A 56,705-nucleotide genomic window follows, 5' to 3' on the forward strand; every position below is an offset into this window, starting at 1 on the left:
GGAGCGGCGAGCAGACCTGGCAGTGCCAACTGCCGTTCCGGCTGGACCGCCGCTCCCGGCCGCTGCTGCTCAGCTCCGGTCTGCTCGTGCCGGGCCCGGCCGATGCGGGCGTCCTCGTCGTCGAGGCGGAGAGCGGCCGGCTGTCCACGATCTTCGCCGACACCGGCCCTGGGGTTGACGTCTGGTCGCTCAGCAGCGACGGCACCCGGCTCTACGCGGGCCACGACACCACCCTGTACTGCCTGGGCGAGCTGCCCGTCCCCTGAACGTCCGGCGCCTTCGACGACGAACGTCGACCCCGCAGGCCCGCTGGCTCCCCGACCGCAGGATGAACGCCGTGCCGATTCGCCCGATCTCGCCCGACCGTCTCGTCGAGCTGCTCGCCGACCGGATCGCCGCGCTGCCCGGCGCCGGCGGGCGGCGGTTGCGGGTGGCCGTGGACGGCGCCGCCGCCGCCCGACCCGGGGAGCTGGCGGACGCCCTGGTCGAGCCGCTGCGGCTGCGCGGCCTGCCGACCCAGCGGGTCGCGGCGGCGGGTTTCCTGCGCCCGGCCTCGGTCCGGCTGGAGTACGGCAAGCAGGACGCCGACGCCTTCCACGACCTCTGGCTGGACGACGGCGCGCTGCTGCGCGAGGTCCTGGACCCGCTGGAGCCGGGCGGCAGCGGACGGGTGCTGCCCTCGCTCCGGGACCCGGTGACCGACCGCGCCACCCGCGCGCCGTACACCGAACTGCCGGCCGGCGGGGTGCTGCTGCTGGACGGCGCGCTGCTGCTCGGCCGCTGGCTGCCGCTGGAGCTGACCGTCCACCTGGCGCTCTCCCCGGCGGCGCTGACCCGCCGCACCGCGCCGGAGGAGCGGTGGACGCTGCCCGCCTTCGCCCGCTACGAGGCGGAGACGGTGCCGGCCGAGGCGGCCGATCTGACGGTGCGGTTCGACGACCCGCGCCACCCGGCACTGGTCGAACGCGCCTGACCGCGGCGGGCCAGGGCGGCGCGCCGGGGACGGGCCTCAGTACGCGCGCCGGGCGCGCGACCCGAGCGGCGCGTGTCGCCCCGCCGGGGCCGGGCCGCGCTGGCAGTACGGGCACCAGTACGCCGGCCGGTCCTGCGGCGGGGTGCCGTGGTGCGCCGTCAGCACCAGGGTGCCGCAGCGCGGGCAGGGCCGCCCGGCCCGGTCGTAGACCCAGTGCTGGTGGCCGCGCCGGGTGTCGCCGGTGGTGATGTGGCCCGAGCGCAGCCGGTTGGCGTCCAGGAGCTGGTGGGCCCGGGTCACCAGGCGGTCGGGGCTCGCCAGTTCGCCGACCGGGGTCCACGGGGTGACGCCGGCCAGGTAGCAGAGCTCGTTGGCGTAGACATTGCCGATGCCGGCCAGGTTGCGCTGGTCGAGCAGCGCCTCGGCGAGCGGGCGGGCCGGGTGGGCGAGGAGGCGGCGGACGGCCTCGGCCGGGTCCCAGTCGGGCCCGAGCAGATCGGGTCCGAGGTGGCCGACGGCGCGCGGCTCGTCGGCGGTGCGCAGCAGTTCGACCACGGGCAGCCGGTAGCCGACGGCGGTGCCGCGCTCGGTGCCGAGGACGGCCCGGATCTGCGCGTGCGGCCCGCCGGTCCAGCGCTCGCCGGGGCCGAAGACCGCCCAGCGGCCGTCCATCCGCAGGTGGGTGTGGAGGGTGGTCCCGCCTTCGAGGCGGGTGAGCAGGTGCTTGCCGCGCGGGACGGCCTCCAGCACCCGGCGCCCGGCGAGGGCGGCGGTCGCGTGGGCGGGCACGCGCAGTTCGGCGGTGGTCAGCACCTGCCCGGCGAGGGTCTCGTGCAGACGGGCCGCCGCGCGGTAGACGGAGTCACCTTCGGGCATGGACCCATCCTCCCTCCGCGCGGCGGTCCGCCGCAGCGCCGCCCGGCTATCCGGCTATCCGGCTATCCGGCGGCGCCGGCCGTGCCACCGGCCGTACCGCCGGCCACGCCGTGGCGGACCACGACCACCGGGCAGGGCGCGTGCTCGGTGAGGTGCCGGCTGACCGAGCCGAGCAGGGCGCCGGCGAATCCGCCCAGGCCGCGGCTGCCGACCACGAGCAGCGCGGCGCCGCCGGAGGCCTCCAGCAGGGCCTGGGCGGCGTTGCCGGGCAGCACCGACTCGTCGATGCGGACCTCGGGCTGGGCGCCGACGACCCGGGTGACGGTGTCGGCGAGGATCTTGCCGGCCAGTTCCTCCGGGTTGTACTCGGGCGCCGGCACGCTGGCCCCGGCCCAGCCGTAGAACGCCGGGTACTCCCAGGCGGCGACGGCGTGGACGGTGCCGGCGGCCATCCGGGCGTAGTCGACCGCCCAGCGAAGGGCCTGTTCGGAGGCGGGCGAGCCGTCCACACCGACGACGATCCTGGGGTTCGCGCTGTTGGCCATGCCGCTGCTCCTCGCTCGACGCGCTGGTTTCCTCCCAAACCTAGATCAACAGGGACATTCGTCCGCCCATTGCCGCGCCCGCCGCCGCGCCGCTCTACCGACACGCTGCCGGAACTGGTTCTGGCGGGTGCGCGGCGTCATCGCCACGCACCCGCCAGGGTTTTCGGGGTGCGGCCCGCGGACCTCGGGGGTCGGCAGGGGCCGCAGGAACCGTCAGGCCCGGTAGGAGGCCCAGGAGTTCGCCATCCGGGCGACCTGGCCCGGGGTGAACTGCGTCATGCACGAGTCGTAGGTGTAGTCCATGAAGTTGTGGATCGGGTCGATGCCGGTGGCCGTGCAGGTGTCCCGGCCGGCCGGGCACTGGTAGGCCGCGCTCTGCTCGGCCGGGGTGTCGGCGACGTAGTCGCCCTGGCCGCTGCAGCCGCCCTGGAAGGTGTGGTAGAGCCCGAGCCAGTGGCCGACCTCGTGGGTGGCGGTGTCGCCCTCGTTGTAGTTGGCGGCGGAGCCGCCGGGGAACGAGGAGTCGAGGATGACCACACCGTCGTCGGTCGGGTTGGAGCGGTAGGAGCTGGGGAACGTCGCCCAGCCGAGCAGCGACTCGCCGAGCTTGGCGGTGTAGAGGTTGAGGGCGTTGGCCGCGCCCTTGCGCAGCTTGGTCTTCATCGACTTCTCGGCGCTGGAGCCGGGGGTGACGCCGTTGTACCAGGTGGCGTTGTCGGTGTAGTCGGTGGAGACCAGCTGGAAGCGGAACTGGCTCGGGGTGTTGCCCGAGCCCTGGCCGCTGTACGCGGCGTTGAGGACGTCGATCTGCTTGGTGATGGTGGCCGCCGACAGCTTGCCGGTGGTGCCCGAGTGGACGACGTGCACGTACACCGGGATGGTCGTGGTGGCGGCCAGCTCGCCGGGCGCGAGCAGGGTGTTGCCCTGGGCGGAGTGCGCCAGCTGGGCGAGCCGGCTCTGGAGGTCGGCGTCCATCGCCTTGGCCTGGGCCTCGGTGACGGCGTTCGGCTCCTGGCCGCCGGGGTGGCCGGCCGGCTTGCGGGCGGCCGCGTCCTGGGCCGCGTCGCCGGTGCACTCGGTGGAGGTCGGGGCCTTGGCGGCGGTCGCGCTCGCGGTGGTGAGCGCGGAGGGGGCCGCGAACTGGGTGAGACCGAGGGCGGCGACGACGGCGGCCGCGCCGAGGAATCGGCCGGTGGCACGCGAGGGGACACGGACGGAACGACGCATCTGCGCTCCTGAGGAGGGTGTGGGGGACGGCGGATGTGGGGGCCGCCGAGCCACAGGCTACGCAGCGTCGCGTGTACGCGTCAGACTTGTTCCGGCCTGGAACTACTAACGACAAATCAGACATAATCCGGAAGTTTGAGCAGCTGAACCACGCCGCACATGGAGCATTTCCCGTCGCGCGCATGCGCACAGTACCGGCCCCGGCCTGTCCGAAACGTGACACCCCGTCTGCCCCGCGGCTCGGCGCGCGACCGGCGGGACGGGACGAACGGGATGAACCGGGCGCCCGGACCGCCTCGCCGAGACTACGACGCCACGAAGACGATCTCCCGCAGGGCACGCGCACCGGCCTGGTCGAGTACCACGGCCGACGCACAGCCGGCCGGCGGCCGCCCCGTCCCGGCCAGCCGCCGGCGCAGCCGCCACGCGGCGTCCCGGTGCCGGGCGAACGCGTACGCAGACACGGCCTGGCCGCGGGCCCGCTGGCCGTCCCGGGCCTCCTCGGCGCTGGCGTCCAGCAGGATCAGGTGCACCCGACGCCCCTGCCGCTCGGCCGCCCGGGCCAGCCACCGCCGCACGTACGGCACCGCGCCGCAGTCGTGGACGGTGAGCGGGCCACCGGCCAGCACCGCGCGCCGGAGCCGCCGGTAGTGCGCGAAACGCACCAGCGGGCGGTACACCGCGTACGGCAGCCAGGAGGGGAGGCGGGTCGCGTACTCCTCGCGGACCAGCTGCGAGTCGACGATCGGCCCGCGCACGCAGCGGCGCATGAGCGTGCTCTTGCCGCTGCCCGGCAGCCCGGAGACCACCAGCAGGTCGTCCGCCGGGTAGTGCAGGGCCGTCGGGTAGTGCGGGGCCGCCGGGTATGGCAGCGCCGCCGGCCGGCCGCGGTCGGGCCGGCCCTTCCGGAGGTCCTGCCGGAGGTCCTGGAGGCCGCGCGGGCGCAGCACCCCGGCGGCCGGCTCCGCCCCGACGTCCGGACAGCCGGGCCGCGGCACACCGCGGGCCGCCCGGTCGCGAGCCGACCCGTCGCGAGCCGCTCTGAAGACCTGCACGTCCGACATCGGTACTCCCCCTGCCTCCCCCGCCCGGCCCGGGCTCTCCCGGACCCGCCTCCCGAAGAGCCTTCCCCCTTCAAGAGAGAGTAAAGACTAATGGTCAGGCCGGGTCCGGGCCGAGTCCTTTACCGCCCCAGGATCGTCACAGAAGCGCACCGGGAGCGTCACAGGGGCGGGGTTGGAGCGTCACAAGGGGGTTGGAGGCGCCGCAGGCCGCCTCAGCCGAGTTGCGGGGCGGTGCCGAGCTGCGGGGCGATCCGGGAGGCGATCAGCTCCAGGTGGTCGAGGTCGTCCAGGTCCAGGATCTGCAGGTAGATCCGCTCGGCGCCGACGGCGGCGTACCGGCCGATCTTCTCCACCACCTCGTCCGGGGTCCCGGCCAGGCCGTTGGCCTTCAGCTCGTCGACCTCGCGGCCGATCACGGCGGCCCGGCGGGCCACCTCGGCGTCGTCCCGGCCGACACAGGCGACCAGGGCGTTGGAGTACACCAGGTCCTCCGGCTTGCGGCCGGCCTGCTCGACGGCCGCGCGGACCCGGCCGAACTGGGCGGCGGTGTCCTCGACGGAGACGAACGGCAGGTTGAACTCGTCGGCGAACCGGGCGGCCAGCGCCGGGGTGCGGGTCGGCCCCGTGCCGCCGACCAGGACCGGGATCTTCGCCTGGGCCGGCTTGGGCAGCGCGGGCGATTCGCTCAGCCGGTAGTGCTCACCGGCGAAGTCGAAGGTCTCCCCCAGCGCGGTGCTCCACAGCCCGGTGATGATCTCCAGCTGCTCCTCCAGCCGGCCGAACTTCTCCTTCGGGAACGGGATGCCGTAGGCGGAGTGCTCCGCCTCGTACCAGCCCGCGCCCAGGCCGAACTCGACCCGGCCGCCGCTCATCGCGTCGACCTGGGCGACCTGGATGGCGAGCACACCGGGCAGCCGGAAGGTGGCGGCGGTCATCAGGGTGCCGAGGCGGATCGTGCTGGTCTCGCGGGCCAGGCCGGCCAGGGTGATCCAGGCGTCGGTCGGGCCGGGCAGGCCGCTGACGTCGCCCATCTTCAGGTAGTGGTCGGAGCGGAAGAAGGCGCTGAAGGCCCCCAGCTCCTCCGCCGTCCGGGCGACCCGGAGGAGGGTGTCGTAGCTCGCGCCCTGCTGGGGCTCGGTGAAGATTCGAAGATCCATACCGGCCATTCTGGTACAGACCACCCCGTGCTCACGGCCGATCCGGCGAACCGGTGCCGATCGGGCGGCCCCGGCGACCGTCCGGGCCACCCCGCGTGGCGCCGGTTGCCTCGTTCGTGGCCAAGGTCTCCTCCCCGGGCGGCCTGCCCCGGCGCCGCGCTCGCCTACCGTGGACGGATGTTCGCCACGCCCGACGAGTCGCACCGGGGCTCCCCCGACGACTCCCCCGACCCGCACACCCCGTCGGCCGACTGCCCGCTGCCGGGGATCGTCGCCGCCTTCGCGCCCCGGCTCGCCGAGCTCGCCTTCGAGCCCGGCCTGGTCGCGGCCGTCGACCAGCACGCCGCCGAGCTGCGCGAGCTGCTGTACGCGCAGGGACCGGAGCTGCTGCCCCGGCGGCTGCACCGTGCGGAGCTGTCCGACTACGCGCGCGGCTTCCTCGACCGGCTCGACGAGATCGGCTGGCGCGAACCGGTCGGGTACGACTTCGCGGTGCACCGGCTGACCGCGATCTGCTGGCTGGTCCGGCAGAACGGCCTGCTCACGGCCTGACCGGTCCGACCCGGGCGATCCGCCGACGCGCGCGGACCTGAATCCGGCGGCGCACGATGGAAATCGGCTGAGACACACCCCCGACACACCCCCGCACCCGGCGCGTACAGTGGCGGTCCACACGGCACGGACGGCCGTCCGCACACGATCCGGACGGCGGGCGGGAACGGGACAGCGTGAGCGGCAGCAGGGCGGGCGGCAACGGCACGGGCGGCAGCGCCGGCAACGGGCGCGGCCACCGCGCGCTGGTCTGGCACGGGCTGCCCGAGCGGCCCGGCGCCGCGGTCCTGGTGCTGCACGGCGGCCAGGAGCACAGCCTCTCCCGACCCGGCCCGATCAACCTCGCCGGCCTGCGGATGGCCGGCTTCGTCCACGCGCTGCGCCGCGAGACGGCGGCGGCGGGCGTCGCGGTCGGCACCGTCCGCTACCGGCACCGGGGCTGGAACGGCGAGCGGGCCGACGCCGCCCGGGACGCGATCGCCGCGCTCGACGACCTCGCCGAGGAACTCGGCCCGGTCCCGACCGTCCTGGTCGGCCACTCCATGGGCGGCCGCGCCGCGCTGCGGGCCGCCGGTCACCCCACCGTCACCGGCGTCGTCGCCCTCGCCCCCTGGTGCCCGGCCGAGGACCCCTGCGAGCAGCTGGCCGGCCGCGACGTCCTGATGCTGCACGGCGACCTCGACCGGATCACCTCCCCCGCCGACACCCGCGCCTTCGCCGCCCGGGGCCGGGCCGCCGGGGCCCGGGTCTGTGGCTACACCGTCGTCGGCACCGGCCACACCCTGATGCGGCGGATCGGCGACTGGCACCGCGCCACCGCCCGCCTCTCCGCCGGACTGCTCGGCCTGCGCGAGCTCCCGCCGGAAGCCGCGTCCGCCCTGGCCCTCCCCGCGGACTCCACCGGCTCCCTCGACCTGCCCCTCCCCGTCCACCCCCGCACCGCCCCGGCCGGCCGGCCGTCCCGTCCCCTCCCGACGGACGCCTGAGCAGGCGGCCAGCAGGTACGCCGTCCCCGACCCGACTCCTCAGGAAGTCAACGGACTTGGGAGTCCAGGCCAAACGGCCACGGCAGGCAGGTATGGTGATGGACCGTCGGGGGCGGATCTCCAAGGGGGCGGGCGCGGTGTCCGAACAGGTGACGATTGATCTCGGGGACGGCACGACCGTCCGCGCCGAGGTGATCGGCGAGGTGAACTTCCAGCAGCCGGAGGCGCCTTCGGACGTCTGGGCGAACTCCGGCGACGCCGCGTTCGGCAGGGGCCGACAGGCCGCCGCACAGCTTGGCTCGGCGGTCGCGCTCACCCTGGACCAGGTGCGCGGCACCGTCCAGAGTGTCGGCCGCTGGGCGGCGGAGACGGTCACGCAGGGGGCGGGCTCCCCGGACGCCTTCGAGGTCGAGTTCGGGATCAAACTGGCGGTCAAGTCGGGCCAGTTGCTCGGCGTCATAGCCGAGGCCGGCAGCGAGGCCGGGCTGACCGTCCGGCTCTCCTGGGACCTCGCCGAGCGCCGTCGGCAGCAGGCCGCCACGGCGGCTCCGGCGACGGCGACGGCCGGGGCCGGGCAGGACGCGTCCGATGGTCAGGGGGCTCCGGTCGCCAGAGCGGCCGACACCGAGTGACCCTGTCGGCCCGGCCCGATCTCGCCGAGTCCGAGGAACTGCGCCGCTGCACTGTCATGATCACCGTCGCGGGCGAGTTCCACGGCAGCGGCTTCCTGGTGGCCCCCGGCCTGGCGGTCACCTGCGCGCACGTGGTCGCCCGGGCGGTGGCGGCGGGGGCTCCGGTGGGCGTCCGTCACCCGACCGGCGACCGCACCGTCCCGGGCGAGTTGATCCGGCTGGCCCCGGAGACGAGCAACGGCAGAGGCTCCTACCCCTTCCCCGACCTCGCCCTGCTCGCCCTCCCCGACTGGGCCGACCACCCGGTCGCCCGGCTCGCCGCCGCCGAAGCCGAACCGGACGCCGTGCTCACCGCCCTCGGGTACTCCACCTACACGCCCACCCCGGGCGCCCGCCCCGACACCCTGCGCCTGCGGGTCGTCGGCCTCGCGGACCGGTACCTCGGTGTACGCGGTGACGGCATCCGCGACGGCCACAGCGGCAGCATGCTCGTCAACGGGAACGGCCTGGTCCAGGGTGTGCTCAAGCACAGCCGCCACTTCGAGCAGGACGCCGGCGGCTTCTACACACCCGTCGGCGCGCTGACCGCACTGCTCGGCGCGGCGGGCGTCGCACTGCCCGACCCGCTCAGGCCCGCGCCGGTCGTGGCGGGCCCGCCCTCCGACGAGGGCCAGATGGTCGCCGCGCTGATGGCCTTCCGTCGGCTGGACCGCCCCGACGGCCGCTACGACCTGCTCCGCGTCATGGGCCGCCACCTGGGCCTGGAGCACGCCTTCGAGGCCGAGGACGGCTCGGGGCCCCGGGACCACCTACACCGGATCGTGCGCGCCTGCCACGGCTTCCGCGACAGCCTCGCCGCGCTGCAGGCGCTGTACAGCGCCATGGCCGAACTCGCCCCGGACGACGGGGCGCTCGTCACCCTCGGCGCCGTGATCGGGCGCGCTCTCGGCACGCGGCCGACCGCCTTCCGGAGCCATGCCCACGAGCACCCCACCGGGATACCGGAGGGCTGGGCGCCGAACGGCGACGCGGAGGACTGGTCAGCGCTCACTCGATGGCTCCTGGGTCAGCGCGGCACCTTGCCCGTCGATGAACTGATCGAACTGATGGCGGAGTTGCGCACGATCGCGGCACCCGAGAATCCCGCCCGGTACCTCCCGGAGGACGCGCCGGGCCTGCGGCACCCGCACTCGAAAGCCGGGCAGAACACGCTGCCGGGTCTCCTGAAGCGCATCTCCGAACTGCACGGCAACCAGCGGCTCGGCCTGCTGGTCGCCTTCCTCTGCGCGCTCGGCGGTGACCTGGAGGTGGCACGGCACGGCGACCTGCCGGCCCTGCGCCGCTTCCTCGCCACCCACGCCGACCGGATACCCGACGCCGCCAGGGACAGTACCGAGGAGCGGCTGATCGTCCAGGTCCGGCTGGACGAGGTGGGCCCTCCCAGCGCCGCCGACACCCGGTACCACATGCACATCTCCTACTACCGCCAGCCGCTGGAGGGCGGGCCGTTCCGGCGGGTCGGCAGCCACTACGACAGCGAGGCGTTCACGAGGAGCGAGCTGCTCAGCACGGGTGGCGCCCGACTGATCGCGTGGCAGGAACTGAGGGACGCGTTGCGCGGCGAGCCCTTCGTCAGGTACGAGTTCCTCCTGCCGCGCTCCGCGCTCGGGTACGCCGCCGAACTCTGGTCCATCGACGACACCGGTCGTGCCCTGGGTCAGCACCAGCAGGTGGTGGTCCGGCAGCTCGAACGGTACACCGCGCCCAACCTCGACGTCGTTCCCTGGCGCCGGCGTTGGAAGCAGCTCCAGGTCCGTTGTGCCGACCCGGCCGAAGTCCTCAAAGGGATCCACTGGGCCTCACTCGACCCCTTGGAGAAGGACCAGTTGGGCAAGCACCTGAGGTCCGAGAAGGACGTCGCCTGTGTGGGCCTCGCCGCTCCGTACGACGAACTCGACCCCACGGTCCAGTACGTGGTGGACAGCGCGATGTACTTCGAGGGTGTGCCGGTCATGATCTGGCGACGGGTCGCCGGTGACGTGCCCACGCTGGTCACGGCATTGCAGGAGCACGGACCGACCCGCCTGGCCGAACTGCCCGATGTCATCCGCGACTACCGGCAGGACATCGGCGGCCCGACGCCGAACCCGGACAACGCCGTCACGCTGCTCTGGGACGACCCGGACTGTGTGGACCCGAACCAGGACCACGCCTACCCCGGGATGATCGGATGACCGCGAACCCCACGACGACAAGCGGCGAGTCAGGAGCACTCATGACCGAGGGCTGGTGGATCTACCGTGGCACCGGCGTCCCGCACGGTGGGATCGCCGGGCTCCCTCCGGCACCCGCCTGGCGTGCCTTCGGCGACCCGGACGGCGACCCCGAGCTGCTGCCGGCGCCGCCCCTGGAGGACTCGGCGGCCGGTTCGACCGCCCGGCGCCTGGGCCGGGTCCGGCAGGCCTCCGCCTACCAGGCGGACGAGCGGGAGGTCCGGCTGGTCAACCTCGCGCTGCACCTGCGCCGCCCCCTGCTGATCACCGGCAAGCCCGGTGTCGGCAAATCGACGCTCGCCTACGCGGTCGCGCACGAGCTGCGCCTCGGCCCGGTGCTCCGCTGGTCCATCAGCAGCCGGTCCACCCTGCGCGACGGGCTGTACAGCTACGACGCGATCGGACGGCTGCACGAGGCCGGGCTCTCCCGCCACGGTCACCACCGGGGCTCCCCGGAACCCCGACCGCACGGCGACGACCTCCGCGAAGACTTCCTGATCGCCCCGCCGGAGCACGGGCGCACCGCGCCCGCCATCGGCCGGTTCCTGCGGCTGGGCCCGCTCGGGACGGCACTACTGCCCTGGCGGACCCCGCGCGTGCTGCTGATCGACGAGATCGACAAGAGCGACATCGACCTGCCCAACGACCTGCTGAACGTCTTCGAGGAGGGCGAGTTCGAGATCCCCGAACTGCTGCGGCTCGGCCCCGGCCCCCAGGAGGTCGGCACCGCCGACCACGGCCGGACGGCGGTGGTGCGCGGCGGTGTGGTGCGCTGCGCGCAGTTCCCGCTGGTCGTGCTCACCAGCAACGGCGAGCGGGACTTCCCGAGCGCGCTGCTGCGGCGCTGCGTCCGGCTGGAGATCAAGCCGCCGGACGAGCACCGGCTGGCCGCGATGGTCGCCGCCCACTTGGGGGAGGAGACGGCCACCGCCGGGGCGACCACCGAGCTGATCGAAGACTTCCTCCGGCGGCAGCGGGCGGGGGCGGAGCTGGCCAACGATCAGCTGCTCAACTCCCTGCTGATGGCCGCACGCGTCCTCAGGACCGGCGGGCCGGAGTACGACGCCGTGCGTGAGGTCCTGCTCCGTCCGCTCAACGAGGGCTGAGCGGAGATGGGTTCGGCATCGCCGGGCGGGCCCGTGGAGGGAGCGGGGGAGGAACCGGTGAGCGGACTGACCGAGGCCCTCACCGGGCTGCTCGACCCCGCGGACGGCGGGCCGCTGCCGCAGGACATCGCGGACGTCCTGTGGATCGCCGGGCTGGCCGGACTGCTGGACCCACCGCCTCCACCCGAGGATCCGGCGGCGGTCCACGTGCCCGCGCGCGGGGAACCGGTGACCGGGCCCGACCGGCCGGAACCGACGGCCCGGCCGGCCGGGCCCGAGGCTCCCCGCTCCGCCGGGCCGCCCCCGGCCGAGCCGCCGCGCACCCTACCGGCGCCGACGCCGCCTCCCCCACCCGTCCGACCGCCCGCGGCACCGGCCACCGAAGCGCGGGCCGCGCTGCACCCCCGCCCTGACACCCCCGACCCCGTCGCCCCGGACCGGACCGAAGGGCACGTCGTCCAGGTCGCCCAGCCCGCCGCGCTGGCCGGCGGCCTCGCCCTGGCCCGGGCCCTGCGCCCGCTGCGCCGCCCGGTCGACGCCCCCGGGCGGGCCACCCTCGACGAGGAGGCCACCGCCGAGGCCACCGCCGAAACCGGCCTCCTGCTCCCCGCCTGGCGCCCCGCCCAGCGGCCCCGCTTCTCGGTCGACCTGCTGGTGGACACCGGCGCCACCATGGCCGTCTGGCACCGGCTCGCCGGGGAGCTGAGCACTCTGCTGGAGCGGCACGGGGCGTTCGCGGACGTCCGCTGCTGGGCGCTGGACACCGACGGTCCGGTCCCCAGGCTCGCCCCGTTCCACCGGCGCCGTCCCGGAGCGCCCGCCCCCGCCAGGGCCGACTGGTCCCGGCCGCTCAACGACCCGACCGACCGGCGGATCCTGCTCGTCCTCACCGACGGCATCGGCCCCGCCTGGTACGGGGACGAGCTGCGGGACTTCCTCGGCGCCGTCGCCGCGGTACGGCCCACGGCGGCTCTCCAGGTGCTGCCCCGGCGCCTGTGGCACCGCACCGCGCTGCGCACCGCCCTCGTCTCGGCGCGCGCCTCCGTGGCGGGCCGACCGGTCCCGGCGTTCCGCTCGGACGCCGCCCTGCCCGGTGTCCCGCGCGGCGCCGAGGGCGACGAGCTGCGGTCCGGCGTGCGCTGGCTGCCCGTGCTGGAGGTCGACGCCGACTGGGTCACGCCGTGGGCCGACCTCACCGCCGGCCGCACCTCGGGGTGGACACCGATGCTCGCCGCGCCCCTCACGGGCCTGCCGGACTCCCACCGCCCGCAGCGCCCGACCGGCCCGGCCGTCGACCCGGCCACGCCCGCCCGGCGCGTGGCCCGCTTCCGGGCCGGCAGCTCACCCGCCGCGTACCGGCTGGCCAGCCACCTGGCGACGGCGCCGCTCAGCCTGCCGGTGATGCGGCTGGTCCAGCGGGCCACCGTGCCGGAGTCCGGGCCGACGCACCTGGCCGAGCTGTTCGTCTCCGGGCTGATCGCACCCCGGGGCGAAACGGCCGCCGACCCGGACGAACAGGTCTACGACTTCCGGGACGGCGTGCGGGAGGAACTGCTCGCCGAACTGACCCGCGCCGAGTCCGTCCACGTGCTGAAGGACGTGCTCGCCAAGGTGTCCGGCCGGGTCGCGGCGACCTTCGGCGGCACCCTCGACTTCCGCGCTCTGGCCACCGTCGGTGCCGGCGGCGGCGAGGCCAGGCTGTCACCGCGGAGCCTGCCGTTCGCCGAGGTCGCGCTGACGGTACTGGCGGGCGCGGGAGGCGAGCACGCCGCGGTGGTCGCGCGGCTGGCCGAGGCCGTGGCGCGGGCCGACGAGGAGTCCGGGCCCGAGCCCCGGCCGGACCCGCCACCGCTTCGGCCCGAGTCACTGGACCCGATCCGGCCGGTGCTGAGCCCGCCCGAACCACCGAGGATGATCGGCCGGAGGCGCGAACTCGCCGCCCTGGCCGCCGCCTTCGCACCGGACCGGCCGGTCTCGGGGCCGCCCGAGCAGCCTGCCGTGGTGGTGGTCGTCGGCGAGGCCGGCATGGGTCGACGCCGACTCGTCCAGGAGTACGCCGGGGCGTACGGCGGGCGCCACTCCTTCACCCACTGGATCGACGCACGCCGCCCCGCCTCTCTGGAGGACGGCATGCGTCGGCTCTGGGCCGCCGTCGGCCCCGGCACCGAGCCCCTGGGTCGTTACTCCCGGCTCTGGGAGCAACTGGCACGGCACCGGGACTGGCTCGTCGTCCTCGACGGCTGCCCGTCGCGCCCGCCACTCTCCCTCCCCCCGATCGGCCGGGGCTGCGTGCTCGTCACGACCGACTCCTCCGGCACCTGGGCGGACCGGGGTGCGACCGTCATCCGGCTCGGCTCGCTCCGGACCGACGAGGTGCTCGACGAACTCCGCGCCCGGCTGGGCCCCGGATACGACCCGGAGGACCCGGAACAAGCCCGTTCCCTGCAACTGTTGGCGCAGCGGCTACCGAAGGCCCCGGACATCCTCGCCGACGTCGACCTCGACGCGGACCTGGCGATCGCCCTGCCCGCCGCGACCGACCCGTCGCCGACACCCGCGAGCGGAACGCACGTACTGGTCCGGACCAGGGTCCAGGACCGGACGGTGACGATGCACCTGCCGTACCCCGTCCCCACCGTGCCGTCAGGCATGCCCCCGGCGTTCCCCTGGTTCACCGGCCGCGAGGAGGAACTCGACGCGCTGCTGTCGTTCCTGACCCCCGTCGAACCCGGACAGCCCCCGACCCGTGCCACCCTGGTCACCGGCCTCCCCGGCGCGGGCAAGTCCGAGCTGGCCCTCCGGGCCGCCCATCTGGCCCTGGCCCGCGGCTGGTACCCCGGCGGGGCGCTCTACCTCGACCTGCGCGAGCGTTCGGACGCCTCTCCGTCGGCGGAGCGGCTGGGCCTGGCCGTCCTGCTGTCCGCCCTGAGCGTTCCGCGCGAGATCGTGCCTTCGGACCCCCGTGATCAGGTGTCCCTCTTCCGAACGGTCCTCACCGCGTTCACCGACGGGGCCGGGCCGATCCTCCTGGTGCTCGACAACGTGCCACGGGCCGTCAACCTCGCACGGTTCGTGCCGGTCGAGGGCAGGGTCACCGTCCTCGTCACCTCCCGGCACTCGCTGCCGACCTTGGCCGACCGGTTCGACCTCGGCGTGATGTCCCCGGAGGACTCGGTCCAACTGCTCGTGGACCGAGTCCGGCAAGCCCGGTCCGACGACGCCCGCCTCGCGGACGCCACCCGGGCCAGAACTCTGGCCGATCTGTGCGACGGCCTGCCGCTGGCGCTCGCGTTCTGCGCCGGCCGTCTGGTCGACGACCCGGGTCTCCCCGCGCCGGCCCTGATCGAGGAGCTGAGCGATCCCCGCCACCGGCTCGACGCGCTGAGCCGCGACGGGCGGAGCCTGCGGGCCGCTTTCACCGAGTCGTACCGGGAGCTTTCGAGCAGCGAGGCCCGACTGTTCCGCCTGCTCTCCGTGTACCCGTATCCCGATCTGTCCACCGATGTCGCCGTCGGTCTCGCGAACCCCGACATCCTGGTGGCGGAGCAGCTCATGGCGGCACTGGCCCGCGCCCACCTGCTCCAGGCGGTCCCGGCCCAGGACCACTGGCACTTCCCCCCGCTGCTCCGGCTGTACGCCCTGAGCCTGGGTGAGGCCAGCGCCGACGGCGATGACCGGGCGAACGCGCTCACCAGGCTGATGGTCCACTACCAGTCGGCGGCGGAGGCCGCCAACGCGGCCGGGAGCCGCTACTCCACCGTCCGTTTCCGCGATCCCGACCGTGCCCGGGCCTGGCTGGACGCGGAGCGGCCGATCATGATCGCGCTGGTCAGGTTCGCCGCCGAGCACGGCGCCGTCGACGCCACCCTCGACTTCGCTCGTTTCGTGACGTACCGGCTCGTCGAAGAACGTCGCCTCGACGATCTGACCACCGTGGTGGAGGCCGTTCGCGACCTCAGACGGCGGCGGGGCGGGGAGAGCGGCGCGGTGCCGTCGCCGCCCGTCGGCGACACCTCGACGACCGAGGACCGGATCGCAACCGCGGACCTCCCCGCCGAGCTCGACCGGCTACTCCAGCCCGACTTCGCGCCGCGGCGGCCGACGGGGGAACTGCTCCTGGCCGTCCACGTCCCGAGCGGCGGGGAGGGCTCGCACCTCCTCACCGGGTGGATCCTCGCCGACATCCTGCGCGACTCGACCGTCAAGGGCACATTGAGCACACGGCCCCGCACGGTCGAGTCGGAGCTGCTGGTCACCGTGCCCAACCCGCCGGATCTCCTGAACACCGCCGGAAGGTTGCTCCTGGAGCTCTGGAACCGGATCGAGCGGCTGGAACTCGCCCACCGGCCGCGCAGTCCGATCGCCGTGTCCATCCTGAGCAGCCCGCCCCCCGAACGGCGAACCGACTTCGCGAGGCTGAGGACACCCCTCTTCGACAGGGGATACCCCCAGGAGGATCCGATCGAGGAGGTCACCGTCTCCCGGGCGGTACTCGACCTTCTCACCGATCGCTTCGGCGCGGGAACGGGCGCTGATTTCCGCCTGGTCCCCACCGCGGCGCCGGTGCACACCCCGGATGCGTGCTTCCGGTACATCGGCAGCCCGCGGGGGCTCGGTCTGCTGCTCTCCAACCAGACGAGGGGCGGGATCGGCTCCTCCTGAGCCCGGCACCGGGGGTGCCGGGCCCGGGATCGGTCAGGCGAGACAGTCGGCGGCGGGCCGGGGCTCCAGGATCTTCTTGTCCAGCAGGGTCTTGACGTTGTAGGGGGCGCTGCCGAAGTCGGCGGGCTTCAGCTTCTCGTTCAGGTACTGCTGGACGCCGTTGCCGGGCTGGGCGAAGGCGGAGGCGATGGTGCCCTGTTCGACCTTGAACGGCGTCTTCACGTTGTAGCAGTGGTAGCTCTCGACCTCCTTGTTGTCCTCGACGACGGGGTTGAGGCTGTCCGGCGGGAGGGCGCGCGCGGGGAAGGAGGTGTTGGTCCTGGAGAGGTAGCGGCCGAAGTAGGCCCCGAAGCGGTCCAGCTTGGTGCCGGCGGGCACCTCGACGGTCGTCCGGTCGATGGTCCCGTTGACGTCGCGGAAGCCGTCCTCGGACGGGTACTTCCAGTCGAGGCCGTCGCGGTACCAGGAGAGGAACTGCTGGGGTGTCAGCCCGCCGAAGCGGTCGTAGTTCGTGAGCAGTTTCGCGACCGTGGGCGGCAGCGTCTTCGGGCCCAGCTCCTTGAAGCCGCAGTAGTACTTCAACTTGTCCTCGGCGGTCGGCCGGTACTGCTCGCGCGGACAGTCGGTCGGGTCGGCCTGGACGTCGGCGGCCGTGGCCGTCGCGGCGGCGCTCTGGGTGGCGGCGGTGCCGGTCACCAGCAGGGCGGCCGCCAGGGAGAGGGCGGCGAGGTGGCGGGAACGCATGGGGGCGGGTCCTCCGGGGGGGGTGGCAGGGGTCCGGGCCGGGCGCGCAGGGGGGCGCCGCCCGGTGACGCGGAAGGGATCGATCGGCACCGGAAGCTACACGTCGCCACGGCGTTGATTCGTAGACGAAACGCCCACTTCGACCCCGTTCACCCGATCGGCGGGAGTCCGCCGCAACGGACGCCAATTCCGCGCACGGGAAAGGGCTTTGGCGCGGGCCGGGGCTACAGCCACCCCCGACGGCCGGATGGATAGTTCATAGGGAGAAATATTCATCCACTCATGGGTGTTTGTGCGAGTACGTGCGCGGGACAGGCCCGCCACGATCGAGGACAGGAGCAACCCCCGTGCGCGTCGAGATCTGGAGCGACATCAACTGCCCGTGGTGCTACATCGGCAAGGCGCGGTTCGAGCGGGCCCTGGAGCGCTTCCCCCACCGGGAGGGTGTGGAGGTCGTCCACCGGTCCTTCGAGCTCGACCCGCGGTCGCCGCGCGAGGCCAGGCCGGTGGTGCCGCTGATCGCCGCCAAGTACGGGATCGGGCTGGACCAGGCCGAGGCCGCGGAGCAGCGGATCGCCGACAACGCCGAGGCCGAGGGGCTGGCGTACGTCCGGGCGGGGCGCGACGCCGCGAACTCCTTCGACATGCACCGGCTGCTCCACTTCGCCGCGGAGCACGGGCGGCAGGCCGAGCTGCTGGACGCCCTCTACCGGGCGAACTTCGCCGAGGAGCGGTCCGCGTTCGCGCCCGAGCGGCTGGTGGAGCTGGCGGCGGAGGCGGGCCTGGACGGGGCGGAGGCGGCCCGGGTGCTGGCCGATCCGGACGCCTACGCGGAGGCGGTGCGCGAGGACGAGGCGACGGCGAGCGCGATGGGCGCCACCGGCGTGCCGTTCTTCGTCTTCGACCGCCGGCTCGGGGTCTCGGGCGCCCAGCCGGCCGAGACCTTCACGGCGGCGCTGGAGCAGGCCTGGGACAGCCGGACGGTCGTCCCGCTCGTCCAGGTCGGCGCGAACACCGGCGACAGCACCGGTGAGGCCTGCGGCCCGGACGGCTGCGAGGTGCCGCAGCGCTGAGGGCGGCGGCTGAGGGCGGCGGCGGCGCCGAGGGCGGCGGATGCGGGATGCTGGCCCCATGAGTACCGCGGTCGTGGTGGGCGGCGGGCCCAACGGGCTCGCCGCCGCCGTCCGGCTGGCCCGGGCCGGGGTGCGGGTGACCGTGCTGGAGGCCGCCGAGGAGGTCGGCGGCGGGGCCCGCAGCGGCGAGGCGGTCCTGCCCGGACTGCTGCACGACCACTGCTCCGCGATCCACCCGATGACCATCGGCTCGCCCTTCCTGCGCGGCCTCGGCCTGGAGCGCTTCGGGCTGGAGTTCCGACTGCCGGAGATCGACTGCGCTCACCCGCTGGACGACGGCACGGCCGGCGTCCTGCACCGCTCGGTCGCCGAGACCGCCGTCGGGCTCGGCGGCGCCGACGGCCGGCGCTGGCGGCAGCTGTTCGAGGGACCGGTCGCGGGGTACGACCGGCTCGCCGAGTCCATCATGGGGCCGCTGCTGCGGCTCCCCCGCCATCCGCTGCGGCTGGCCCGCTTCGGGGCGCCCGCCCTGCTCCCGGCCGCCGCCGTCGCCCGGACGTTCGCCGGGGAACGGGCCCGGGCCCTGTTCGGTGGCGCCGCCGCCCACGCGTTCCAGCCGCTGCACCGGCCGCTCAGCGCCGCCGTCGGCCTCGGGCTGCTGACCTCCGGGCACCGCTACGGCTGGGCCGTCGCCGTCGGCGGCTCGGGGGCGATCACCCGGGCCCTGGTCGCGCTGCTCACCGAGCTGGGCGGGGTGGTCGAGACCGGCGTCCGGGTCCGCTCGGCGGCCCAGCTGCCGCCCGCCGACCTCGTCCTGTACGACCTCGCGCCCGGCGCCGTCGCCGACGTCCTCGGCGAGCGCCTGCCGCCGCGCACCGCCCGCGCCTACCGCCGGTTCCGCCACGGGCCGGGCGCGTTCAAGGTGGACTTCGCCGTGGCGGGCGGCGTCCCCTGGACGGCCGAGCCGGCCCGTCGCGCCGGTACCGTCCACCTCGGCGGCGGCTTCGCCGAAATCGCGGCCGCCGAGCGCGCCGTCACGGCCGGCCGGATGCCGGAGCGCCCGTTCGTCCTGGTCGGCCAGCAGTACCTCGCCGACCCCGGCCGCTCGGCCGGCGACGTCCACCCGCTGTGGACGTACGCCCATGTGCCGCACGGCTGGACCGGCGACGCCACCGAGGCGGTCATCGCCCGGATCGAGGGCTTCGCCCCCGGGTTCCGCGACCGCGTCCTCGGCCTGGCCGTCCGCCGGCCCGCCGACTTCGCCGCCGACAACCCCAACTTCGTCGGCGGCGACATCATGACCGGCGCCAAGGACGCCGCCCAACTCCTCCTCGGCCCGCGCCCCGGCCTCCACCCGTACGCCACCGGCCTCCCCGGCCACTACCTCTGCTCGGCCGCCACCCCGCCCGGCCCCGGCGTCCACGGCATGTGCGGCGCCAACGCCGCCGAGGCGGCCCTGCGGTGGCTGGGATCCGGAGGCGCCCGGCGGCGGGCGGTCAGCCCCCGGCCGGGCCCACCCGGGTGAACGAGCGGGGTGGCGGGCGGTAGCGGCGCGGGGGCGGGCCACGGGGTACGACGGGGGTCCGGCGGGGGCGCTCGGGGGCGGCGGCTCGGCCGAATGCGTGTATCGCTCTCTTGACTGGCGTCACCGAAGCGCGATACTTGCCTCACTCCCGCTCGCCCGATGAGGTGGCCCGCCCATGGAGCTCTCTCCCTCTGCGCACGTGGACACGTTCTGTCGAGACAACCTGCCACCCCCTGACGAGTGGCCCGAATTCCTCTTCGACCTCCCGGAGTTGGCCTATCCGGACCGGCTGAACTGCGCGTACGAGCTGCTCGACGCGACGATCGAGCGGTTCGGCGCCGACCGGCGCTGCCTGGTCACGCCGGACGGCCACTGGACGTACGGCGAGCTGCGTGAGCGCGCCGACGCGGTGGCCCGGCTGCTGACCGGGCGGCTCGGCCTGCTGCCCGGCAACCGGGTCCTGCTGCGCGGGCCCAACGCGCCCTGGCTGGTGGCCTGTTGGCTCGGCGTGCTGAAGGCCGGCGGGGTGGTGGTGACCACCATGCCGCTGCTGCGGGCGGCCGAGCTGACCGCCCTGCACGAGGTCGCGGCGCCCGTCCTGGCGCTCTGCGACCACCGGTTCCTGGCCGAGCTGGAACAGGCCCGGACGCCGGGGCTGACCGTGGTGCCGTACGGCGGCACCGGGCCGGCGGACCTCGGCGCCCGGTGCGCCGGGCTGACCGGCCCGTTCACCGCCGTGCCGACCGCCGCCGACGACGTCGCGCTGATCGCCTTCACCTCCGGCACCACCGGGCGGCCCAAGGCCACCCTGCACTTCCACCGCGACGTGCTCGCCAACGCCGACACCTTCTCCCGGCACCTGCTGCGGCCCACCCCCGACGACCTGTTCGCGGGCACCCCGCCGCTCGCCTTCACCTTCGGGCTCGGCGGCCTGGTGGTCTTCCCGCTGCGGGCCGGCGCGGCCACCCTGCTGCTGGAGCAGACCACCCCCGAGCAGCTCGCCGAGCACGTCCACCGGCACGGGGTCAGCGTGCTGTTCACCGCGCCGACGGCCTACCGGGCGATCCTCGCCGCCGGGCTGGCCGACCGGCTGGCCGGGGTGCGGCGGTGCGTCTCGGCCGGCGAGCACCTGCCGGCCGCCGTCTGGGAGGCGTTCCGCGCCGCCACCGGGCAGCGGCTGATCGACGGCATCGGGGCCACCGAGCTGCTGCACGTCTTCATCTCCGCCGCCGACGGCGACATCCGCCCGGGCGCGACCGGCCGGCCGGTGCCCGGCTACCGGGCGGCGATCCTCGACGACCGGGGCCGGCCGGTGCCGGACGGGCAGCCGGGGCGGCTCGCCGTCAAGGGCCCGACCGGCTGCCGCTACCTGCGTGACGACCGCCAGCGCGACTACGTGCGCGACGGCTGGAACCTCACCGGCGACACCTATGTCCGCGACCCGGACGGGTACTTCTGGTACCGGGCGCGCAACGACGACATGATCGTCTCCTCCGGCTACAACATCGCCGGGCCCGAGGTGGAGCAGGTGCTCGGCGACCACCCCGACGTCGCCGACTGCGCGGTGGTCGGGGTGCCGGACGAGCGGCGCGGCACCGTGGTCAAGGCGTACGTGGTGCTGCGCGCGGGCGCCGCCGCCGGGCCGGAGACGGTCCAAGCGCTCCAGGAGCACGTCAAGCGGGCCATCGCGCCGTACAAGTACCCGCGCGCGGTCGAGTTCGTCGAGGCCCTGCCGCGCACCGCGACCGGGAAGCTGGCCCGCGCCGAGCTGCGCCGCCTGGCCGCGCCCGAGGCGGCCTCGACGGCGCGTCCGCCGACGGACCCGGCGGCCGGTCCGGCGCCCGCCAGCGTGACGACCGAGCGGCGGGTCGAGTGGTCGGACACCGACGCGGCCGGGCACTACCACTTCTCGGCCGTCCAGCGCTGGGCCGAGGCGGCGGAGGCGACGCTGCTGCGCCGGCTGGGCCTGGACGGGCTGTTCGGGCGGATCCCCCGGGTGCACTTCGAGGCCGACTACCGCGAGCGGCTCTGGTTCGGCGACCTGGTCCGCACCGAGCTGCGGGTCGAACGGATCGGCGGCTCCTCGCTGCACTACGTCTTCGAGGTGCACGGCCCGAACGGCCTGGCCGCCAGCGGGCGGATGTCGGTGGTGCACGCGGCGCCGCACGCCAAGGGCACCGAGCCGTGGCCGGAGCAGGTGCGGCACGCGCTGGCCGGGGCCGGGCGGCAGGAGCCGGAGGTGGTCCGGTGACCGGGCGGGCGCACCAGGTCGCGGTGACCGGGCCGGCGCACCAGGTCGCGGCGACCGGGCCGGCGCACCGGGTCGCGGTGATCGGCGGCGGCCCCGGCGGGCTCTACTTCGCCGCCCTGGCCAAGCAGTTGGACCCGGAGCGGTCCATCACCGTGTTCGAACGGGACGGCCGCGAGGACGAGTTCGGCTTCGGCGTGGTGTTCTCCGACGAGACCCTGGACGGCATCGCCCAGGCCGACCCCCGGGTGTTCGCCGCGATGAGCGCGGAGTTCGCCCGCTGGAGCGACATCGACGTGCGGTACGCCGGGCAGGTGCGCACCAGCGGGGGCCACGGCTTCGCCGCGCTGGACCGCAACCGGCTGCGCGCGATCCTGCAACGGCGCTGCGCGGAGCTGGCGGTGGACGTCCGCTACCGCACGCCCGCGCCGCCGGCCGAGCGGCTCGCCGAGGAGTACGACCTGGTGGTCGCCGCCGACGGCATCAACTCGGGGACTCGCGCGGCGTACGCCACGACCTTCCGGCCGGAGCTGGACGAGCGGCACGCCCGCTACATGTGGCTCGGCACGGACAAGGTCTTCGACGCCTTCACCTTCCTGGTCGAGCGCTTCGACTTCGGGGTGCTCCAGGTGCACGCCTACCCGTACAGCGCCGAACGGTCGACGTTCATCGTCGAGATCGGCGAGGAGGCGTGGCGCCGGGCGGGCTTCGAGGCCCTCGCCGACCGGGAGTTCGCGCGCGGCGAGAGCGACGAGGCGAGTGTGCGGCGCTGCGCGGAGCTGCTCGCCGGGCACCTGGACGGGCACCGGCTGATCCCCAACGCCTCCCGCTGGATCCGCTTCACCACGGTGCGCAACGCCACCTGGCGGCACCGGAACGTGGTGCTGCTCGGCGACGCGGCGCACTCGGCGCACTTCTCGATCGGCTCGGGCACCAAGCTGGCCCTGGAGGACGCCCTGGCGCTCGCCGCGAGCCTGGGCGAACAGCCCACGGTGGCGGAGGCGTTGGCCGCGTACGAGGCCGAGCGGCGGCCGGTGGTGGAGTCCACCCAGCGGGCGGCGCAGGCCAGCCTGGAGTGGTTCGAGACGATCGACCGGCGGACCGGGCAGGATCCCGACCGGTTCGCGTTCAATCTGCTCACCCGCAGCCGGCGGGTCACCTACGAGAACCTGCGGGCCCGCGACCCCGGGTTCGTGGCGGCGGTGGAGGCGGCGTTCGCCGGTGGCGCCGAACCGGTCGGGGCAGCCACGGTGCCGCCGATGTTCCGGCCGCTGAAGCTGGCCGCGCTGGAGCTGCGCAACCGGGTGGTGGTGCCGCCGCTGGCCACCTTCACGGCGGTCGACGCCCTGCCCGGCGCCTTCGACCGGGCGCAGCTGACCGCCCACGCCCTCGGCGGCGCCGGGCTGGTGATCGCCGGGATGACGGCGGTCGCCCCGGAGGGCCGGGCCACCGACCGCTGCCCCGGCCTGTGGAACGACCGGCAGGAGGAGGCCTGGCGCCAACTCGTCGACGCCGTCCGGGCGGTGAGCGGCACGCCGCTCGGAATCCAGCTCACCCACGCCGGGCGGCGGGCCTCGACCGCGGTCCCCGGACCGGACGGGATCGGGCGGCCGCTCACCGAGGGCGGCTGGCCGACGCTGGCCGCCTCGCCCCTGCCCTGGGACGCCGCCAGCCCGCCGCCGCACGAGGCGAACGCGGTCGAACTCGCCGCCGTCGCGGCCGACTTCGCGGAGTCCGCGGAGCGCGCGGCGCGGGCCGGGTTCGACGTGCTGGAGCTCCAGTTCGGCCACGGCCACCTGGTCTCCGGCTTCCTGTCGCCGCTCACCAACCGCCGTACCGACCGCTACGGCGGCCCGCTCGCCCAGCGGCTGCGGCTGCCGCTGGAGGTGCTGGCGGCGGTCCGCGCGGTCTGGCCGGCCGGACGGCCGCTGCTGGTGCGGATCTCGGCGAGCGACTGGGCGCCGGGCGGCACCACCGAGGCGGAGGCCGTCGCGATCTGCCGGGCCCTCGCGGACGGCGGGGTGGACGCGGTGGACGTCTCCACCGGCGAGGTGGTGGCCCACCAGCGACCGCCGTTCGGGCGGGGTTACCAGACACCGTTCGCCGAGCTGGTGCGGGCCGCCACCGGGCTGCCCACCGTCGCGGTCGGCGCGATCTCCGGGCACGACGACGCCAACTCGGTGCTGCTGGCCGGGCGGGCCGATCTGGTGGCGGTCGGCCGGGCGCAGCTGTACGACCCGCTGTGGACCCTGCACGCCGCCGCCGAGCAGGGGTACGCCGGCCCGGGGGCGCGCTGGCCCGGGCCGTGGGCGGCGGGCAGCCGCCGGCCGCCGGGGCCGGGCGCCGACCGGGTGGCGCCGCGGCTGCGGCTGGTGCGCGAGCCCGAACCGCCGGTGCACCACCGCTGGCGGCCGGGCGCCGCCGGGGCCGTCGACCCTGATCCACCCACCGACCGACCCGGCCCGACCGAGGAGGAGCGATGACCGAGCCCGTCGCCGCCGCGCTGCGGCTGCCCCGCTTCACCGCCGCCGCCGTCCAGGCCGCCCCCGTCTTCCTGGACCCCGCCGCCACCGTGGCCAAGGCGGTCGCGCTGATCCACGAGGCGGCCGACCACGGCGCCTCCCTGGTGGTCTTCCCCGAGGTGTTCGTCCCCGGCTACCCGTACTGGAACTGGACGATGAACCCCGTCCAGGGCTCGCCCTGGTACGAGCGCCTCTACCGCGCCTCGGTGGACGTACCGGGCCCGTACGTCGACGCGCTGCGCGCCGCCGCCCGCCGGGCCCGCGTGGTGCTGGTGATCGGCGTCAACGAGCGCGGCCGGCACAGCCTCGGGGCGCTCTACAACACCCTGCTGGTCATCGACGCCGACGGCGAACTGCTGAACGTGCACCGCAAGTTGGTGCCCACCTGGGCCGAGAAGCTGACCTGGACGCCGGGCGACGGCAGCACCCTGCGGGTCCACGACACCGCCATCGGGCCGCTCGGCGCGCTCGCCTGCGGCGAGAACACCAACCCGCTGGCCCGTTTCACCCTCCTCGCCCAGGGCGAACTCGTCCACGCGGCGAGCTACATCGCGCTCCCGGTCGCCCCCGAGGACTACGACATGGCGGAGGCGATCGCGCTGCGCGCCGCCGCCCACTGCTTCGAGGGCAAGGTGTTCACCGTCGTCTCCTGCTCGACGATCTCGCCGGAGATCGTCGACGCGATCGCCGGCGAGGACCAGCAGGTGCGCAAGCAACTCTCCCGCCCGCGCAGCGCGTTGTCCGGGATCTTCGGCCCCGACGGGCGCGCGGTGACCGAACCGCTGGTCGACGAGGAGGGCATCGTCTACGCCGAGATCGACCTCGGCCGCTGCGTCCAGCCCAAGCAGATGCACGACATCGTCGGCCACTACAACCGCTTCGACGTCTTCCGGCTGCACGTGGACAACCGTCCGCTGCGGCCCCTGACGCTGCCGGAACCGCCCCCGAAGGAGGAGGAATGACCGCCTACGACGACGACTACGACGACGACCGGATCGGCCGCGCCCGCGTCTCCGACAACCCCGAACTCGCCGCCTACTACGAGGAGTTGGCCAAGGTCGACGCGGGCGCGCTGTGGACCGTGGCGAACGAGATCGAACCCTGGTACCCGCAGCCCAGGTCGGTGCCGGTGCTCTGGCGCTACGCCGACCTGCGCCCGCTGGTCCGCAAGGCGCTGCCGCTGGTCAAGGCCGACGACGCCGGCCGCCGGGTGGTCATGCTGGTCAACCCCGGCCGCCGCGAACTCAGCGCCGCCGTCGGCCTGTTGTACACCGGCCTGCAGATCATGGGCCCCGGCGAGGCGATGACCGCGCACCGCCACCAGGCCTCCGCGCTGCGCTTCGTCCACGAGGGCACCGGCGCCTGGACCGTCGTCGACGGCCAGAAGCTCAAGGTCGGCCCGCGCGACTTCGCGATCACACCCAACAGCACCTGGCACGAGCACGGCAACGAGTCCGGCGACGCCCCGGTGATCTGGCAGGACGGCCTGGACATCCCGCTGGTCAACATGCTCGACGCGAACTTCTACGAAGTCCACCCCGAGCTGTACCAGCGGCCCGGCCCGGTGGCCAACTCCTCGCTGCTCAGTTACGGCGGCAACCTGCTGCCGTACGGCATGGAGAAGTGGACCCGGCCGTACTCGCCGCTGCTCGGCTGGCCCTGGGAGCCCAGCTACCACGCGCTCACCCAACTCGCCCGGGCCGGCGAGGGATCGCCCTACGACGGGGTGGTCATGGAGTACACCAACCCGGTCACCGGCGGCTCGGTGATGCCCACCATGGGCGCCCACCTCCAACTGCTGCGCCCTGGCCAGGCGACCCGCGCCCACCGGCACACCGGCTCGGTGGTCTACACGGCGGCCAAGGGGCGGGGCGTCTCGGTGGTCGCCGGGCACCGCTTCGAGTGGCAGCAGGGCGACATCTTCGTGGTGCCGTCCTGGGCCTGGCACGAGCACGCGAACCTCGACCCCGGCGAGGACGCCTGCCTGTTCTCGTTCAACGACTTCCCGGTGATGCACTCGCTCGGCCTGTACCGCGAGGAGCCCTACCCGGACCACGACGGGCACCAGCCCACCATCACCACCCCGTGACCAGGAGCGCACACCCATGCGGCTGTTGACCTACTGCACCCCCGGCGACGACACCCCCCGCCCCGGCGCCCTGCTCGACGGGGACCTGGTCGCCGACCTGTCCGCCCTCGCCTCCGCCGCCGGCGTCCGGCTCCCCCCGGACCTGCTGGGGCTGATCGCGGCCGGGGGGCCGGCCCTGGCCACCGCCCGCGAACTGCTCGCCGACGCACCGGCACACGGCGCGGCGCTCCGTCCGCTCGCCGAGGTCACGCTGCGCGCGCCGCTGCGGCCCGGCAAGATCGTCGGGGTCGGCCTCAACTACGTCGAGCACGTCGCCGAATCGCACCGCACCCTGGACACCGAGCGCGAACTGCCCGACCGGCCCGTGCTGTTCAGCAAGCCCGCCACCGCCGTCACCGGCCCCGGCCAGCCGATCCTGCACAACGCCGACCTGACCAAGCAGCTCGACTGGGAGTGCGAACTCGCCGTCGTCATCGGCGCACCGGCCTTCCGGGTGACCGAGGCCGACGCCTGGCGGCACGTGTTCGGCTACAGCATCGTCAACGACATCAGCGCCCGCGACCAGCGCCGCTCCGGCCAGTGGTTCTTCTCCAAGGGCCAGGACAGCTACGCGCCGTTCGGTCCGGTCCTGGTGACCGCCGACGAGATCCCCGACCCGCAGCGGCTCGACCTGTCCCTGCGGGTCAACGGCGAACTGCGGCAGGACTCCAACACGCGGCACATGCTGTTCGGCATCGCCCGGCTGATCGCGGACATCTCCTCCGGCGTCACCCTGGAGCCTGGCGACGTCATCGCGACCGGCTCGCCGTCGGGCGTCGGCGCCGGGATGGTGCCCCCGCAGTTCCTCCAGCCCGGGGACCTGGTCGAGGCCACCATCGAGGGGATCGGCACCCTCGCCAACCCGGTGGTCGACGCCCGCTGACCGGCCGCCCGCCAGGCCGCCCGCCCCTGCAGAGGAGCCCGCTCCGATGAACAGCCCGATAGCCAACCCGACGGCCCCCGTCTACCGGATCGGCCAGATCGTCCCGAGCTCCAACGTCACCATGGAGACCGAGGTCCCCGCCCTGCTGCGGGCCCGCGAACGAGTCGCACCCGAGCGGTTCACCTTCCACTCCAGCCGGATGCGGATGACCAAGGTCACCCCCGAGCAACTGCGCGCCATGGACGCCGAGTCCGACCGGTGCGCCGCCGAACTCGCCGACGCCCGGGTCGACGTGCTCGGCTACGCCTGCCTGGTCGCCGTGATGGCCACCGGCCCCGGCTACCACCGGGAGGCCGAACAGCGGCTGCACCGGCGCACCGCCGAGAACGGCGCCGCCGCGCCCGTGGTCACCAGCGCCGGCGCGCTGGTGACCGGACTGCACACGATCGGCGCCAAGAAGGTCGCCGTCGTCACGCCCTACCTGCGGCCGCTGGCCCGCACCGTCGTCGACTACCTCGGCCACGAGGGCATCGAGGTGCTGGACTTCGCGGCCCTGGAGATCGCCGACAACCTCGACGTCGCCGCCCACGACCCGGCGAAGCTCCCGGCCATCGCCGCCGGGCTCGCGCACAGCCGGGCGGACGCGGTGGTGCTGTCCGCGTGCGTGCAGATGCCCTCGCTGTCGGCGATCGAGGAGGCCGAGCAGCGGCTCGGCAAGCCGGTCGTCTCGGCGGCCGTCTGCACCGCCCACCAACTGCTGCGCGCCCTCGGTCTGCCGGCCTTCGCCCCCGGCGCCGGGCACCTGCTCTCCGGCGCCTACGCCGAGGCCTGACCTCGGCTTCCGCCGGCGCCCAGTGCCGACGTTATGATCATCACGAGCCGTCGGGAGGAGATCCGGATGACCGAGAGCACGCCCCGGCCGAGCTCGCTGATCCACACCGTCTACGGCGAGTTCGTCCGCCGGCTCGGCGGCTGGATATCCATCGCCGACCTGATCGCCCTGATGGCCGAGCTGGACGTCGACGCGCCCGCCGTCCGCTCGGCCATCTCGCGCCTGAAGAAGGCCGGCACCCTCCTCCAGGAACGCCGCGACGGGGACGGCACCGGAGCCGGCACCGGCACCGGCACCGGCACCGGCACCGGGACCGGGTACCGCCTCTCCCCCGCGATGGAACCGGTCTTCGACGAGGGCGACCGCCGGATCTTCCGCAGCCTGGAACCCGCCGAACTCGCCGACGGCTGGGTGGTGGCCGTCTTCTCCGTCCCCGAGTCCGCCCGCGCCCACCGCCACACCCTGCGCTCGCGGCTCAGCTGGCTCGGCTTCGGCAACGCCGCCCCCGGCGTCTGGCTGGCCCCCGCCCGGGTGCTGCCCGACGCCCGGCGCCTGCTCGAACGCCACGGCCTGGACGCCTACGTCCACCTCTTCCTCTCCGCCGAGTACGCCGGATTCACCGACCTGCGCACCGCCGTCGCCGGCTGGTGGGACTTCCCCGCCATCGAGGCCCAGTACGCGGCCTTCACCGACGCCTGGCAGCCCGCCCTCGCCGCCCTGCGCCCGCGCACCGACCCGGAGCCGGAGCCGGCCCCGGACCCGGACCCGGACCCAGACCCCGCCGAGGCGTTCCGCGACTACGTCCCGATGCTCACCCAGTGGCGCCGGCTGCCCTACCTCGACCCGGGCCTGCCCGCGCCGCTGCTGCCCGTCGACTGGAACGCCGTCGCCGCCCGGGCCGTCTTCACCGGACTGCACGCCCGGCTCGCCGGACCGAGCCTGCGCCACGTCGAGAAGGTCACCGGGCTGGCGACCGCCGCCCACCACCGCCAGGAGCCGTGATGACCCACCAGCCCCCCGCCGACCTGCTCGTCCGCGCGGCCGCCGTGCACACCCTCGTCCCCGGCGAGCCGCCGCAGCGCGCCCTCGCCGTCACCGGCACCCGGATCACCGCCCTCGCCGCAGACCCGCACGGCCTGGACGGGCTGATCGGCCCCGGCACCGAGGTGGTCGACGCCCCCGGGACGACCGTGCTGCCCGCCTTCGACGACACCCACACCCATCTCATCCTCGCCGGGCACAGCGTGCACGGCGTCCCGGTCCACCACGCCACCGACCTGCCCGGGTTCCTCGCCCTGATCCGCGAACGCGCCGCCCGCACCCCCGCCGGCGAGTGGATCCGCACCACCGTCAACTGGCAGGAGCTCAACCTCGCCGAGCAACGGATGCCCACCACCGAGGAGTTGGACACGGCCACCGCCGACCACCCCGTGCTGGTCCGCCGCGGCGCCTACAACATGGTGCTCAACTCGGCCGCGCTGCGGCTCGCCGGGATCACCGCCGCCACCCCCGACCCGCGCGGCGGCGTGATCGAGCGCGACGCCGACGGCCGGCTCACCGGTCGCCTGATCAACAAGGCGATCGAACCCGTCGAACGCGTCCTGCCGCGGCCCGGCCTCGCCGAGCGGATCGACGGCCTGCGCGCCGCCTCCGCCGACTACGCCGCCACCGGCATCGGCACCGTCCGCGACTGCCTCGTCCCCGTCGAGGACCTCGACGTGCTGCGCGCCGCCCGCGCCGAGGGCGCCCTCGCCGTCCGGGTCCGAGCTCTGGTCTCCGGCTTCGCCGTCCGCACCCCCGAGGAGGTGGACGGCCTGCTCGACCGCGTGGACGCCTGGCGGGCCGCCGGCCACGAGGACGACCAACTCTCGCTCTGGGGCGTCAAGTTCGGCATCGATGGCGGCTTCGAGGCGGGCGCGCTGGAGGAGCCGTACGAGGGGCAGCCCTGCTACCACGGCCGACTGCTGTGGGAGCCGAAGGAGTTGGCGGACGCCGTCGACCGGGTGGTCGGGCGCGGCCTGCGGGTCGGCGTGCACGCCTGGGGCGACCGCGGCCTGCGCACCCTGCTCGACGTCTTCGAGGAGGTGCTCGCCCGCCACCCCGGACTCCCCACCGGCACGCTCGTCGTCGAGCACGGCGGGCTCGCCCGCGCCGACCAGCGGGCCCGGGCCGTCGCACTCGGCATCCCGGTGACCGTCCAGCACCCGCTGCTGCACGACGGCGCGCCCACCCAGCGGCGGGCCTGGGGCGAGGAGCGCACCGGCGCGCTCTTCCCGCTCCGCGAGTGGCTCGACGAGGGCGCGCTGATCGCCGCCGGCTCGGACTTCCCGGTCGGCCCGTACGGCGCGATGGTGTCGGTGTGGGGCATGACCACCCGCGGCACCGTGGCCGGGGTGGTGGGTGCGGAGCACGCGATCGAACGGTCCGAGGCGATCGCCCTGCACACCGTGGACGCGGCCCGGCTCACCGGCGAGATCGCGGACCGCGGCTCACTGCGGCCGGGCTCGCTCGCCGACCTGACGCTGTGGCCCGCCGACCCGCTGAGCTGCCCGGTCGAGGAGCTGCGCGAGCTGCTGCCCATCCGCACGGTGGTCGGCGGGCGTACGGTGCACCGGCGCTGAACCGCGTCACGCCCCGTCTGGTCCCTCCGCCGGCCGGACCTCCTGGAGCAGGCCCCAGGTGAAGTCCGCCGTACAGGCCCGCGGGCGGCCCTCGTCGTCCGGGGCGGTGAAGTCCAGCCGGAACCGGTTCGGCGCGCTGCCCTCGCGCGGCACCGCGGGCGGGAACGCCGCCCCCAGATCGGCCACCACGCAGCTCCACGGCGTCAGATCGGCGAGCGTGCGCAGCACCGGCGCCGGGGCGTCCGGCGCCCGCACCAGCCACGCGTTCAGCAGCGGCGCGCCCGCCTCGGCCGGGCCGACCAGGACCTCGAAGCGCAGCCCGGGCCAGAGCGGCAGCGGCCACTGGCGCGCGGAGCAGGCGAGGTCCCCGATCCGCCGCGCCACCACCGCCTCCGGCACCCCGAGCACGGCCGCGTACCGCCGCGCGCCGGTAGGGAACCCCGACGAACGCACCATCGCCTGCCAGCGCTTGTTGGCCTCCCGCATCGCCGCCCGGCTCTCCCCCAGCCGCCGGACGGCGTCCTCGACCAACTCCGGCCGGAAGTCCGCCATCCGCCGCAGCAGGACCAGCTGGAACTCCGTCACCCCGAACCCGTGCACCGCCACCCCGGCAGGCTACCGGTCACGGCGACCACCACAACGGAACGGCCCGGCGCTCGGCGCGTGATGCCCCGTCCGTCAGCGCAGGGCGACCGCCGCGCCCGAACGTTCGGTGGCGATCTTGACGGCGAAGCCCGCCAGCGCGGTGCCCACCACGTAGCGGTGCACGCGCTGCCAGAGCGGGTGCCGGGTGAAGAACCCGGCGACGGAGCCTGCCGTCACGATGAAGAACGCGTTGCCCGCGACCCCGACCACGATCAGCGTCAGCCCCAACAGCACGCCCTGCAGGCCGACATGGCCGCGCGACGGGTCGACGAACTGCGGGAGCAGCGAGATGTAGAGGATCGCCACCTTGGGGTTGAGCAGGCAGGTGAGGAAGCCCATCAGGAACAGCTTGCGGGGGCTGTCCGGCGCCAACTCCTGCGCGGTGAAGGCGGATCGGCCGCCCGGGCGGACCGCCTTCCAGGCCAGCCAGAGCAGGTAGCCCGCGCCGGCCAGCTTGATCGCCAGGTAGATCTCCGGCACCACCGCGAAGACGGTGGCGATACCGACGGACACCGCGAAGAGGTAGACCAGGAAGCCGAGGGCGACCCCGGCCAGCGAGGTCAGCCCCGCCCGGCGGCCCTGGGAGATCGAACGGGAGACCAGGTAGATCATGTTCGGCCCCGGCGTCATCACCATGCCGAGCTCCACCAGCGCGATCCCCGCTATTGCTCCCAGCCCGATCACAGCACTACCCCCGTACGCACGTTCGTTTACGGGTGCAACCTAGCAGGTGCCGCCCAGCAGCTCACGGCCCTGGCGGGGGCCTCAGCCGCTGTCGGCGACCGGGTCGGCACCGGCGTCGAGCGCGTCGAGCACCGCTTCGCCGTTCGCCCTCGCCCACTCGGTCAGTACGTGGATCGGATCGATCAGCGTCGCCCCGAGCGGGGTGAGCTCGTACTCGACGCGGGGCGGCACCTCGGCGTAGGCGTGCCGGCGGACGAGTCCGTGCGCCTCAAGCCGTCGGAGCGTCTGGGTGAGCACCTTGCGGGAGATGCCGCCGATCAGCTCGATCAGCTCGCCGTGGCGCACCGGGCCCTTGCTGAGGCCGAAGAGCACGACCACCGTCCACTTGTCGGCGATCAACTCGACCGCCAGACGCGCCGGGCAGTCGGCGAGGAAGAAGTCACCGCGATCGAATCCGCTCATGACTCCCAAAGGTACCCGCCGGTTCCTATCAACTTCATAGCCTGGATTCTCCCTTCCCCCTTCTCGTCCCCTTTCCAGGAGAGTCATGCGAGTCATCACCCAGGAGACGCTCGGCGGCCCGGAGGTACTCACCATCGTGGACGCTCCCGAGCCCCAGCCCCGCCCGACCGAGGTTCTCGTCCGCGTCAAGGCGATCGGACTGAACCCGCTGGAGGCGCGCCTGCGCGCCGGCGAGTTCCCACTGATCGGCCGGCCGCCGTTCGTCCTCGGCTGGGACATCAGCGGCGTGGTCGAGTCGGCGCCGGGGACATGGCGGCTCAGGCCCGGCGACGAGGTGTTCGGGATGCCGCTGTTCCCGCAGGCCGCGAACGGGTACGCCGAGTTCGTGGCGGCACCGGCCTTGCACCTGGCCCGCAAGCCGGCCTCGCTCTCCCACGTCGAAGCGGCGGCCCTGCCGGTCGTCGGCCTGACGGCGTGGCAGGGCCTCGTCGACCTCGCCGGCGTGAGCGAGGGCGACCGCGTCCTGATCCACGGCGGCGGTGGCGGGGTCGGCCACGTCGCGATCCAGATCGCGAAAGCCCTCGGCGCGCACGTCATCACGACCGCCGGCCCGAGCAAGCGGGAGTTCGTCGAGGGCTTCGGCGCCGACGAGGTGATCGACTACACGGCGGTCGACTTCGCCAAGGCGGTCCGCGACATCGACATCGTGCTCGACACCATCGGCGGCGACACCGTCGAACGGTCGCTCCACGTACTCCGCCCCGGCGGCCACCTGGTGACAGCGGTCGCCGAGGAGGACACGGCCCTCATCGCCAAGTACGAGGCGGCCGGCATGCACTTCAGCGGCATCGCCGTCGACCCCGACCCGGTCGCCCTGCGCGCTCTCGTCCAACTCGTCGAACAGGGCAAACTCCGCGTCCACGTCCAGGAAACGTTCCCCTTCGACCGAGTAGCCGACGCCCACCGCCTGCTCGACGGCGGCCACCTCCGGGGCAAGCTCGTCCTCACCCTCTGACCACGAGCTGCACGACCTCGGCCTCCGACCGCCGGAGGAAGCGGTCGGCGTCATCGGTGACGACGACGCCGACCGTGGACAGGCCACTCCGATCCCGTCACCGGACACTCCTCAACACGCGTACGAGTGCGGCCCGGGCATGCCATCGGCGTGTAAGCGGGCGCTGACAGGATGGCGCCGATCATCCCGCCGAGATCATGAGGTGTTCGTGAGCAGTGAGTGGACCGTCCACGGCAGTCACACCGTCTACGCCAGCCCCTGGGTCGAACTCGACCTGGTGGACGTCGAGCCGCCCGGGCGCTCCCGGTACGAGCACCACCTGGTGAAGTTCGCGCCCGTGGCCGCGACCGTGGTCCTCGACGACCGGGGCCGGGTCCTGATGATGTGGCGCCACCGCTTCGCCACCGGCACGTGGAACTGGGAGATCCCCAGCGGCATCGTCGAGGCGGGCGAGTCCGTGGAGGCGGCGGCCGTCCGTGAGGTCGAGGAGGAGACCGGGTGGCGGGTAGCGGCAGTGGAGCCGCTGGCCTACAGCCAGCCGGTGGGAGGGATGTCGAACGCCGAGCACCACGTGTTCCTGGCTCGCGGCGCCGAGTTCGTCGCCCCGCCGGTGGACACCCACGAGGCGGACCGCATCGAGTGGATCCCACTCGATGCGGTCCAGGGCATGATCGACCGGCGGGAGATCGTGGCCGGCGTCGCCGTCACCGGCCTCCTCCAACTGCTCGCCCGGCGTCCCTGAACCGGCGGGGCGAGCGTTGGTGGTCGATCCCACGGGACGGCTCTGACAACTCCTCCGTACCCCACTACGCTGCGGGTATGACGATCAGGGCTGTGGTGTTCGACGTCGGGGAGTGCCTGGTCGACGAGACCCGGGAGTACGGCAGCTGGGCCGACTGGCTCGGTGTGCCGAGGCACACGTTCGTTGCGCAGCTCGGCGCGGTCATCGCCCAGGGGCGGGACTACCGGGAAGCGTTCCAGGTGTTCCGGCCCGGCTTCGACCTGTACGCGGAGCGCGAGCGCCGAGCGGAGGCCGGCCGGCCGGAGACCTTCGGCGAGGGCGACCTGTACGCCGACGTCCGCCCCGCCTTCGTCGAACTCCGCGCGGCCGGGCTGCACTTGACGATCGCCGGCAACCAGACGGTTCGAGCGGGCGGAATCCTCCGCGAACTCTTCACCGGCGATGTCGACCTGATCGGCACCTCCGACGACTGGGGCGCTTCGAAGCCGGACCCCGGCTTCTTCCGGAAGGTCGCCGAGGTCGTCCCGGCCGCACCGGGCGAGATCCTCTACGTCGGCGACCGACTCGACAACGACGTGCGGCCCGCCCGGGCCGCCGGGATGCGGACGGCGCTGATCCGGCGCGGGCCGTGGGGCTGGATCCAGCAGCACGACCCGGCGACCGCGCAGGCCACCTTCCGAATCGACTCGCTGCTGGAACTGCCGGAGCTGATCGCGAAGGCTAACGCTGAAGTGAGCTGAGCGTCGCACTCCACGAGTAGAGCCGGTCGTCGACCCGCCGGACGGCATCCGTGCCGTCCGGCGGGCGAGGAGCCCCAGGGTGAGGCCGGCGTCAGTGGGCGAGGTCTTCCCGCAGGCGGTGGGCGGCGGTGATCAGGCTGGTCAGGGAGGCGCGGGTTTCGGGCCAGGCGCGGGTCTTCAGGCCGCAGTCGGGGTTGACCCAGAGGCGGTCGGCCGGGATCGCGGTGAGGGCGGTCCGCAGCAGGCGTTCGGCCTCTTCGGTGGTCGGCACACGTGGGGAGTGGATGTCCCAGACGCCCGGGCCGACCTCGCGCGGGTAGCCGGCGGCGGCCAGTTCGCGCGCGACCTCCATGTGGGAGCGGGTGGCCTCCAGGGAGATGACGTCCGCGTCGAGTTCGTCGATCGCCGTCATGATCGCGCCGAACTCGGCGTAGCACATGTGGGTGTGCACCTGGGTGTCGGCGCGGACGCCGGAGGTGGCGAGGCGGAAGGACTCCGTCGCCCAGTCCAGGTACGCGGGCCGGTCGGCGGCCCGCAGCGGCAGGGTCTCGCGCAGGGCGGGTTCGTCGACCTGGACGACGGCGGCGCCGGCGGCCTCCAGGTCGGTGACCTCGTCGCGCAGGGCGAGGGCGACCTGGCGGGCGGTGTCGGCGAGCGGCTGGTCGTCGCGGACGAAGGACCAGGCGAGCATGGTGACCGGGCCGGTGAGCATGCCCTTGACCGGACGGTCCGTCAGGCCCTGGGCGTAGCGGAACCAGTCGACCGTCATCGGGTGCGGGCGGGAGATGTCCCCGGCCAGCACCGGCGGGCGCACGTACCGGGTGCCGTAGGACTGCACCCAGCCGTGCCGGGTGGCGAGGTAGCCGGTGAGCTGTTCGGCGAAGTACTGGACCATGTCGTTGCGTTCGGGCTCGCCGTGCACGAGGACGTCCAGGCCGGCCTTCTCCTGGTAGGCGACGACCTCGCGGACCTCGGCCTCCATGCGAGCACGGTAGGCGTCGGCGTCGATCCGACCAGCCGTCAGATCAGCTCGCGCGACGCGCAGTTCGGTGGTCTGCGGGAAGGAGCCGATGGTGGTCGTCGGCAGCAGGGGCAGGCCGAGGCGGGCGCGCTGGGCCTCGGCGCGCTGCGGGTAGGCCTGTGGACGGCGGGCGTCCTCGGTGGTGACGGCGGCGGTGCGGGCGCGGACGGCCGGGTCGCGGGTGATCGGCGAGCCGGCGCGGGAGGCCAGGTCGGCGCGGTTGGCGGCGAGTTCGGCGGTGATCGCCCCGGTGCCCTCGCGCAGGCCGCGGGCGAGCAGGGCGGCCTCGGCGGCCTTCTGTCGGGCGAAGGCGAGCCAGCGGGCGATCTGCGGGTCGATGTCGCGCTCCAGGCCGGCGTCGATCGGCACGTGCAGCAGGGAGCAGGACGGCGCCACGTCCACCTGGTCGGCGAGGCCGAGCAGGGTGGCCAGGGTGGCCAGCGACCTCCCCAGGTCGTTGATCCACACGTTGCGGCCGTCGACCACGCCCGCGACCAGCCGCTTGCCCGGCAGGCCGCCGACGGCGGCGAGGTCGTCCAGATTGGCGGCGGCCGGTCCGGTGAAGTCCAGGGCCAGGCCCTCGACGGGGGCCTTGGCGAGCACCGGCAGGGCCTCGCCGAGGCGGTCGAAGTAGCTCGCGACCAGCAGCTTCGGCCGGTCGGTCAGGGCGCCCAGCTCCCGGTAGGCGCGGGCGGCGGCGTTGAGTTCGGCCGGGGTCCGGTCCTGGACGAGGGCGGGCTCGTCCAGTTGGACCCAGTCGGCGCCGGCGGCCCGCAGCTCGGCGAGGAGTTCGGCGTAGACGGGCAGCAGCCGGTCCAGCAGGGTGATCGGCGGGAAGTCCTCCGCCACCCCGGGGGCGGGCTTGGCCAGCAGCAGGTAGGTGACCGGGCCGACCAGGACCGGCCGGGCGGTGTGGCCGAGCGCGAGGGCCTCGGTGAACTCGCCGACCGCCTTGGCCGGGCAGGCGGAGAAGACCGAGTCCGGCCCCAACTCCGGTACCAGGTAGTGGTAGTTGGTGTCGAACCACTTGGTCATCTCCAGCGGCGCGACCTCCTGGGTGCCGCGCGCCATGGCGAAGTAGCCGTCGAGCGGGTCGGCGTCGACGGCGGCCCGGTGGCGGGCCGGGATCGCGCCGACGGCGACAGTGGTGTCGAGCATGTGGTCGTACAACGAGAAGTCGCCGGTGGGGACTTCGCGGACGCCGGCCTCGGTGAGCTGCCGCCAGTTCTCCCGGCGCAGCTCGGCGGCGGTGGTGTGGAGGGCGTCGGCGGTGACGGCGCCCTTCCAGTAGCCCTCGATCGCCTTCTTGAGTTCCCGGTTCCGGCCCTGGCGGGGGTAGCCGTGCACGGTGGCCCGGGTCGCCGCGGCTGCGGACTTCGCTGTCAAGGGACTCTCCTTCGCGAGTCTTGCTCCTCAAGTGCCCGGGGACGGCACGAGTGCGCGAAGGGACGACGGACCGGACGGCGGCCGCCGTGAACGGGCGTGCCTGAACCGCCTGGTGTGGTCGCCGACCCGCCCTCGAGGTCTCCGGACAGCCGCCCGCGGATCGTCCACGGGCGGGCAGCGGGCAGGTCTTCGGACTCGCGAGCACGCCCGCCCTCGTCGAGGGCGGACACCTACTGGCCGTCGCTTCCCAGACCCGGCTCGGGCCCAGTGCGTATGACGGCGGTCGTTCTCGCTCACCGCTGCGGGGCAGTCCCGGACTGGCCAGTTGAAAGGCGTCACCGGGTTCCCTCTTACGACGCCCTGTCTGGCGGACAGGGCGAACCAGCTACGAGGTCAGCCTAGAGGCAAAGCACCGGCCGGGTCAGCACATTCCACGGCGGTGTCCACGAGTTGGGACCGGTGCGGCGGGGTCGGGGCTCAGCCCGGCCGCTCGAAACGGACGGTCGGCTCGAAGTTGGCCCGGCGGGCGGCGCATCGGAAGACGGTGAGGACGGCCGGGCCTACGACGAGCACGGCCATGAAGGTGGTGACGGCGCGGCCGGTGTCCCAGCCGAGGGAGGTGGCCAGGTCGAAGAGCAGGTAGCGGTGCCACTGTTCGGTGAACGGCAGCCCGGGGAGGTAGGCGATGGAGCTGTTCGGGTCGGTGGAGAACGGCCAGAAGGAGAGGTTCAGCAGGAACCCGAAGAGATAGCCGGAGAAGGCCCCGTAACCGGCCAGCACCGGCACCTCCCAGCGGCGCGGGAGCTTCGGGAGCAGCCCGGCGAGCAGGCCCACGAACGCGCAGCCGAACATCTGGTAGGGCATCCAGGGACCCACCCCGCCGGTCAGCAGAGCGGAGGCGAACAAGGACGTACAGCCGAGGGTGAAGCCGAAGCCGGGGCCGAAGACCCGGCCGGCGAGGACCAGGACGAAGAAGACCGTCTCCACCCCCGCCGTCCCCGCGCCGAGGGGGCGCAGCCCCGCGTTGACGGCCGAGAGGACGCCGAGCATGGCCAGCGCCTTGGCGTCGATACCGCCGGCGGCGATCTCCGCGATCACGACGGCCAGCACCAGGACCAGCAGGGCGCCGAAGATCAGCGGTGGGGCGAAGGAGGAGCCGAACTTGCCGGGCGCGACGACGAACGGCCAGGTGAAGGCGACCAGGCCGATGAACGCGGCGAGGGCCACCACCACGCGGGCCCGGCCGGGGATCCGGACGGCGGTCACCGGGCGGCCTCGGTCGGGGCGAGGGCTTCGGCGACCTGCCGGGTGGTCAGGTACGGCAGCGGGGCGAGGATCTTGGCGGTCTGGGGGGCGAAGGTGGGCGAGGCGACGATGACCTCTGCGGTGGGGCCGTCCGCGACGATCTCGCCCTCGGCCATCACCACCACCCGGTCGGCGGCCCCGGCGACGAACTCGACGTCATGGGTAGAGATCACGACCGCGCGGCCCTCGGCGGCGAGGGCGTCCACGATGCCGGTGAGCGCCTCCTTCGCGTGGTAGTCGAGCCCGCGGGTGGGCTCGTCCAGCAGCACCACCCGGGGGGCGGCGGCCAGTTGGATCGCCAGGACCAGGGCCAGCTTCTGGCCCTCGGAGAGGTCGCGGGGGTGCGCCTCGTCCGGGATTCCGGGGGCCAGCCGGTCGAGGAGCCGCCGCGCGGTCGGCCCCGCCGCGCGGCCGGACTCCAGATCGCTCTGGGCGAGTTCCTGGGCCACCGACTCCAGGTACAGCAGGTCGGCCGGCGTCTGCGGGACGAGCCCCACCAACCTCCGCGCCTCCGCCGCCGGAACCCGCTTGGGATCCTTCGGCGGCCCGCCGTCGGCCCGGGCGACCCGCACGCTGCCGCCCTGCCGAGGCCCGGAACCCTGCAGCGCCCACAGGAGCGAGGACTTGCCGGAGCCGTTGCGGCCCATCAGCGCGGTGACCTGGCCGGCCCCGAGTTCCAGACCGACCTCGCGGACGGCGACCAGCTGGCCGTAGCGCACCACGATCCGCTCGGCGGACAGCACGGTGTCGCCGGTGGCGGCCGCACGGCGCGGCGCCGGCGCGGGGCGCGTAGCAGAACACCGCGAGCACCATGCCCTGCGCCACCGCCGCGAACGACGGGATCGCGAAGGGGTTGAACCACTGGAGCGAGAACGGCTGGTCACCGGCGAACAGCCCGTACCCGCAGAAGCCGAGCAGCACGGCGTACTCGAAGACCAGCAGCGCCTTCTGGAGCCGCGCGGCCAGTTCGAGCCCGCGCACCGCGATCAGCGCGGCGCCGACCAGGACGACCAGGCCGATCAGGGTGCACTGGACGGTCGAGTCGGCGTCCAGCCGCAGGCCCGCGACGCCGCGTACGTGCGCCTCGTCGAGGAGTTGGACGATCGAGGAGCCGGTGACCGTGGCCTTCGCCGTCGATGCCGAGGGATCACCGCCTTGGTGGTGGGGGGAGATGTGGGGGTGGGGTGAAGTGCGAGCCATGAAACCGGCGGGTCCGGAGACACGTCAATGCTGTTGTCATAAGGGTCGGCGGGCGGACCGGCGGCGGGGCGGCCCGCTCGGGTGCGCACCGCGCCGAGTGCGCGAGGGCGCACGCCAAGGGCGCACGGAACGCCGCCGAGCGCTCTTTCCCCGCCGCCGCACGGGCCGTACGGTCACATACCAGGCGACCGTACGGCCCGCCGCTCCCGACCCAGGAGGGCCCGTGGAACCTCGCTGCCCCTACGCCCACGTCCTCGACTCCCGCGCCACCGACGTGCACGCCGAGGCCGCCCATCTGCGCACCCACGGCCCGGCCGTCCGGGTCGAACTCCCCGGCGGCGTCCTCGCCTGGTCGGTGACCCGCGCCGAGGTCGCCCGCCGGCTCCTCGCCGGCCGCCAGCTCGGCAAGGACGCCCGCCGCCACTGGCCCGACTGGATCGACGGCCGGGTCGGCCTCGACTGGCCCCTGGCCAGCTGGGTCGCCGTGGAGTCCATGTTCACCACCGACGACGAGGACCACCACCGCCTGCGCACCCTGACCGCCCCCTCCTTCGGCCCCCGCCGCGTCGAGGCCCTGCGGCCGCAGATCCGGGCGATCGTCACCGGGCTGGTCGACGACCTGCGCACCGCCGCGCCCGGCGACCCGGTCGACCTGCACGCCCGGCTCTCCTACCCGCTCCCCACCACGCTGATCTGCGACCTCTTCGGGGTCCCCGACGACCAACGCCCAGAGATGCGGCGGGTGGTGGACGGCGTCCTGGAGACCGGCGCCACCCCCGAGCAGGCCAAGGCCGGCCTCGACGACCTGTTCGCCGCCATGGCGCGCCTGGTGGCCACCAAGCGGGAGACGCCGGGCGACGACATGACCAGCGAGCTGATCGCGACCCGGGACGCCTCCGGCTCCCGGCTGAGCGAGCACGAGCTGATCTCCACGCTGATCCTGATGATCGGCGCCGGCTCCGAGACCACCGTCAACCTGATCGACCACACCGCGGCGCTGCTGCTCGCCCACCCCGAGCAGCTCGCGCTGATCCTGGACGGCGCGGCCACCTGGCGCGACGCCATCGAGGAGGCGCTGCGGCTCGAAGCGCCGGTGATGCACCTGCCGCTGCACTTCGCCGTCGAGGACATCGACCTCGGCGAGGGCGTGCTGATCCGCACCGGCGAACCGGTCCTGATCGCCTACGGGGCGAGCGGCCGCGACCCGGAGCTGCACCCCGACCGACCCGACGCCTTCGACCTCACCCGCCCCGACAAGACCAACCTGGCCTTCGGCCACGGCCGGCACTACTGCCTGGGCGCCGCACTCGGCGTGCTGGAGGCGGAGGAGGCCCTGACCGCCCTGTTCCAGGCCTTCCCCGACGTCCGACTCGCGGTGCCGGAGAAGGAGTTGGCCCACCAGGAGTCCTTCATCGTGAACGCCCTGCGCGCCCTCCCGGTCCACCTCTCCCCCGCCGCCGGGTAGCGCCGCCCGTTGGCCGTCGCGGGCCCGGCTGCAACGGCGATTGTCAGAGGCGGGCGCTAGCGTACGGGCCATGGACGACGACACCCCCGCCGTACGCCTGGAGCCCTGGTCAGAGGGCGACGCGGAACTCCTGCGCGCCCTCAACGCGCCCGAGCTGATGACCCACCTCGGCGGCCCGGAGACCGAGGAGCAGCTCACCCGCCGCCACCGCCGGTACGTCGACCTGAGCGCCGACCGCACCGGCGCGGGGCGGATGTTCCGGATCGTGCTGCTGCCGGAGGGGGCGGTCGCGGGGAGCATCGGCTTCTGGGACCGCACCTGGGACGGCGAGGCGGTGTACGAGACGGGCTGGGCGGTCCTGCCGGACTTCCAGGGGCGCGGGGTGGCGAAGGCCGCGACGCGGGCGGTGGCGGCGCAGGCCCGGGCCGCCGGCCTCCGCCGCCACCTGCACGCCTTCCCCTCGGTCGACCACCCCGCGTCGAACGCGGTGTGCCGGGGGGCGGGCTTCGAACTGTTGGGCCCACGGGACTTCGAGTACCCGGCGGGCCACCCGATCCACTGCAACGACCGGCGGCTCGACCTCGGCAGGCCCTGACCCCGACCCGCCGCCCTCGGCCGCCGACGGAATCGGGCTCAGCCGGTGCCGAGCCCGCCGAGCCGGAGGTTCCAGCGGTCGGCCCGCCCGGTCAGCTCGACGACCGCCAACGGGGGCACGTCGAGACGGCGGAAGGCCTCGTCCGGGACGCCGAGCGCATCCAGGGCCGCCGCCCGGACCACGTCCGGTTCGGCGACGGCGAGCACCCGGCCGGTCAGCCCTGCCGCCGACCCGTCCAGCCACCCGGCGACCCGGGCCCACAACTGCCGCACCGACTCGCCCCCGTGCGGGGCGGCGGCCGGGTCGGTCAGCCAGGCCATGACCGCCTCCGGTTCCTCGGCGGCCACCTCGTCGAGGGTCCGCCCGCGCCAGCGCCCGGTGGCACAGCCGCGCAGCGCGGGCTCGGCGACGGCGCCGGACAGCCCGAGCTCCTCGGCCGTGCGGCGGCAGCGGGCGGAGGGCGAGACGAACCGGTGGGCCGCCGCCGGGAGTCCCGGCCCGAGGGCGCGCGCGGCGCGCACCCCGGCCTCGTCCACCGGGGCCTCGCCCTCCGCGTGGTCGCCCGCCGAGGCTTCGCGCACCGAGCCTTCGTCGGCGAAGACTTCGTCGGCGCCGAGCAGGGCGCCACCTCGGTCTTCTCCGGTGCGACCTTGCACGAATGGGTGCACGACGGTCGCCACCTGCTCGGCTTCCCCTGCCACTGACCGGAGAACACGCACCGATGAGCAACTCCGCATCCGTGCCGTCCGGCACCGTCGGCAGACTCCTGCTGCGCGGCCTGCTGGCCGGCCTGATCGCCGGGCTGGTGGCCTTCGTCTTCGCCTACACCGTCGGCGAGGGCCCCGTCTCGGACTCCATCGCCCAGGAGCAGGCCCACTCCGCCCCGGCCGGACACCACGACCACGACCACGGCGGCGGCTCCGGCCCCGCAGCCGGGGCCGCGCAGGACACCGCCGATCACGACACCGCCGCCCACGACACCGCCGCCCACGAGGCCGCCGACGCCGGGGACGAGGAGGAGGAACTGGTCAGCCGCGACCTGCAGTCCACCGCCGGTCTCGCCACCGGTGTGCTGGTGTACGGGGTCGCGGTCGGCGGGATCGCCGCGCTGGCGTTCTGCTTCGCCCTCGGCCGGGTCGGCCGGTTCGGCCCCCGGGCCACCGCCGCGCTGGTCGCGGGCGCCGCCTTCGTCACCGTCTACTTCGTGCCGTTCCTCAAGTACCCGGCGAACCCGCCGGCGGTCGGCAATCCGGACACTATCGGGAAGCGCACCGCGCTGTTCTTCCTGATGATCGTGCTCAGCGTGCTGATCGGCGTCGCCGCGGTGATCATCGGCAAGCGCCTGGCCCCGCGGCTGGGCACCTGGAACGCCACCGTCGCGGCCGGAGCCGGCTACGCCGTGGTGATGGCCGCGCTGGCCCTCGTCCTGCCGGCCAACGACGACGCGATCCCGGAGGGTTTCCCGGCCGCGCTGCTGTGGGACTTCCGGCTCGCCTCGATCGGGCTCCAGGTGGTGCTGTGGACCGGGTTCGCCCTGCTCTTCGGCGCCCTGTCCCAGCGCGTCCTCGCCCCGGCGGCCCCGGCCGCCGACCGCGCCCCGGTCACCGCCCCAGCGGTCTGACCCGTCCTCACCGCACCACGCACGTCGCACCACCGCTTCAACCACAAGGACTCGACCCCACCGAAGGCGCGCCGGCGGGGTCGAGTCCTTGTGCTGGGCGGCCCGGCCGCACGCCGAGGCCCCAATCGCGCAGCGGCCCACCTGTACGAGTTCGAGCACGCTCGACGGCTGCTCGGAATTCGGCGTCTTCCGCCGGATCGCGCTGCCGCTGGCGGCCCCGGTCGTCGCCCTGGTCGGCTTCTTCAGCTTCGTCGCCAACTGGAGGCGGAGCACTTCCATGCCGTCGAGGTCGGGCAGCATCATGTCGAGTACCACGGCGTGGGGGGTGCCGGTGGGCCGCGATCGCGAGGGCCTCGCGGCCGGTGGTGGCGCCGCGGGTCTCCCACCCTTCGTAGCCGAGGGCGCCGCGGAGGACGTCGACGAGGTCGGGTTCGTCGTCCACCACGAGGATCCGCCGGGTCGGCCGCGTGCTGGACTCCATGGTGCTCCCGGGTGCCGGTCTGGACGACGGCCCCCGTTGTGGCCGTCGGCGATGAGAAAGCGGTGAGATTCACTCGCCCCCGCCGCAGCGCCAGCACGGCTCTGACCTGCAGCGGGACCACTCCGGGCGGCTCGCCGGAGTCCGGACCCAGAGGGAACTGAAAGATTCCGCTGGCAGGGTTGGACTCCCCGGCGGCATGGTGCCGGCCGAGGTCGGAAGGAGGCCCGTGATGGTCGCCGTCGCACCGCAGCGCACGTCGCCCGGCAGTCGGCACGCGCTCCGCGCGCCGCGCGGCTTCCCGGTCGCCACCGTACCGGCCGCCGTCCTGGCCGCGATCGCGCTCGGCGCCCTCGGCGTCCTGGCCCTGTGGTGGCGGGGGACCGGCTCGGTCACCGGCGCGGCGGGCTGGCTGACCGGCGCGGGCCGGATCACCGGTCTGCTGGCCGGGTACGCGGCGCCGGTCCTGCTGCTGCTGATGGCCCGGCTCCCGCTCCTCGAACGCGAGGTGGGCGCGGACCGCCTGGCCCGCTGGCACGCCTTCGGCGGACGCTGCCTGGTGTCGCTGACCGCCGTGCACGTCCTGACGATCGTCTGGGGCTACGCGCTGACCGGTGGGCAGGGTCTGCTCCACGAGGGCGTGGACATCGTCCTCCACTACCCAGAGATGATCAAAGCCTCGCTGGGCACCCTGCTGATGTTCGGCACCGGTGCGGTCTCCGCCCGCATCGCCCGGCGCCGGATGTCCTACGAGGCCTGGTACTACCTGCACCTGGCGACCTACCTCGCGGTGGCGCTGGCCTTCGGCCACCAGCTGGCCACCGGCGCGGACCTCGGCGACGGACCGGCCCGGCTCGCCTGGAGCGCGCTGTACGTGGGCACCGCCGCGGCGCTCGGCTGGTTCCGGCTGGCCGTGCCGCGGCTGCGGGACCGACGGCACCGGCTGCGGGTGGCGGAGGTCCGGCCGGAGGGCCCGGGCGTGGTCTCGGTCTTCCTGACCGGCGAACGGCTGGGCGGGCTGCGGGCCGAGCCGGGCCAGTTCTTCCGGCTGCAGTTCCAGGCGCCCGGGCTCCGCTGGGCGGCCAACCCCTACTCGCTGTCCGCGCCGCCGCACGAGAACTTGCTGCGCTTCACGGTGAAGGACCTGGGGGCGCACAGTGCCGCCGTGGCCCGGCTGAGGCCGGGGACCCGGGTGCGGGCGGAGGGCCCGTACGGCGCGTTCACCGAGCGGCTGCACCGCCGTCGCAAGGTGCTGCTGCTGGGCGCCGGTGTCGGGATCACCCCGCTGCGGGCGCTGTTCGAGACGCTGCCGGGTGAGGTGACGCTGGTGCAGCGGGCCCGCAGCCCCGAGGACCTGCTCTTCACGGCCGAGCTGGCGGCGGTGGCCGCGCGGCGAGGCGGGCGGGTGCACGCGCTGACCGGTTCCCGCGTCGAGGTCGGCGACCTCGGGCGGGCCCTGCGCCGACTGGTTCCGGACCTGGCCGACCACGAGGTCTACCTGTGCGGCCCGGAGCGGATGGCCGAGGAGGCCGTCCGGGCGCTGCGGGCCGCCGGTGTCCGGCCCGGCCGCATCCACCACGAGTCGTTCGCCTTCTGAGGAGCCCCGCCATGCGCCGAGCCGTCATCACCAGCACCGCCACCGCGGCAGGGGTCGTCCTGCTGCTGTCGCTGAAGCCGCACGGGAGCGCCCCCGCCGCCGCGATCGGCTCGCAGGGCGACACGGAGCCGACCGCGGGTCCCACCGCAGCCGGTGCACCGTCCGCCGGACCCTCGGCCGCCGCGTCGGGTGCCCCGAACAGCCCGGCGGGGTCGACCGGTACGGCCGCGCCGAGCAGCCCGGCCGCGAGCCGGTCGGTCACCGGTGGCGCCGTGGACACCCGCTACGGGCCGGTGCAGGTCAAGGTCACCCTCGCCGGGACGAGGGTCACCGCCGTGGACGTGGTCCAGTACCCCTCGGAGGACCGCCGCGACCGGGAGATCAACAGCTTCGCCCTGCCTGTCCTGAACAAGGAGGCGATCGCCGCGCAGAGCGCCCGCATCGACGTCGTCTCGGGAGCGACGTACACCAGCGACGGGTACATCCGCTCGCTGCAGAGCGCCATCGACCGGGCCGGCCGGTGAGCGCCGCGGCGGCCGAGCCCCTCCGCCACGCCGAGCACGTCATGGGGACGGTCTTCTCCTTCACGGTGCGGGACCCCGGTCCGCGCACCGCGGCGGCGGTCGAGCGGGCCGTGGCCCGGCTGCACGAGATCGACGCGGTCTTCTCGACGTACCGTCAGGACAGCGACATCAGCCGCCTCGCGCGCGGCGAGACCACCGTCGAGGACTGCCACCCGGACGTGGCCGAGGTGCTGGCCCGCTGCGAGGAGACCGCAGGGCAGACCGACGGCTGGTTCAGCGCCCGTCCCGCCGAGCGGCTCGACCCGAGCGGCTGGGTCAAGGGCTGGGCGGTCGAGGAAGCCTGCCGGGTCCTGCGCGCCGCGGGCTCCCGGGAGCACTGCGTGAGCGGTGGCGGTGACGTCCAGCTCGCGGGCGGGCCGTGGCGGGTCGGGGTGGCACACCCCCTGCGGCCGGGCGCGTTCGCGGCCGTGCTCGCCGGCTCGGACCTCGCCGTGGCGACCTCGGGCACGGCCGAGCGGGGCGCCCACGTCATCGACCCGTTCACCGGGCACCCGGCCGTCGCCCTCGTCTCGCTCACCCTGGTCGCGGACCCCGGCATCGGTCTCGCCCGCGCCGACGCGTGGGCCACCGCCGTGTTCGCCATGGGTCCGGAACACGGACTCGCCTGGGCCGAGCGGCAGCCGGGCGTCGAGGCGCTCGCCGTGCTGCCGGACGGCTCCCAGCTGCGAACAGGCGGTCTGGCCCGACACCTGCCCACCGCCGGACCGGCCGACTGGACGTTGTGGTCGCCGCGCCGGGTGACGACCTACCCCGAACCGGCGCGTCAGCCCCGCTGACCGACGTCACTGATCCACGCCCTCATAACCGCTGCATCCCTATCAGCCGACCACTGTGCGGTGCACTTGGCGCGGCTCCGATGCGGCGACCGTATAATTTGACTCCGAACGGTCAGCTGATGATTGAAGGAGTGCCCCGTGCCCGGCCAGCGATCCATCACCGAGACCGAGAAGCTGGTGGAGACCAAGCTCGGTGGCACACCCGTCCGGTTCGAGCAGATGGCGGCAGTCGCCAACGTCTACCGGGCGGCCTCCGCCGTGCGCCAGCACCTGGAGAACTCGGTGCTGCGCGGCGCCGATCTGACCTGGACCGCCTTCGTCGTCCTGTGGGTGGTCTGGATCTCGGGCGAGTCGGAGACCCGGTACGTCGCGGAGGAGGCGGGCATCTCCAAGGGCACGCTCACGGGCGTCGTCCGGACCTTGGAGTCCCGCGGTCTGATCAGGCGTGCCGGCCACCCCGGCGACGGGCGCCTCGTTCTGCTCAGCCTGAGCAGCGAGGGGGACTCGCTGATGCGGCGCCTGTTCCCGGCGTTCAACGACGAAGAGGCCTTCGTCACCGCGCAGCTCGACGACCAGGAGTGTCGGCAGTTGGCGGACACGCTCCGCCGCGTCGTGCTCCAGGTGGAGACCCATGGCGAGGAGCGGCGCCTGACCCTGTTGGACGGTGCCGAGCCCGCACCGCGCCGCAGCGGTCGGCGTCCGAAGGCCTGAGTCCGGAGGCCTGAGTCCGGCGCCCCGTCGGGGCCGGTCTCAGTACCGGTTCCGGGTCGCGGCGCGCACGAGGGTGTCGAAGAGGCGCTGTTGGGCCGGGTCCTCGTGGGCGGTGTCCTCCGGGTGCCACTGGACGGCGGCGAACCAGCCTGGCGCGCCGGCGAGTTCGAGTGCTTCGACCGTTCCGTCGGCGGCGTGGGCGGCGGCGCTGAGGCCCGCCCCGATACGGTCGACGCGCTGGTGGTGGTAGCAGGAGGCCTCCACCTTCTGGACGCCGGTGGCCCGTTCGAGTACCGAGCCGCGCACGACCGCTACGGGGTGGACGAGGTGGCGGTGCTCCCGGTCGGGGCCGCCCATGTCCTGGTGGAGGGTGCCGCCGAGGGCGACGTTGACGACCTGGAGGCCTCGGCAGACGGCGAGCAGCGGCAGGCCGGCGTCCAGGGCGTGCCAGGCGAGGGCGAGGTCGAACTCGTCCTGCCGGTCGTCGACGTCGTAGACGCTTTCGTGGGCGTCGGTGTGGCCGTAGCGGTGCGGGGCGAGGTCACCGCCTCCGGGGAGCAGGGCGCCGTCGAAGCGGGAGAGGCGGGCCGACAGGTCGTCGGTGTCGGCCGGGTGGATGCTGACCGGCTCGCCGCCGGCCCGCCAGACGGACTCGATCAGGGCGCGGGCGTTGACCTCCGCGGCGTAGCGGAGAGCGGAGGTGGTGGCGGCGAAGCGGGCGGGGATCGCGATCAGGGGTCGGGTCACAGCTGGATCCAGGTGGTCTTCAGTTCGGTGTACTTCTCGATGGCGTGGGCGGACTTGTCCCGGCCGTTTCCGGACTGCTTCATGCCGCCGAAGGGGACGGTCAGGTCGCCCTCCTCGTAGCAGTTGACCCAGACCGTGCCGGCCTTGAGGGCGCGGGAGACCCGGTGCGCGGTGGAGAGGTCGGAGGTCCACAGGCCTGCGGCGAGCCCGTATTCGGTGGCGTTGGCCAGTGCCACCGCCTCCGCCACGTCGTCGAAGGTGAGGACGGAGAGCACCGGGCCGAAGATCTCCTCGCGGGCCAGCCGCATGCGGGGCTCGACCCGGTCGAAGACGGTCGGCTCCAGGAAGGTGCCGCCCGTGTCGGCGAGTGTGCGGACGCCGCCGGTGAGCAGCCGGGCGCCCTCGTCCAGGCCGCCGGCGATGTGCTCCTGGACGCGGGCGAGATGGCTCTCGCCGACCAGGGCCCCCATCTCGGTGGCGGGGTCGAGCGGGTCGCCGATCCGCAGGGCGGTGGCCCTTTCCACGACGGTCTCGATCACGCGGTCGGCTATCGAGCGGTGGACGAGGAGCCGGGAGGGGGCGGTGCACATCTCGCCCTGGTTGAAGAAGATGCCCCAGGCGGCGGTGGTGGCGGCCCGGTCCAGGTCGGGGGCGTCGGGGAGGATGATGTTGGGCGACTTGCCGCCCAGTTCCAGCCAGACCCGCTTGAGGTTCGAGTCGGCGGCGTAGCGCAGGAAGTGGCGGCCGACGGCGGTCGAGCCGGTGAAGGCGAGGACGTCCACGTCCGGGTGGAGGCCGATGGCCCGGCCCGCGGTGGGCCCGTCGCCGGTGACGACGTTGAGGACGCCCGGGGGCAGTCCGGCCTCGTCGGCCAGCCGCCCGAGCAGCAGCGCGGACAGCGGGGAGGACTCCGAGGGTTTCAGGACGACGGTGCAGCCGGCGGCCAGCGCCGGGGCCACCTTCCACGAGGCGAGGGTGAGCGGGAAGTTCCACGGGACGACCGCGCCGACGACTCCGGCCGGCTCCCGGGTGATGAGCGCGAGGGCGTCGGGGGCGACGTGCGGGGCCTCGTCGGTGAGCTTGTCGGCCAGTTGCCCGTACCAGCGGAAGGTGTTGATCGCGGCGCGCAGTTCGATCTCGTACGCGTCGGTGATGGGCTTGCCCATCTCCAGGCTGACGGTCAGGGCCAGGTCGGCCCGGTGGGTCTCCAGAAGGTCGGCGATCCGCAGGAGCACCCGGCCCCGGTCGGCGGGCGCCAGGCGCGGCCAGGGGCCGGAGTCGAAGGCCCGGCGGGCCGCGGCGACCGCCGCGTCCACCTCGGCGGTCGCGCCGTCGGCGACCTCGACCAGCGGCCGGCCGTCGCGGGGCGAGCGGACGGTGTAGGTGGCACCGCCCCCGGGTTCGTCGGCGCCGTCGATGCGGTGGGCGGTGGGCAGTTCCAACGCCTTGGCGCGGCGCAGCCACTCCTCGTGCGAGTCGTCAAGCATGGGGCCCTTCCGGATGGTTGGGGTACGGGCCGCCGCCGGGCTCGGTGCCCGGGCCCGGACGGGGTCAGTCGGCGTCGGTGTGCCCGGTGCGGGTGAACCGGGCGGCGCCGGCGGCCAGGACGAGCACCACGGGGACGGTGGCGGCGAGGGCCGCGGCGGTGCCGAAGGAGCCGCCGATGAGCGTGGTGAAGTTCGCCAGGATCACCCACACGGCCGTGGCGATGCCCAGCGCACCCAGCGCGGGGGCGATCAGGGTGTTCCAGGGCCGGGTGTCCAGGCGGGTGCGGCGGAAGAAGACGATCACGGACACGGAGGTCAGGAAGTACATGAGCATGATCCCGAGCACGGCCACGCCGCTGAACCAGGAGAAGAGGGCGAGCACGGGGTCCTTGCCGGCCAGCGCGAAGGGAACGACCAGCAGCACGGCGATGGCGGTCTGGACGCCGCCGGCCACCCAGGGCGACTGGCGGCGGTTGGTGGCGCTCAGGGCGCGCGGCAGCAGCCGGTCGCGGCTGAGCGAGAACAGGTAGCGGTTGGCCGAGTTGTGGAAGGCGAGAATGCCGGCGAAGAGGGAGGTCACCAGCAGGACGGGCAGCACGCGGCCGGTCCAGGCGCCGAAGAGGTGGCTGACCGGCGCGAAGACGAAGTCGCTGGAATCGCCGCCCTGCAGCGCGGCCCCGGCCGCCTCGGCGGCTTTGGAGGGCCCGTAGGAGGAGACCAGCGTCCAGGAGGTGAGGGCGAAGAAGACGGTGATCACGCCGACCGCCAGGTAGGTGGCCCGCGGGACGGTCTTGCGGGGCTCGCGCGCCTCCTCGCCGTAGATGGCGGTGGCCTCGAAGCCGATCATCGACGCCACGGCGAACATCAGCGCCACGCCCGGCGCACCCTTGAGCACCGCGCCCGGGGAGAAGGTCTGGGTGAATCCGAGGCCTTCCGGCCCGCCGCCCTTGAGGAGCGTGACGAGGGCGAAGGCGGTGAGGATGCTGAACTCCGCCAACACGAAGACCGCGAGGACCTTCGCGCCCATCTCGATCCCGGCCGCGCCGAGCACCTGGACGATCGCCATGGTCACCAGCGCGACCGCCCACCACGGCGTCCGCAGCCCGGCGTACTCCTGGATCAGGCCGCTCACCGTCACGCTGTAGAGACCGTACATGGCGGCCTGGACGGCACAGTAGGAGAAGAGCGCGACCCCGGCGCTGCCGGTGCCGGTGGTCCGGCCCAGGCCCTTGCCGATGTACGCGTAGAAGGCGCCGGCGTCCACGACGTGGCGCCCCATGGCGACGAAGCCGACCGAGAAGAGGAAGGTGATCACGCCTGCGACGACGTAACCGGCGGGCGCTCCCGGGCCGTTGCCCAGGGCGACGGAGACGGGGAGGGCGCCGGCGATGCCGGTCAGCGGCGCCTGCGCGGAGAGGACGAAGAAGAGGATGCCCAGCACGCCGAGGGCGTTGGACTTGAGCTTGCCTGGACCGGGGGCGTCCTGCACGGCCTGGTTTCTCGGGACCGTCTGACTGTCCACGCGGATCACCTGCCAAAGAAGTGGGGGCGGGATGTTGTTTTGAGCCAAACGAGTAGCCCTATGTTGGGGTGGAACTATCCATTTGGCAAGGGATTGCGTGAAGGTCGCCGCAGCGCACCCGGTTCCTTACCGGCCCGTGATCACAGCGACACATGGGACGGCCGCCGCACGGTGGAATCGGCGGGTACGGCACCCCCCGAGGGCGCGGATCGCCGCGCGGGGGCGGGTGGTGCCGCGGGGACGGCGAAGCCCCGCGGGAGAGTGCGGTCAGCTGTCCCCGTCGGCGTGGAGCAGTCGCAGCAGGGCGCGCAGCTCCCCCAGGGCGGCATCGGTGGCCTCGGGTTCCTCGAACACCAGCTGGTGCAGGACCAGGCCTTCCAGGGCCGCGAAGACCAGACGCATCAGCGCCGGGCTCGCGCCGTCGGGCAGCATGCGGTCCAGCTCCCGCTGGGTGGCGCCGAAGTACTCGTGGTACAGCTCACGCAGTTGCGGCAGCAGCTCCGGCCTGCGGCGGGATTCGAGCAGCAGCTCGTACTGGAACGCCTGGATCTCCGGGTCGCCCGCGACCATCCGGGACAGCCCGGCGGAGAAGTCCGCGACCCTGCCGGTGCCGGGCTCGACCGCGCTGGTGCTGAGGCTGGCGCGCACGGCGTGCGCCAGCGCCTCCTCGATCAGCGCGTCGCGCGAGCCGAAGTGGTGGACCACCAGGCCGTGGGTGACCTCCGCCTCCTCCGCGACCGCGCGGTAGGTGAGCTTGCGCAGGCCCCCTCGGGCGACGACGCGCACCGCCGCGTTTAGCAGCGCTTCGCGGCCCGCGCCGTAGTTCACGCTCTTGCGCGGCCGCTTGCCGTTGCTCGGGGCGGATTCGGTCATGCCCGGACCCTACCTCCTCGTACGCGGGTCGAAGCGCCGCACCGGGAGCGCTGTGCGGCGGCCCGGTGCGGCGCTTCGACCCGGACGGTGTCAGCCACGCTTCGGGGCGCGGATGCCCCGGAACTCCCAGTCACCGCCCAGAGCCGTGGACAGCACCTCCTCCGACTCCGTCGGCTGCGCGCCGACGTCGGTCCGGATCGGGGTGGGACCGGTGACGATGTGGTTGGTGAGCCGGCCCAGGCCCTCGACCTCGACCTCCACGACGTCCCCGGGCTGGACCGGGCGGGAGTTGGCCGGAGTACCGGACAGCAGCACGTCGCCGGGGTGGAGGGTGATGGTGCGGGCGATGTCGGCGACGAGGTAGTGCATGTCCCACTCCATCTCGTCGGTCGAGCCGTCCTGCACCACCTCGCCGTTGACGTACGTCCGCAGGTACTTGCCGTGGAAGTCCCAGTCGGTGACCAGCCCCGGGCCGAGCGGGCACAGCGTGTCCGAACCCTTCACCCGCAGCATGGACCCGGCATCGGTGTCACGGAAGTCGTGCAGGCCGTAGTCGTTGGCGACGGTGTAGCCCGCGATGTACTCCCCCGCCTCCTCGGGCGCGATGTTGCGGCAGGTCCGGCCGATGACGATGGCCACCTCGCCCTCGTAGTTGAGCCACTTGCAGCCCTCGGGACGGACGATCGCGCCCCGGTGGGAGTTGAGGGCCGAGGTCGGCTTGTGGAAGTACGTCGGCGCGGGGCCGAGCCCGATCCGGAACTCCTCGACCCGGCTGCGGTGGTTGAGGTGGACGGCGATGATCTTCGACGGAACGACCGGCGGAAGGTGCTGCGCTTCCTCGGTCTTGACGCGGCGGCCGTCGGCGGCGACCAGTTCGTCGCCCTCGCGGACGACCTGGACGGCGGCACCGTCGAGCAGAATGCGGCGGAATTCGGTCATGTCAGGGCTCCCAGTGCGGGTCTACGTGGTGGTGCGGGTCGTGGCGGGGCGCGGTCCAGCCGCCGGCCGGGCGGTCGAACCACAGGTGGACCTGGCCGGTGCCGATGGAGTTCTCGTACTCGCCGTACTGGCGGCCGGGCGCGACGCAGGCCGCCTCGCCGAGGGCGCCGGCCATCATGAGGTAGTGGAAGAACCTGGCCTCGGGCTTGTAGGCCCAGAACTCCGGCATGGCCTGGAGGACCTGGTCGTGGCGGCCCTGCTTGAACCAGGCGATGCGCTGCTGGTCCGCCTCCCGCGCCTCGGCGGTGAAGATGTGCTTCGGGTCGCTCGCCTCGTGGTCGCGCAGCTCGCGCAGCGGCCAGAAGGTGTGCGAGAGCGCGCCGGAGGCGATCAGCAGCACCCGGCGGCCGGGCGTGGCGGCGATGCCGTCGGCCAGCGCGCGGCCGAGGCGCAGGTGGTCCTCCATGTCGCCGGTCTGGCAGACGCCGATGGTGACCCAGCGCTTGTCGGGCAGTCCCTCACCGAGGAACTTCCACAGGTTGATGGTGGCGTAGTAGATCGGCAGGTAGTCGTCGTCGATCGCGGTGATCCAGGTTCCGTGCCTGTCCGCGAACCTGGCGATGTTGTGGGCCAGTTCGGGGTCGCCGGGGAAGTCGTACGGCATCCGGCACATGCCGCGCGGCAGTTCCTCCGAGGTGAACAGGCCCGCACGGCGCTGCTGGGCGGTGACCACGAACTCGACGGTGGTGGCCCAGTGCGAGTCCAGGACGACGACGGTGTCGTAGTCGTCGCGCTCGAAGACCTCGCGGCGCAGCTGCCGCAGGCCGGTGACGAGGGTGATCTCCTTGCCCTCGTTGAGTTCCAGCCGGTCGGCCTCCGGCAGCACGATGGTGGGGACATGGGCGAGCAGGCCCGCCCCGACGATCTCACCCATGGTCCTTCCATCCCTTCGGGGCGGTGACGGTGTTCTTGACGTCGCAGTAGAAGTCGAAGCTCCAGGTGCCGCCCTCGCGGCCGACCCCGGAGTGACGCGACCCGCCGAAGGGTGCCTGGAGATCACGGACGAAGAAGCAGTTGACCCAGACCGTGCCTGCGACGAGCTGCGCGGAGACCCGCTCGGCGCACTCGGGGTCGCCGGTGGCGAGGGTCGCGGCCAGACCGAACCGGGTGTCGTTGGCGAGCTCGACCGCTTCGGCCTCCGTGTCGAAGGTCTGGAGTGTCAGGACGGGCCCGAACACCTCCTCCTGGACGATCTCGCTGTCCTGGGCGACACCGGTGAGCAGCGTCGGCCGGTAGTAGAGGCCGCCGAGGTCGGTGTTCGGGCCGCCACCGATCACCGCGCGGGCGCCGCCGTCGAGGGCCCGCCGGACGAAGCCGTCGATCTTCTCCAGTTGCCGGGGATGGATGTTCGGGCCGAGGTCGGAGGCCCCGTCGCGCGAGTCGCCCTGGACCAGGGCCTCGGCCCGCTCGACGAAGCGGCGGGTGAACTCCTCGGCGACGGAGGACTCGACGAGGAGCCGGGTCGCCGCGAGGCAGACCTGCCCGGCGTTGTCGTACTGCTCGACCGCCAGGTCGGCCGCGAGGTCGAGGTCGGCGTCGGCGAAGACCAACAGCGGCGACTTGCCGCCGAGTTCGAGGCTGAGCGGGGTGAGGTTGGCGGCGGCGGCCGCGGCGATCCGCTTGGCGGTGGGGACCGATCCGGTGAAGCTGATCCGACGGACGCCGGGGTGGGAGACCAGGGCGTTGCCCACCTCCGCGCCGTAGCCCTGGACGACGTTGAGGACGCCGGCCGGCAGCCCGGCCTCGGCGGCGATGTCCGCGAGCAGCGAGGCGGTGAGCGGGGACCACTCGGCGGGCTTGAGGATGACGGTGTTCCCGGCGGCCAGGGCCGGGGCGACCTTCCAGGTGGCCAGCATCAGCGGGGCGTTCCACGGGGTGATCAGCACGCAGGGGCCGGCCGGGTCCCAGGAGACCTGGTTGGTGTGGCCGCGCGTGTCGAAGTCCTCGTGGCCCAGGGTCAGCAGCCAGTCCGCGAAGAAGCGGAAGTTGTGCGCGACGCGCGGCATCACGCCGCGCCGGTGGGAGCGCAGCAACGCGCCGTTGTCGAGGGTCTCGACCTTGGCCAGGTCCTCGATCCGCTTCTCGACGCCGTCGGCGATCGCGTGCAGGATGCGGGCCCGCTCCGCGCGGGGCGTCGCCGCCCACGCGGGGAAGGCGGCCTCGGCCGCGGCGACGGCCGCCTCGGCCTCCGCGGCACCGCCGCGGGCGATCTCGCCGAGCGTGGCGCCGTCGATCGGCGAGAGATCGGCGAACGTCTCGGCCGAGGCGACGCGGGCGCCGCCGATCCAGTGCCGGGTGTCGACCTCGACCCCGGCGACGGTGGTGGTGTGCTGGGTCATGTCCAGCCTTCCTCTCGTGACGGGTCGTCGGTTACTCGGCACCCGAGGTGCCGGACTCCAGCAGCGTTCCGCCGTCCCAGACCACACCGACCTGGCGGTAGTACGCGCCGATGGGCTCGTGGATCTCAAGTCGGGCCAGCTCCTCGGTGGGAGCCTCGAACAGCGTCAGATCGGCGTCGGCCGCCCAGGCCTGGCCGGCCTCGAAGGAGGCGGCACCGGTCTCGATCAGCTCGTCCAGGGCGAGGCCCTTGCCCTTCTCGACGGAGGGCAGCCAGCGGTGGTGGGCCATGGGGTGGCCGTTGACGAAGCCGTTGGTCTCGGACGGCTCGCGAAGCGTCACCACGGCCTCGGCCAGGCGCCGGTCGGCGGCGGCGAGGGTGGCACCGAACCGGGCGCCCGCCTCGATGCGGGGGGCCGGGCCGTAGGGGTGAGGGCGGGTCATGTGGATGGAGCCGAGCTTCTTCGGGTAGCCCTGGTGGAAGCCGCGGGCGATGGCGAAGTCCTTGTCGACCCAGATGTAGACGCAGCGCGAGTACGTACGGCCCCGGTAGGAGCAGCGGACGACCGCGAAGGCCTCCTTGTACTGGGATCGGACGGGATCCAGCAGTTCCTCCTTCGTGCCGGAGCAGGACTGCCAGTCGGCCCAGATGAGGGCGACCGCGCCGGGGTCCTCCTCCGCCAACTCCAGAGGAGCGGGCAGCAGTTCGCGCACGCGGGCGGGGTCGGTGCGGTACTCGACGGTGATCAGGTCGCCCGAGTAGTGCCACGGGGGCGAGGGGATGAGCGACGAGTCGCCGGTCGCGGTCTTGGGGTGGAAATAGCCTCGGACGGTGGTCACGGGTGGCTCCTGGGTTCGGGGCGCGGATGCCTGGGGGGTGCGGGGAGTCGGGCTCAGAGCGCCGTCGCGGCGCCGACCGGCGCCTTGAGCAGCTGGGCCCGGTAGCGGGCCGCGCCGGCCGCCATGGCCTGGCCGCCGAGGGCCACGACGCCGACGAGGCGGTTGTCCGTGTGGTAACCGACGAGGACGTCGCTGTCGGGGTCGCCGTCGAGGACCCGTACGTCGGCGATGCCGAGGGCCGGGG

General features: G+C 74.0%; 49 protein-coding genes, 4 pseudogenes and 1 riboswitch (2 of these 54 running past the window's edge). Of the genes and pseudogenes, 31 read left to right on the forward strand and 22 right to left on the reverse strand.

Features of this window, described 5'->3' with window-relative positions:
* A protein-coding gene (locus ACFP3U_RS12310) for an outer membrane protein assembly factor BamB family protein (protein ID WP_380225443.1) crosses the window boundary here: on the forward strand, nucleotides 1–266 show its end. It extends 1,033 nt beyond the left edge of the window; only the last 266 of its 1,299 coding nucleotides appear in the window; its start codon lies beyond the left edge, outside the window; it ends in the stop codon at nucleotides 264–266.
* Nucleotides 267–337: 71 nt separating this feature from the next.
* Complete coding sequence (locus ACFP3U_RS12315) at nucleotides 338–973, forward strand: nucleoside/nucleotide kinase family protein (RefSeq protein WP_380225444.1); 636 nt, start codon at nucleotides 338–340, stop codon at nucleotides 971–973.
* Between the two features lie 36 nt (nucleotides 974–1,009).
* Here the strand turns inward: ACFP3U_RS12315 and ACFP3U_RS12320 are convergent, their stop codons facing one another.
* The 5 genes from ACFP3U_RS12320 to ACFP3U_RS12340 form a co-directional block, all read right to left on the reverse strand.
* Nucleotides 1,010–1,849, reverse strand: coding sequence for a DNA-formamidopyrimidine glycosylase family protein (locus tag ACFP3U_RS12320; RefSeq protein ID WP_380225445.1), 840 nt, complete (start codon nucleotides 1,847–1,849; stop codon nucleotides 1,010–1,012).
* 62 nt (nucleotides 1,850–1,911) lie between these two features.
* Nucleotides 1,912–2,394 carry a universal stress protein gene (locus tag ACFP3U_RS12325; RefSeq protein WP_380225446.1) on the reverse strand — a complete coding sequence of 161 codons (483 nt, stop codon included), beginning with the start codon at nucleotides 2,392–2,394 and terminating at the stop codon, nucleotides 1,912–1,914.
* A 213-nt stretch (nucleotides 2,395–2,607) separates the two neighbouring features.
* A complete protein-coding gene (locus ACFP3U_RS12330) occupies nucleotides 2,608–3,621 on the reverse strand; it encodes a zinc metalloprotease (RefSeq protein ID WP_380225448.1) in 1,014 nt (337 codons plus the stop codon).
* 305 nt (nucleotides 3,622–3,926) lie between these two features.
* Nucleotides 3,927–4,685 (reverse strand): AAA family ATPase, encoded by a 759-nt coding sequence (locus tag ACFP3U_RS12335; RefSeq protein ID WP_380225449.1) that lies wholly within the window; start codon nucleotides 4,683–4,685, stop codon nucleotides 3,927–3,929.
* A 212-nt stretch (nucleotides 4,686–4,897) separates the two neighbouring features.
* Nucleotides 4,898–5,842: an LLM class F420-dependent oxidoreductase gene (locus tag ACFP3U_RS12340; protein WP_380225450.1), complete on the reverse strand. Its 945-nt coding sequence runs from the start codon at nucleotides 5,840–5,842 to the stop codon at nucleotides 4,898–4,900.
* Between the two features lie 177 nt (nucleotides 5,843–6,019).
* Here ACFP3U_RS12340 and ACFP3U_RS12345 point away from each other — a divergent pair, with 177 nt between their 5' ends.
* From ACFP3U_RS12345 to ACFP3U_RS12370, 6 genes are all read left to right on the forward strand, one after another.
* The gene (locus ACFP3U_RS12345; RefSeq protein ID WP_380225452.1) at nucleotides 6,020–6,394 is read left to right on the forward strand and encodes a DUF6401 family natural product biosynthesis protein; all 375 of its coding nucleotides are present in this window, start codon (nucleotides 6,020–6,022) and stop codon (nucleotides 6,392–6,394) included.
* Nucleotides 6,395–6,654: 260 nt separating this feature from the next.
* Nucleotides 6,655–7,380: an alpha/beta hydrolase gene (locus tag ACFP3U_RS12350; protein ID WP_380225541.1), complete on the forward strand. Its 726-nt coding sequence runs from the start codon at nucleotides 6,655–6,657 to the stop codon at nucleotides 7,378–7,380.
* A 149-nt stretch (nucleotides 7,381–7,529) separates the two neighbouring features.
* A complete protein-coding gene (locus ACFP3U_RS12355; RefSeq protein ID WP_380225453.1) occupies nucleotides 7,530–8,012 on the forward strand; it encodes a CU044_2847 family protein in 483 nt (160 codons plus the stop codon).
* Nucleotides 8,009–10,246 (forward strand): VMAP-C domain-containing protein, encoded by a 2,238-nt coding sequence (locus ACFP3U_RS12360; RefSeq protein WP_380225455.1) that lies wholly within the window; start codon nucleotides 8,009–8,011, stop codon nucleotides 10,244–10,246. The genes ACFP3U_RS12355 and ACFP3U_RS12360 overlap by 4 nt, the downstream gene beginning before the upstream one ends.
* A gap of 41 nt (nucleotides 10,247–10,287) precedes the next feature.
* Entirely contained in the window at nucleotides 10,288–11,391 is a 1,104-nt protein-coding gene (locus tag ACFP3U_RS12365; protein WP_380225457.1) for an AAA family ATPase, read from the forward strand.
* Between the two features lie 57 nt (nucleotides 11,392–11,448).
* Nucleotides 11,449–16,053 carry an SAV_2336 N-terminal domain-related protein gene (locus tag ACFP3U_RS12370; protein WP_380225458.1) on the forward strand — a complete coding sequence of 1,535 codons (4,605 nt, stop codon included), beginning with the start codon at nucleotides 11,449–11,451 and terminating at the stop codon, nucleotides 16,051–16,053.
* 33 nt (nucleotides 16,054–16,086) lie between these two features.
* Here the strand turns inward: ACFP3U_RS12370 and ACFP3U_RS12375 are convergent, their stop codons facing one another.
* Nucleotides 16,087–16,797, reverse strand: coding sequence for a TNT domain-containing protein (locus ACFP3U_RS12375; protein WP_380225459.1), 711 nt, complete (start codon nucleotides 16,795–16,797; stop codon nucleotides 16,087–16,089).
* A 347-nt stretch (nucleotides 16,798–17,144) separates the two neighbouring features.
* Between ACFP3U_RS12375 and ACFP3U_RS12380 the strand changes: the two genes are divergently transcribed.
* From ACFP3U_RS12380 to ACFP3U_RS12430, 11 genes and pseudogenes are all read left to right on the forward strand, one after another.
* Nucleotides 17,145–17,870, forward strand: coding sequence for a DsbA family oxidoreductase (locus ACFP3U_RS12380; protein ID WP_380225461.1), 726 nt, complete (start codon nucleotides 17,145–17,147; stop codon nucleotides 17,868–17,870).
* Between the two features lie 58 nt (nucleotides 17,871–17,928).
* Nucleotides 17,929–19,395, forward strand: coding sequence for a phytoene desaturase family protein (locus tag ACFP3U_RS12385; RefSeq protein ID WP_380225462.1), 1,467 nt, complete (start codon nucleotides 17,929–17,931; stop codon nucleotides 19,393–19,395).
* A 175-nt stretch (nucleotides 19,396–19,570) separates the two neighbouring features.
* Nucleotides 19,571–21,181: pseudogene (locus ACFP3U_RS12390) on the forward strand (AMP-binding protein); the annotation flags it as partial.
* Between the two features lie 141 nt (nucleotides 21,182–21,322).
* Nucleotides 21,323–21,646 (forward strand): annotated as a pseudogene (locus ACFP3U_RS12395) (acyl-CoA thioesterase); the annotation flags it as partial.
* The gene (locus tag ACFP3U_RS12400; RefSeq protein ID WP_417466414.1) at nucleotides 21,643–24,126 is read left to right on the forward strand and encodes an oxidoreductase; all 2,484 of its coding nucleotides are present in this window, start codon (nucleotides 21,643–21,645) and stop codon (nucleotides 24,124–24,126) included. The pseudogene ACFP3U_RS12395 and the gene ACFP3U_RS12400, both read left to right, overlap by 4 nt.
* Entirely contained in the window at nucleotides 24,123–25,127 is a 1,005-nt protein-coding gene (locus tag ACFP3U_RS12405; protein WP_380225463.1) for a carbon-nitrogen hydrolase family protein, read from the forward strand. The genes ACFP3U_RS12400 and ACFP3U_RS12405 overlap by 4 nt, the downstream gene beginning before the upstream one ends.
* Nucleotides 25,124–26,254 (forward strand): cupin domain-containing protein, encoded by a 1,131-nt coding sequence (locus ACFP3U_RS12410; RefSeq protein WP_380225464.1) that lies wholly within the window; start codon nucleotides 25,124–25,126, stop codon nucleotides 26,252–26,254. The genes ACFP3U_RS12405 and ACFP3U_RS12410 overlap by 4 nt, the downstream gene beginning before the upstream one ends.
* A gap of 16 nt (nucleotides 26,255–26,270) precedes the next feature.
* Nucleotides 26,271–27,176 (forward strand): fumarylacetoacetate hydrolase family protein, encoded by a 906-nt coding sequence (locus ACFP3U_RS12415; protein WP_380225465.1) that lies wholly within the window; start codon nucleotides 26,271–26,273, stop codon nucleotides 27,174–27,176.
* A gap of 46 nt (nucleotides 27,177–27,222) precedes the next feature.
* Entirely contained in the window at nucleotides 27,223–28,008 is a 786-nt protein-coding gene (locus tag ACFP3U_RS12420) for a maleate cis-trans isomerase family protein (protein WP_380225466.1), read from the forward strand.
* A 66-nt stretch (nucleotides 28,009–28,074) separates the two neighbouring features.
* Nucleotides 28,075–29,010: a PaaX family transcriptional regulator gene (locus ACFP3U_RS12425; protein ID WP_380225467.1), complete on the forward strand. Its 936-nt coding sequence runs from the start codon at nucleotides 28,075–28,077 to the stop codon at nucleotides 29,008–29,010.
* Nucleotides 29,010–30,629, forward strand: coding sequence for an amidohydrolase (locus ACFP3U_RS12430; RefSeq protein ID WP_380225468.1), 1,620 nt, complete (start codon nucleotides 29,010–29,012; stop codon nucleotides 30,627–30,629). The genes ACFP3U_RS12425 and ACFP3U_RS12430 overlap by 1 nt, the downstream gene beginning before the upstream one ends.
* A 6-nt stretch (nucleotides 30,630–30,635) precedes the next feature.
* Here the strand turns inward: ACFP3U_RS12430 and ACFP3U_RS12435 are convergent, their stop codons facing one another.
* From ACFP3U_RS12435 to ACFP3U_RS12445, 3 genes are all read right to left on the reverse strand, one after another.
* Nucleotides 30,636–31,181, reverse strand: coding sequence for a hypothetical protein (locus tag ACFP3U_RS12435; RefSeq protein ID WP_380225543.1), 546 nt, complete (start codon nucleotides 31,179–31,181; stop codon nucleotides 30,636–30,638).
* 126 nt (nucleotides 31,182–31,307) lie between these two features.
* Complete coding sequence (locus ACFP3U_RS12440) at nucleotides 31,308–31,958, reverse strand: LysE family translocator (RefSeq protein WP_380225470.1); 651 nt, start codon at nucleotides 31,956–31,958, stop codon at nucleotides 31,308–31,310.
* 81 nt (nucleotides 31,959–32,039) lie between these two features.
* On the reverse strand, nucleotides 32,040–32,420 hold the full coding sequence (locus tag ACFP3U_RS12445; RefSeq protein ID WP_380225471.1) for a winged helix-turn-helix transcriptional regulator: 381 nt from the start codon (nucleotides 32,418–32,420) through the stop codon (nucleotides 32,040–32,042).
* Nucleotides 32,421–32,505: 85 nt separating this feature from the next.
* Between ACFP3U_RS12445 and ACFP3U_RS12450 the strand changes: the two genes are divergently transcribed.
* The 3 genes from ACFP3U_RS12450 to ACFP3U_RS12460 all read left to right on the forward strand — a co-directional run bounded on the left by ACFP3U_RS12450 (nucleotide 32,506) and on the right by ACFP3U_RS12460 (nucleotide 34,917).
* Complete coding sequence (locus ACFP3U_RS12450; protein ID WP_380225473.1) at nucleotides 32,506–33,435, forward strand: NADP-dependent oxidoreductase; 930 nt, start codon at nucleotides 32,506–32,508, stop codon at nucleotides 33,433–33,435.
* A 208-nt stretch (nucleotides 33,436–33,643) separates the two neighbouring features.
* Nucleotides 33,644–34,177, forward strand: a complete 534-nt coding sequence (locus tag ACFP3U_RS12455; protein ID WP_380225475.1) for an NUDIX hydrolase — start codon at nucleotides 33,644–33,646, stop codon at nucleotides 34,175–34,177.
* 77 nt (nucleotides 34,178–34,254) lie between these two features.
* On the forward strand, nucleotides 34,255–34,917 hold the full coding sequence (locus ACFP3U_RS12460) for an HAD family hydrolase (RefSeq protein WP_380225477.1): 663 nt from the start codon (nucleotides 34,255–34,257) through the stop codon (nucleotides 34,915–34,917).
* A gap of 91 nt (nucleotides 34,918–35,008) precedes the next feature.
* On the opposite strand, the gene metE is transcribed toward ACFP3U_RS12460, so the two are convergent.
* The 3 genes and pseudogenes from metE to ACFP3U_RS12475 form a co-directional block, all read right to left on the reverse strand.
* Entirely contained in the window at nucleotides 35,009–37,324 is a 2,316-nt protein-coding gene (metE, locus tag ACFP3U_RS12465) for a 5-methyltetrahydropteroyltriglutamate--homocysteine S-methyltransferase (RefSeq protein WP_380225479.1), read from the reverse strand.
* A gap of 163 nt (nucleotides 37,325–37,487) precedes the next feature.
* Nucleotides 37,488–37,725, reverse strand: a riboswitch (cobalamin riboswitch).
* 76 nt (nucleotides 37,726–37,801) lie between these two features.
* Nucleotides 37,802–38,590: an ECF transporter S component gene (locus ACFP3U_RS12470; RefSeq protein WP_380225481.1), complete on the reverse strand. Its 789-nt coding sequence runs from the start codon at nucleotides 38,588–38,590 to the stop codon at nucleotides 37,802–37,804.
* Nucleotides 38,587–39,372: pseudogene (locus tag ACFP3U_RS12475) on the reverse strand (ATP-binding cassette domain-containing protein); the annotation flags it as partial. The gene ACFP3U_RS12470 and the pseudogene ACFP3U_RS12475, both read right to left, overlap by 4 nt.
* Nucleotides 39,373–39,382: 10 nt before the next feature.
* Between ACFP3U_RS12475 and ACFP3U_RS12480 the strand changes: the two are divergent.
* The 3 genes from ACFP3U_RS12480 to ACFP3U_RS12490 all read left to right on the forward strand — a co-directional run bounded on the left by ACFP3U_RS12480 (nucleotide 39,383) and on the right by ACFP3U_RS12490 (nucleotide 41,889).
* Complete coding sequence (locus ACFP3U_RS12480; RefSeq protein WP_380225483.1) at nucleotides 39,383–39,817, forward strand: hypothetical protein; 435 nt, start codon at nucleotides 39,383–39,385, stop codon at nucleotides 39,815–39,817.
* Nucleotides 39,818–40,052: 235 nt separating this feature from the next.
* A complete protein-coding gene (locus tag ACFP3U_RS12485) occupies nucleotides 40,053–41,294 on the forward strand; it encodes a cytochrome P450 family protein (RefSeq protein WP_380225485.1) in 1,242 nt (413 codons plus the stop codon).
* 70 nt (nucleotides 41,295–41,364) lie between these two features.
* Nucleotides 41,365–41,889: a GNAT family N-acetyltransferase gene (locus tag ACFP3U_RS12490; protein ID WP_380225486.1), complete on the forward strand. Its 525-nt coding sequence runs from the start codon at nucleotides 41,365–41,367 to the stop codon at nucleotides 41,887–41,889.
* 38 nt (nucleotides 41,890–41,927) lie between these two features.
* Here ACFP3U_RS12490 and ACFP3U_RS12495 read toward each other — a convergent pair whose 3' ends face one another.
* Nucleotides 41,928–42,470 (reverse strand): histidine phosphatase family protein, encoded by a 543-nt coding sequence (locus ACFP3U_RS12495; RefSeq protein ID WP_380225488.1) that lies wholly within the window; start codon nucleotides 42,468–42,470, stop codon nucleotides 41,928–41,930.
* 21 nt (nucleotides 42,471–42,491) lie between these two features.
* Here ACFP3U_RS12495 and ACFP3U_RS12500 point away from each other — a divergent pair.
* The 6 genes and pseudogenes from ACFP3U_RS12500 to ACFP3U_RS12525 form a co-directional block, all read left to right on the forward strand.
* A pseudogene (locus ACFP3U_RS12500) lies at nucleotides 42,492–42,593 on the forward strand (CbtB domain-containing protein); the annotation flags it as partial.
* Nucleotides 42,594–42,628: 35 nt separating this feature from the next.
* Entirely contained in the window at nucleotides 42,629–43,510 is an 882-nt protein-coding gene (locus ACFP3U_RS12505; protein WP_380225544.1) for a CbtA family protein, read from the forward strand.
* Between the two features lie 710 nt (nucleotides 43,511–44,220).
* Complete coding sequence (locus ACFP3U_RS12510; protein ID WP_380225490.1) at nucleotides 44,221–45,585, forward strand: ferredoxin reductase family protein; 1,365 nt, start codon at nucleotides 44,221–44,223, stop codon at nucleotides 45,583–45,585.
* Between the two features lie 11 nt (nucleotides 45,586–45,596).
* On the forward strand, nucleotides 45,597–46,109 hold the full coding sequence (locus tag ACFP3U_RS12515; RefSeq protein WP_380225491.1) for an FMN-binding protein: 513 nt from the start codon (nucleotides 45,597–45,599) through the stop codon (nucleotides 46,107–46,109).
* 41 nt (nucleotides 46,110–46,150) lie between these two features.
* Complete coding sequence (locus ACFP3U_RS12520) at nucleotides 46,151–46,945, forward strand: FAD:protein FMN transferase (RefSeq protein ID WP_380225545.1); 795 nt, start codon at nucleotides 46,151–46,153, stop codon at nucleotides 46,943–46,945.
* 138 nt (nucleotides 46,946–47,083) lie between these two features.
* Entirely contained in the window at nucleotides 47,084–47,656 is a 573-nt protein-coding gene (locus tag ACFP3U_RS12525; protein ID WP_380225492.1) for a MarR family winged helix-turn-helix transcriptional regulator, read from the forward strand.
* A 39-nt stretch (nucleotides 47,657–47,695) separates the two neighbouring features.
* On the opposite strand, the gene ACFP3U_RS12530 is transcribed toward ACFP3U_RS12525, so the two are convergent.
* From ACFP3U_RS12530 to ACFP3U_RS12570, 9 genes are all read right to left on the reverse strand, one after another.
* Nucleotides 47,696–48,403 (reverse strand): gamma-glutamyl-gamma-aminobutyrate hydrolase family protein, encoded by a 708-nt coding sequence (locus ACFP3U_RS12530; RefSeq protein WP_380225493.1) that lies wholly within the window; start codon nucleotides 48,401–48,403, stop codon nucleotides 47,696–47,698.
* On the reverse strand, nucleotides 48,400–49,890 hold the full coding sequence (locus ACFP3U_RS12535) for an aldehyde dehydrogenase (RefSeq protein WP_380225495.1): 1,491 nt from the start codon (nucleotides 49,888–49,890) through the stop codon (nucleotides 48,400–48,402). The genes ACFP3U_RS12530 and ACFP3U_RS12535 overlap by 4 nt, the downstream gene beginning before the upstream one ends.
* Before the next feature lie 64 nt (nucleotides 49,891–49,954).
* Nucleotides 49,955–51,412 carry an APC family permease gene (locus tag ACFP3U_RS12540; protein WP_380225496.1) on the reverse strand — a complete coding sequence of 486 codons (1,458 nt, stop codon included), beginning with the start codon at nucleotides 51,410–51,412 and terminating at the stop codon, nucleotides 49,955–49,957.
* Between the two features lie 267 nt (nucleotides 51,413–51,679).
* The gene (locus ACFP3U_RS12545; RefSeq protein WP_380225497.1) at nucleotides 51,680–52,285 is read right to left on the reverse strand and encodes a TetR/AcrR family transcriptional regulator; all 606 of its coding nucleotides are present in this window, start codon (nucleotides 52,283–52,285) and stop codon (nucleotides 51,680–51,682) included.
* A 90-nt stretch (nucleotides 52,286–52,375) separates the two neighbouring features.
* Nucleotides 52,376–53,224 (reverse strand): fumarylacetoacetate hydrolase family protein, encoded by an 849-nt coding sequence (locus ACFP3U_RS12550; protein WP_380225499.1) that lies wholly within the window; start codon nucleotides 53,222–53,224, stop codon nucleotides 52,376–52,378.
* A 1-nt stretch (nucleotide 53,225) separates the two neighbouring features.
* Nucleotides 53,226–54,158 (reverse strand): 3,4-dihydroxyphenylacetate 2,3-dioxygenase, encoded by a 933-nt coding sequence (locus ACFP3U_RS12555; RefSeq protein WP_380225501.1) that lies wholly within the window; start codon nucleotides 54,156–54,158, stop codon nucleotides 53,226–53,228.
* Entirely contained in the window at nucleotides 54,151–55,623 is a 1,473-nt protein-coding gene (locus tag ACFP3U_RS12560) for an aldehyde dehydrogenase (protein ID WP_380225502.1), read from the reverse strand. Before ACFP3U_RS12560 ends, ACFP3U_RS12555 begins: the two co-directional genes overlap by 8 nt.
* 31 nt (nucleotides 55,624–55,654) lie before the next feature.
* Nucleotides 55,655–56,461, reverse strand: a complete 807-nt coding sequence (locus ACFP3U_RS12565; protein ID WP_380225503.1) for an acetoacetate decarboxylase family protein — start codon at nucleotides 56,459–56,461, stop codon at nucleotides 55,655–55,657.
* A gap of 53 nt (nucleotides 56,462–56,514) precedes the next feature.
* Nucleotides 56,515–56,705, reverse strand: the end of a protein-coding gene (locus ACFP3U_RS12570) for an NAD(P)/FAD-dependent oxidoreductase (protein WP_380225504.1). It continues 1,027 nt past the right edge of the window; the window shows 191 of its 1,218 coding nt (coding positions 1,028–1,218); its start codon lies off the right edge, out of view; its stop codon occupies nucleotides 56,515–56,517.

It is taken from the genome of Kitasatospora misakiensis (genome assembly GCF_042656005.1).
In the GTDB taxonomy this organism is placed as follows: domain Bacteria; phylum Actinomycetota; class Actinomycetes; order Streptomycetales; family Streptomycetaceae; genus Kitasatospora; species Kitasatospora misakiensis.

Excerpts from the sequence above, each read along its gene's own strand:
- ACFP3U_RS12320 (WP_380225445.1), bottom strand. The coding sequence starts at position 1,849 with ATGCCCGAAGGTGACTCCGTCTACCGCGCGGCGGCCCGTCTGCACGAG.
- ACFP3U_RS12325 (WP_380225446.1), bottom strand. The coding sequence starts at position 2,394 with ATGGCCAACAGCGCGAACCCCAGGATCGTCGTCGGTGTGGACGGCTCG.
- ACFP3U_RS12330 (WP_380225448.1), bottom strand. The coding sequence starts at position 3,621 with ATGCGTCGTTCCGTCCGTGTCCCCTCGCGTGCCACCGGCCGATTCCTC.
- ACFP3U_RS12335 (WP_380225449.1), bottom strand. The coding sequence starts at position 4,685 with ATGTCGGACGTGCAGGTCTTCAGAGCGGCTCGCGACGGGTCGGCTCGC.
- ACFP3U_RS12340 (WP_380225450.1), bottom strand. The coding sequence starts at position 5,842 with ATGGATCTTCGAATCTTCACCGAGCCCCAGCAGGGCGCGAGCTACGAC.
- ACFP3U_RS12345 (WP_380225452.1), top strand. The coding sequence starts at position 6,020 with ATGTTCGCCACGCCCGACGAGTCGCACCGGGGCTCCCCCGACGACTCC.
- ACFP3U_RS12365 (WP_380225457.1), top strand. The coding sequence starts at position 10,288 with ATGACCGAGGGCTGGTGGATCTACCGTGGCACCGGCGTCCCGCACGGT.
- ACFP3U_RS12375 (WP_380225459.1), bottom strand. The coding sequence starts at position 16,797 with ATGCGTTCCCGCCACCTCGCCGCCCTCTCCCTGGCGGCCGCCCTGCTG.
- ACFP3U_RS12385 (WP_380225462.1), top strand. The coding sequence starts at position 17,929 with ATGAGTACCGCGGTCGTGGTGGGCGGCGGGCCCAACGGGCTCGCCGCC.
- ACFP3U_RS12405 (WP_380225463.1), top strand. The coding sequence starts at position 24,123 with ATGACCGAGCCCGTCGCCGCCGCGCTGCGGCTGCCCCGCTTCACCGCC.
- ACFP3U_RS12410 (WP_380225464.1), top strand. The coding sequence starts at position 25,124 with ATGACCGCCTACGACGACGACTACGACGACGACCGGATCGGCCGCGCC.
- ACFP3U_RS12415 (WP_380225465.1), top strand. The coding sequence starts at position 26,271 with ATGCGGCTGTTGACCTACTGCACCCCCGGCGACGACACCCCCCGCCCC.
- ACFP3U_RS12420 (WP_380225466.1), top strand. The coding sequence starts at position 27,223 with ATGAACAGCCCGATAGCCAACCCGACGGCCCCCGTCTACCGGATCGGC.
- ACFP3U_RS12425 (WP_380225467.1), top strand. The coding sequence starts at position 28,075 with ATGACCGAGAGCACGCCCCGGCCGAGCTCGCTGATCCACACCGTCTAC.
- ACFP3U_RS12430 (WP_380225468.1), top strand. The coding sequence starts at position 29,010 with ATGACCCACCAGCCCCCCGCCGACCTGCTCGTCCGCGCGGCCGCCGTG.
- ACFP3U_RS12435 (WP_380225543.1), bottom strand. The coding sequence starts at position 31,181 with ATGGCGGACTTCCGGCCGGAGTTGGTCGAGGACGCCGTCCGGCGGCTG.
- ACFP3U_RS12445 (WP_380225471.1), bottom strand. The coding sequence starts at position 32,420 with ATGAGCGGATTCGATCGCGGTGACTTCTTCCTCGCCGACTGCCCGGCG.
- ACFP3U_RS12450 (WP_380225473.1), top strand. The coding sequence starts at position 32,506 with ATGCGAGTCATCACCCAGGAGACGCTCGGCGGCCCGGAGGTACTCACC.
- ACFP3U_RS12460 (WP_380225477.1), top strand. The coding sequence starts at position 34,255 with ATGACGATCAGGGCTGTGGTGTTCGACGTCGGGGAGTGCCTGGTCGAC.
- ACFP3U_RS12490 (WP_380225486.1), top strand. The coding sequence starts at position 41,365 with ATGGACGACGACACCCCCGCCGTACGCCTGGAGCCCTGGTCAGAGGGC.
- ACFP3U_RS12510 (WP_380225490.1), top strand. The coding sequence starts at position 44,221 with ATGGTCGCCGTCGCACCGCAGCGCACGTCGCCCGGCAGTCGGCACGCG.
- ACFP3U_RS12515 (WP_380225491.1), top strand. The coding sequence starts at position 45,597 with ATGCGCCGAGCCGTCATCACCAGCACCGCCACCGCGGCAGGGGTCGTC.
- ACFP3U_RS12520 (WP_380225545.1), top strand. The coding sequence starts at position 46,151 with ATGGGGACGGTCTTCTCCTTCACGGTGCGGGACCCCGGTCCGCGCACC.
- ACFP3U_RS12535 (WP_380225495.1), bottom strand. The coding sequence starts at position 49,890 with ATGCTTGACGACTCGCACGAGGAGTGGCTGCGCCGCGCCAAGGCGTTG.
- ACFP3U_RS12545 (WP_380225497.1), bottom strand. The coding sequence starts at position 52,285 with ATGACCGAATCCGCCCCGAGCAACGGCAAGCGGCCGCGCAAGAGCGTG.
- ACFP3U_RS12550 (WP_380225499.1), bottom strand. The coding sequence starts at position 53,224 with ATGACCGAATTCCGCCGCATTCTGCTCGACGGTGCCGCCGTCCAGGTC.
- ACFP3U_RS12555 (WP_380225501.1), bottom strand. The coding sequence starts at position 54,158 with ATGGGTGAGATCGTCGGGGCGGGCCTGCTCGCCCATGTCCCCACCATC.
- ACFP3U_RS12560 (WP_380225502.1), bottom strand. The coding sequence starts at position 55,623 with ATGACCCAGCACACCACCACCGTCGCCGGGGTCGAGGTCGACACCCGG.